Raw genomic sequence first — 44,188 nt, forward strand, 5'->3', positions numbered from 1 at the left:
CGTTCGAGCCCGAGGCGAGCCTGTCGGGGGAGCGACCGCTGCTCGACGCGGTGCGGACGAACCTCGACGGCATCGGCCTGGTCAGCCAGATCTACCCGTACTCGATGACCAACCGGGGTCTGCTGGAGGAGCGGCTCAGCGGCTGGTGGTGGCGGATCGTCCAGCGGCACACCGACGGTGGCCCGATGGCCCCCCTCGCCCGGATCATCATCAACGTCCGCAACGCTCTCCAGGTCGCCGTGTCCCTGGACCGGCGCTACGGGCCGCTCTACTCGCTGGGCATCGCCAACGTGATCTGGGACGAGCTGCTCGACGCCGGCTACCACCCGGCCGACAAGCGGCCGATCGTGCTGCTGTCGTGGAGCGGTGGGGCCCAGATCGCGCTGGGGGCGAGCTGGTACCTGGCCGCGACCGGTGCGCCGGTGCATCTGCTGTCCGTCGGCGGGTTCATGGACTCCGACCCCGGCCTGGACAAGCTGACCCATCTGTGGCACTTCAAGGGCAGTCGGGACTGGGTGCAGGGCGCCGCCGGGCTCTTCCCGGGTCGCTGGCCGATCAACCGCAAGAGCTCCTGGAACCGGGCCGTCGCCGAGGGCCGGGTGACGATCCGCAGCATCGGTCCGCTCAAGCACCTGGGCCGGGGCAGCTACCTGTCCAACGGCACCCGATTGCCCGACGGCCGGACCGGGCGCGAGATCACCGTCGAGACGATCTGCACCACGCTGGTCGAGGCCGGGCTGGCGACCCGGCGCGCGCCGGGCACCCCGCCTGCCCCGGTGAAGCCGCCGGCCCGCGAGGGGCATCCGCGTCGCCTGCGGCCGGGGTTGCCACTGCGGCGCCGCCGGGCGGATCGGGCCGCCCGGTAGTCGGTGCCGCCGGCCCCCGCGGGCTCCCGATCCGGGCGGGTCGACATGGTAGTTTGACGGCCATGACCTCCCCCGAGACCGCCGTTCCCGCCAGCGATTTCGTCCGCGACACGGTGCGTCGCGACAATGAGCAGGGGACGTACGGCGGCCGGGTGCAGACCCGCTTCCCCCCGGAGCCCAACGGCTACCTGCACATCGGGCACGCCAAGGCAATCACGGTCGATTTCGGTGTCGCGGAGGACTTCGACGGCACCTGCAAGCTGCGCTTCGACGACACCAACCCGCAGACCGAGGACGAGGAGTACGTCGCCTCGATCATCGAGGACATCCGCTGGCTCGGCTACACCCCCGACGAGATCGTCTACGCCTCGGACTACTTCGAGCAGCTGTACGCGTGGGCCGAGCAGCTGGTCGAGCGTGGCCTGGCGTACGTGGACGAGCAGGACAGCGAGACCATCTCGGCGCAGCGCGGCGGCTACGGCCAGCCCGGCATCGAGAGCCCGTTCCGCGACACCGCCCCGGAGGAGAACCTCCGCAAGCTGCGCGCCATGCGCGCCGGGGAGTTCCCCGACGGCTCGCGGGTGTTGCGCGCCAGGATCGACATGCAGCACGAGAACATGCAGCTGCGTGACCCGATCATGTACCGGATCCGCCGCGGTCACCACCACCGCACCGGCGACGCCTGGTGCCTCTATCCGACGTACGACTGGGCGCACGGGCAGAGCGACGCCCTGGAGGGCGTCACCCATTCCCTGTGCACGCTGGAGTTCGAGTCGCACCGGCCGCTGTACAACTGGTTCCTCCAGCAACTGCCGCTGCCCGGCGACACCCCCAAGCAGCTCGAGTTCGCCCGCCTGGAGCTGACCCACACGGTCACCTCGAAGCGGCGGCTGGCCAAGCTGGTCCACGACGGGCTGGTCGACGGCTGGGACGACCCGCGGATGCCCACGATCAGCGGGCTGCGCCGGCGCGGCTACCCGGCCGCGGCGATCCGCGACTTCTGCCGCTACGTCGGGGTGAACCGGACCAACAGCCGGCCCGGCATCGAGCTGCTGGAGTCGTTCGTCCGCCGTGAGCTCAACCGGACCGCGCAGCGCCGGATGGCGGTGATCCGCCCGCTGAAGCTGGTGATCACCAACTGGCCGACCCGACCCGACGGCAGTCCCGTCGTCGAGTACTTCGCGGTGGTGAACAACCCGGAGAACGAAGCGGACGGCACCCGCGAGGTCGCCTTCAGCGGGGAGCTCTACATCGAGCGCGAGGACTTCGCGGAGGTCCCCCCGCCGAAGTACTTCCGGCTCTCGCCCGGCCGTGAGGTCCGGCTGCGCGGCGCCTACTTCGTCACCGCGACCGAGGTGGTCAAGGACGAGGACGGCACCGTGACCGAGGTGCGCTGCACGTACGATCCGCAGACCCGCGGCGGCACCGCGGCCGACGGCCGCAAGGTGAAGTCGACGATGCACTGGGTGTCGGCGCAGCACGCGGTCGACGCCACCGCCGTGCTCTACGACCGGCTGTTCTCCGCCGAGGCGCCGGGGGCCGCCACCGGCGAACCGCTGGACGACCTGAACACCGACTCCCGCGAGGTGCTGACCGGGTGCAAGGTCGAGGCGGCGCTGGCGGACACCGCCCCGGGCCAGGTGGTCCAGTTCGAGCGCCTCGGCTACTTCGCGCACGACCCGCGGACCCCGATGCTCTTCCACCGCACGGTCGGGCTGCGCGACGAGTGGGCGGCGATCCAGAAGCGGCAGGGGAAGTAGCCCCGGCGACGCCGGACCACACCGAGCTGAGCGGCAGAGGAGGGGATGTGCCGCTCAGCCGTGACGTGGACCACAGAACTTGCCCCAAAACCCCTCGGGGTATCCGCCCCCGGTCCTAGAGTGGATGGTGGCCGACGATTCGGCGTCGGCATCACTCACAAAGGAGTGGGGACGATGAAAGCACTGGTGTATCACGGTCCTGGCCTGAAGGCGTGGGAGGACGTGCCCGATCCCACCGTCCAGGAGCCGACGGACTGCATCGTCAAGGTCGAGACGACGACAATCTGCGGCACCGATCTGCACATCATGAAGGGAGACGTACCGGCGGTCACCGACGGCCGGATCCTCGGGCACGAGGGCGTCGGCACCATCACCCAGGTCGGGGGAGCGGTGCACAACTTCCGGGTCGGCGATCGGGTGATCATCTCCTGCATCACCAGCTGCGGCACCTGCAGCTACTGTCGCAAGGGGCTCCCGAGCCACTGCCGGGCGGTCGGCGGGATCGGCTGGATCCTCGGCCACCTGATCGACGGCACCCAGGCCGAGTACGTCCGCATCCCGTACGCGGACACCAGCCTCTACCACCTGCCGGAGGGGGTCAGCGACGAGCAGGGACTGTTCGTCTCCGACATCGTGCCGACCGGCTACGAGATCGGCGTCCGCGACGGCGGCGTCAAGCCCGGCGATGTGGTCGCGGTGATCGGCACCGGCCCGGTGGGGCTGGCGGCCATCATGACCGCCGGCCTGCACGGCGCCTCCCGGGTGATCGCCGTCGACCTCGACGACAACCGGCTGCAGCAGGCCAGCAGTGTCTTCGGTGCCACCCATACGGTGAACTCGTCGACCCCGGACTGGGAGGACCGGGTGCGGGCCCTCACCGAGGACGGGCTGGGCGTAGACGTGGCGATCGAGGCCGTCGGACTGACCGAGACGTTCGTCGACGCGCTGGCGGTCGTCCGTCCCGGCGGTGCACTGGCCAATGTCGGGGTGCACGGAAAGCCGGTCGAGCTGCCGATCAACGACCGCTGGATCGACAACATCCGCATCTCGATGGGCCTGGTCAACACGGTGACCGGCGGCATGCTGCTGAAGATGATCGCCGAGGGCAAGCTGCCGGTCGACCGGTTGGCGACCCATCACTTCACCTTCGGCCAGATCGACGAGGCTTACGACACCTTCGGCCATGCCGCCCGGACCAAGGCGCTCAAGGTGGTGATCACCGCCGAGTGATCCGTCCCGGCCCGGTGGTCGTCAGGATCACCGCTGTGTCGGCGTGCCGGTCCCGGCCCGCCGACGCAGCACCGGGACCGGCACCTCGCCCCCGGGGGCCGCGGCCAGGGCCCGGCACCAGGCGACCAGTGCGGCGACGTCGACGCCGTACGGCGCCGAGGCTGCGTACGGCTCGAGCCGATCCACCGCCCGGGCCGACACCGAGGTCGCACCGGGGAGGTTGCCGCGTCGTTGGTGGGTGAGGGCCACGGCGAGCTGGGCGAGTCCCTGCCACAGGTCACGCCAGGGTGGCTCGGAGGCCTTCCACTGGTCCTCCAGGACCTCGTGGGCCTGGAAGGGCAGCTCCCGGTCGACGTAGTCCTGGGCTGCGTCCAGGGCCTCCTCGGGTGTCCGGATCCGTTGCGGCACCGGCTCTGCGGCGTTCTCCAGGCCCCGCGCCAGGGGACGGCCCAGAGCATCCCGGGGGCGGGCGTTCACCGGCCGTCCCGCGGCATCACGATCTCGTGTCGTCATGGCTCCAGTGTCCCGCGACCGGAAGACGCGCCCGGTGCATCAGCCCCAGGGGTCAGCCCCGGGACGTCGGCGTCCGTGACATCAGCGTTGACCTGCAGTGTTCCTCCGCGGAGCCGTCCGATCACCGGACCGCCCCGCCGGGGGATCACTTGCTGCGGACAGCGCTCGCGGTGGCGCAGCTGAGGACGCCGGTGCCCATCGCGAGGGCGGCGACACCGTAGGCGAGCACCGAGGTGAACAGCGACGCGCGCAGCAGGTTGGCCTGCATCACGGTCTCGCGGGTGCCGGCGAGCTCGGCGGCGCGCGCCTCATCACCGGCGGCGGTGGCCGCCATCCATTCCTCGCTGATCTCGGCGAAGGTGCGCCCGCCGCCCATCGCCAGGGCGTGCTTCTCGATCACCGCCGCTTGGGCGAACGCCGTCACCGGGCCGGCGACGAGGCGCCCCGCCAGCTGCGAGGAGTCCCGGTGCACCTCGACCTTCTGGGCCTTCAGCTGCTCGGTGATGACGTACCAGGCGGCGCCGCCGGCGCCGATCAGGGTGGGGCCGGCCAGGCGCAGGATCGTACGGGCGAGGGCGTTTCCCATGGGGGACTCCGATCAGGGATGTGGAAGGACGATCGCCCGCCACCTTAGACGTCCGGCACTGTGTCCGGGCTGTGTCCATCTCCGGCCGGAGCAGTCCAGGTCCGTCCGGAGCCGGCGCCCGTCACGGGTCGGTGCCCGTCTGCAGTGGCGTCGGTCAGGAGTCGGCCGACGGTCGCGTACGGGAGCGTTTGACCTCCGCACGACGATGCTTGGCCTCCAACCGGCGGCGGCGGGACGCCCGCGTCGGCCGCGTCGGGCGCCGTGCCGGGGCCGGCGCCGCCAGAGCGGAGCGCAGCAGCCCGGCGAGCCGCTCCCGGGCCGCCTTCCGGTTGCGGTGCTGGGAGCGGAACTCGGCCGCGTCGACGGTCAGCACGGTGCCGGTGCGCCGGCCGGCCAGCTGCTCCATCGCCCGGTCGAGCCGGGTCGCCTCGACCCCCAGGGCGGACAGCTCGGCGAGGTCCACGCTGAGCTGGACCCTGGAGTCGGCCGTGTTGACGCCCTGGCCGCCGGGGCCCGAAGCATGCGTGAAGCGTTCCCGCAGCAGGTCCGCGGGGATGACCAGCCCGTCGGGCAGGCCGGGCGCCGGGGCTATCACAAGGTCGTCCACACCTCACAGTGTGGCGGATCGGCCCGACCGCCCGGGCGGTCGGGCCTGCTCTCTCCCGGGGAATCGGCCACCCGCCGGAGAATCGGCCGCCCCACTGCGGAGTCGACCGCTCCGCCGGGCGGTCGGGCCCCTCCGCCGGAGAGTCGGCCGCCCCATGGAGGGTCGAGGCCTGCACCGGCCGGACTACGCTGGAGAAAGGGGTCGAGGAGGTGCGTCGTGATGGCCACGGTCTGCTTCGTCGGGACGGACACCGAGGGCATCGCCCAGTTGGCCGAGGCCCTGGCCCGCAGCCGCGCCGAGGGGGACTACACCACCACCTGTGCCAACACCACCGACTACGGCGAGGTGACGAGGGAGGTCCGCGAGGCCGTCGAGACCTCCCGTCACCCGGTCCCGGTCGCCGCGCCCCGTCTGGTCGAGTCCGGCGAGCTCGACCAGCACCAGCGGGTGATCGTCCTCGGCTTCCGCAACCGGCAGGGCTACGTGCCGCTGCCACCCGGCATCCGCCCCTCGGTCGAGGTCTGGCCGATCGAGCCGCCGGAGGAGGAGACCGATCCGCGGCACCGGATGCGGGTGATCCGCAAGAACCTCGAGCACCGGCTCGCCCGTCTGGTCTACGACCTCAAGTCCCCCGAACGGGAGTGCTGCGGCAGCGGCTGCGCGAACTGCGTCCTGGACCGCTGATCGACGGGCCGGTGGTGATCCCGGCCGGTCGCGATCCTCGACAGGAACGTGACCAGGAACACGGAACCACCCTTGACGGCGGTCGTCGGGCCGACGAGACTCCAGAAGCAACACACTGCTTCCGGGCTACCCATCCGACGTGGCCCGGCAGGCGCGAAGACGAGAGGACCCCGCGCATGACCGACCAGACGGCTCCCCAGCTCGACCTGGATCTCTCCGCCGCCGCCCTGGAGCAAGCGGGCGACGGCATCATCGTCATCGACGTCGACGGCATCATCCGCAGGTGGAACCAGAAGTCGGAGGAGCTGTTCGGTTTCACGGCGGAGCAGGCGATCGGGCAGACGGTGGAGATCATCATCCCGGAGAAGCTGCGCGCCGCCCACGAGCACGGGTTCAACGCGGCGATGGCTTCGGGCCACCTCGCCTCGGACGGCAAGCCGCGCCGCACCCGCGGGGTGACCGCCGACGGTGGCAAGGTGTACGTCACCATGACGTTCGCGGTGATCAACGCCCCCGACGGGACCACGGTCGGGGCCGTCGCCGTGGCGCGGGAGTATCTCAAGGAGTCGTGACCGCGGCCTGCAGCGCCGGACGCTGCAGGCTCCCGGCCGGAGAGGCATGGGCCGATGGCCGGTGGCGGGCAGTCCGGGACGGGCAATGGGTCCGGATTGAGCGATAGGACCGGATCGGGCGGTGGGACCGACAGGCCCGCGGAGGTCGGCCGTACGCGTCGGCTGCTGACCATGACGGCGGCCGTCGTCCTCGGCGGCCTGGCCGCCGGGCTCGTCGGTGCCGGCATGACCCTGCTGCTGCGCGGCATCGAGATCGTGGCGTACGGCCAGGACGGGACGTCGCTGGCCCAGGGCGCCGCACCGCTGCGTCGCATTCTCGCCCCGGTCATCGGCGGGACCCTGGCCGGGCTCGGGTGGTGGGTGCTGCGCCGGAACAGCGAGGTGCTGCCGCTGAGCGCCGCACTCGAGGATCCGGACCGGCCGGTGCGGTTCTGGCGGACCACCACGGATGCCCTGCTCCAGGTCCTGCTGGTCGGTGCGGGCGGGTCCCTCGGGCGCGAGGGGGCCCCGCGGCAGACCGCGGCGGTGGCGGCGCAGCTGATCGGTCGACGGCTGGGCGTGGCCCCGGACGACGGCCGGATCATCCTGGCCGCCGCTGCCGGCGCCGGCCTGGCCGCCGTCTACAACGTGCCGCTCGCCGGTGCCCTGTTCGCCCTCGAGATCCTGCTGGCCCGACGGTCCCCGCGCGCCGTCGTCACCGCCCTCACCATGTCCGTGATCGCCACCCTGGTGGCCCGGCCGGTCGTCGCCGATCGGCCCACCTACGACTTCCCGATGGCCGCCCCCGACGCCGGCACCCTCGGCTGGGCCGTGGTGGCCGTGCCGCTGTGCGCCCTGCTCGGTCTGTCCTTCCATGCCCTGCGCGTCGTCGCCGAGCGGCACCGTCCGCCGGTGAGCTGGCGCCTGCCGGTGGCGATCGCCGTCGCCGGCCTGGTCCTGGGGCTGCTCTCGGTGCCGCTGCCGGATCTGCCCGGCAACGGCGCCGCGATCATGCAGACCACGTTCGCCGGCGGCGGTTCGGTCACCCTGTTCGCCCTCCTGGTGCTGCTCAAGCCCTTGGTCACCGGCCTCTACGTACGCTCCGGGGCGGTCGGCGGGTTGCTCACCCCGGCCCTGGCGACCGGCGCGGCCGCCGGCGGACTGGCCGCGACGATCGTCCGGGCCACGGGTGGGGAGGCGTCCGTCGCGCTCTGGTCGCTGGTCGGATCGGCCGGCGTGCTCGCGGTCACCCAGCGGGCCCCGCTGTTCGCCAGCGCGATGGCCTTCGAACTGACCGGCGCCCCGCTGTGGACCGCGCCGGTCCTCGTCGCGGTGGCGTACGCGGCGACCGGGACTGCGCACCTGGCCGTCCGGGTCCGGGCCCGCCGTCGCGCACGTCGCCCGCCGGTGACTCGAGGACGCTGAGACAGGTGCTCGGCCCGCCCCCGACCGCCACGGTCACCGGAACCGGTCGAGCAGGCGGATCACCGGCGTCATCCCGGCGGCGAATGCCCGGGCCGCCCCCGGTCGCCCGGGCGGCGGTTCGAGGGGGAGCAGCCGCTGGGTGGCAATGGTCCGGCTCTCGGTGAACTTCAGCAGGCCCTCCACACCGTGGCGCCGGCCCATCCCGGAGTCCTTCCACCCGCCCATCGGCGCCGCGTGGGAGGCCCAGGCGGCGGCGTACGCCTCGTTGACGTTGACCGTCCCGACCTCCAGTCGCCGGGCCACCGCCTCGCCGCGGCGCCCGGAGGTCCACACGCTGGCGCTGAGGCCGTAGTCACTCGCGTTGGCGAGGGCAACCGCCTCGTCGAGATCCGCCACCGGTTGCACCGACACCACCGGGCCGAAGGCCTCGGTGCGCGTGAGCCTCGCGTCGTCGGGGACGTCGGCCAGGACGGTGGGCTCGTAGTACCACGGGGCAAGATCGGGGCGGGGACGGCCTCCGGCGAGGACCGTGGCGCCCCGGGCCACGGCGTCCGCCACCAGATCGGACACCCGCTCCAGCTGCCGGGCCGAGACCAGGGTGCCCATGTCCAGGTCCCAGGCGAGCCCGACGCCGAGCCGCATCCGCGCCACCACGGCCAGGAACCGCTCGAGGAAGGCCCGGTGCACCGACTGCTCGACGTAGATCCGCTCGACCCCGATGCACAGCTGGCCGGCGCTGGCGAACGCCGCACGCACCGCCCCGATCGCGGCACTGCGCAGATCGGCGTCGGCCAGCACGATCAGCGGGTTCTTGCCGCCGAGCTCGGCGCTGACATCGACCAGCCGGGTCGCACAGCGGCTGGCGACGAGGCGGCCGGTGGCCGTCGAACCGGTGAACATCACGTGGTCGACCCCGTCGATGATCGGCGCCCCGAGCTCCGCGCCGGGCCCGACGACCACCTGGAGGAGGTCACCGGGCAGGCCGGCGGCACGCAGCAGGGACACACCGAGCAGGGCGGCGAACGGGGTGCGCGAATCCGGTTTCAGCACCACACCGTTGCCCGCCAGCAGGGCCGGGACCGCATCGGAGACGGCGAGGGTGAAGGGGTAGTTCCACGGGCTGATCACCCCGACCACGCCCTTGGGGCTGCGGACCTCGAGGGTGCGGGTCAGCACCGGCACCGCGCCGGCGCGGCGTTGTGGCCGCAGCAGGTCGGGGGCGGCGTGGGCATAGTGGGCGGCGGTCCGGGAGGCGTCGAGGACCTCCTCCAGGGCGTCCAGCCGGCTCTTGCCCGACTCCAGCTGGATCAGATCGAGGACGGAGTCGCGCCGGTCCAGCACCAGGCGGGCGAACCGGTGCATCACCTCGGCGCGGGAGCGGGGGCTCCGCGCCGCCCAGGCGACCTGGGCCGCCCGGGCCCGCCGGATCGCCTCGGCGACGTCGTCGATGTCGGACCGCGGCACCGTGCCGAGCACGCTGCCGTCGAACGGCGTGCGGATCTCCAGCCTGCCGGCACCGGTCGCCGTGACGAGGACGGCCAGCTCCGCCAGCGGCAGAGCGGGGCCTCCTGTCGCCGTCCTCCGGCGCCCAGGCCCGGCGCCCCACGGCCTCGTGGCTCTCATGGCGGCTCCTGTCCTCGCCCTGCTCCCACTGTAACGGCGCGGCCCCGCTGCCGTACGGGATCCTGTCGCGGCGGATCGGGCCGCGATCCGGCAGCAGAAGCTCTGCGAACAGCGGCGCAACCTGTGCGAGGCACGCGAGGTCGTGGCAGTGATTGAACGGCTGTCCGGCTGCAGGAGCTCTGCGACAACAGCGGCGCAACCGGCCGCAGGCGGGCAGAATTGCCCCATGGACAGCACCGATCCGTACGACCTGGAGCGTTTCGTCCGCGCTCAGGCGGACGGCGTGTACCAACAGGCCCTCGCCGAGCTGCGGGCCGGGCGCAAGACGACACACTGGATGTGGTTCGTCTTCCCGCAGCTCACCGGGCTGGGGCGTTCCTCGACCGCGGCCCACTTCTCGATCGCCGACCTCGACGAGGCGCGCGCCTACCTCCAGCACCCGGTGCTGGAGCACCGGCTGCTCGAGGCCGCCCGGGCGGTGGCCGACGGCCCCGCCCCCACGGCCGAACACCTGCTGGGTCGGGTCGACGCCATGAAGCTGCGCTCGTCGATGACCCTGTTCGAGGCGGCCAATCCGGGCGGGCCGGTGTTCCGGCAGGTGCTGCAGCGCTACTTCGGTGGCGTACGCGACCCGAAGACCCTGAAGCTCCTCGGGCCGGAACACCACCCGAGCCAGGCCTGACCGGGCGTACCGCCGGTCACGCCGACTCGGCGGCCGCTCGGGAGCGGGGCGACCGGGCGAGCCGTCAGCGGTGGATCCCGGCGCGTACGTTGGCCCGGTGGCGCAGGATCCGCCAGCCGAGGGCCAGCAGGACGAACCAGACCGGCGCGACGAGCATCGGCTCGCGGGTCTCGGGCCGCAGCGCCAGGAGCACGATGACGAAGCCGAAGAAGGCGAGCACGACCCAGGACATCACCCGGCCCAGCGGCATCGGGAAGGGGGAGGCGGCGTGGGCCTCGGGGCGCACCGCGCGGTAGCGCAGGTAGCTGATCAGGATGAGGCTCCAGATCACGATGAACAGCACAGCCGCCACCGAGGTGACCACGGTGAAGGCGGCCATCACCGACTCGTTGGCGGTGAGCACCAGCGACGCGCCGATCAGCACCACCGAGAGCCACAGGCCCGCCGCCGGGACGTCACGCTGGTTGAGGGTGCCCAGCCAGCGCGGTGCCATCCCCTTGTGGGCGAGCCCGTAGAGCATCCGTGAGCTGGAGTAGATGCCGGAGTTGCACGACGATGCCGCCGAGGTGAGCACGACGAAGTTCATCAGACCGGCGGCACCGCCGAACCCGATCAGGGTGAACAGGTTCACGAAGGGGGAGGTGGTCGGGTCGACCATGTCCCAGGGCGTGACCACCATGATCGCCGCCAGCGCCAGGACGTAGAAGAGCAGCACCCGGGCGGGGATGGAGTTGATCGCCTTCGGCAACGTCCGCAGCGGGTCCTGGGCCTCGGCCGCGGTCGCCCCGACCAGCTCGATCCCGACGAACGCGAACACCGCGATCTGGAAGCCGGCGAAGAAGCCGGGCAGGCCGGTCGGGAAGACGCCGCCGTGGCTCCACAGGTTCGCCAGGGAGGCATGGATGCCGGTCGGGGAGGTGAAGCGCAGCACCACCAGGGCAAAGCCCACCGCAACCAGGGCGAGGATCGCGACCACCTTGATCAGGGCGAACCAGAACTCGATCTCGCCGAAGAGCCGTACGGTGAGCAGGTTGAGCGCCAGCAGCACGACCAGAGTGAGCACGGTCAGCCCGATCGCCACCGGCAGGTCGCCGACCCAGAACTTCCAGTATCCGGTCACCGCGACGATGTCGGCCATGCCGGTGAAGACCCAGCTGAGCCAGTACGTCCAGCCGATGGCGAAGGCCGCCCAGGGGCCGAGCAGGTCGGCGGCGAAGTCCTGGAAGGAGGCGTACTCGAGGTTGTGCAGCAGCAGCTCGCCCATCGCCCGCATGACGAAGAACAGCATCACGCCGATGACCACGTAGACCAGCAGGATCGAGGGGCCGGCCAGCGAGATGGTCCGCCCCGACCCCATGAACAGGCCGGTGCCGATCGCTCCGCCGATCGCGATCAGCTGGATGTGGCGGTTCGTCAGGTTGCGGCGCAGGTGGTCGTGGACCGGCTCCTCGGCGTGCTCGTACGTTCGGCTGGGGGCAGACACCCGGTCATCCTACGGGCCGGCGGTGACCTCGCCCGACGGTCCGGCCTGCGGGCTCGGCTAAGATGCCGGGGACTCGTACGAGCCGACGGTGGAGCCGGACCCTGTCCCGGGGGCCGACCAGCCGGGCTCCGGGGGTCGATGACCCGGACGAGACACCTCGTCGAGGGTTCAGCACCAGACAGCATTGCGAAGGGAACCGACGTCGTATGACCCTAGTGTCCGGACCGACCCCAGTGGACGCGACGAGCACCAAGAATGTGCGTACGCCGCGATGGTTCGCCATCGGGCTCCCGATCACGGTGTTCCTGTTGTTCCGGGTCTATGCCTGGGCCGCGATCAGCTACCTGTCCCACCGTCAGGTGGCGATGCCGGCCAGCACCCGCGACACGTTCATGTTCGGTCCGATGCCCGCGGATCCCGGCTACTGGGGGATCATCACCAACTGGGACGGACAGTGGTACCGCTACATCGCCACGGAGGGCTACGGAGGAGTCAGCCCCTCGGGAAACTCGCTCTATGAGATCTACCACACCTGGGCCTTCCCGCCCGGGTTTCCCCTGACGACACGCTTGCTCATGCACACGGGGCTGACGTTCCCGGTCGCAGCCACCGTGGTCAACCTGGTCTGTGGGATGGCTGCCATGGTGCTCCTGTTCCGGCTCCTGGCGGACCGGAAGGGCCCCTTCTACGCCACCGCGGGCATCGTCCTGTTCAACAGCTTCCTGACCGCCCCGCTTCTCCAGGTGGCCTACAGCGAGGCGATGGGGCTCCTCGCGCTCGTCCTCGCCTTCCTGCTGCTCTCGAAGCGGAAGTACGTCTGGGCCAGCGTCGCGATCGTCGGGCTGAGCCTGGTGCGGATCATCACGCCCCCGTTCGGGCTGGTGGCCCTGGTCCACCTGATCGACCGGTGGCGGCGTCGCCATCAGGACCCGTTCGGCCGGGGGGAGCGGGCAGCTCTCGTCCTGCTGGGGCTGGTCTCCGTCGGGGGAGCGTTGACCTGGTCCTTGGTCTCCCAGATGTTCTCCAGCACCCCGACGGGCGGCAGCTCCCGGGTGGAGGACACCAGCATCGGGTCGTGGTTCACCGGCACCTATGCCATCTTCGGGTGGTGGTTCCCGGCGCTCATCGTCCTCCTGCTGGTCGCCGCGATCGTCATCTCCTTCCTTCCGATGATGCGGGGCTGGGGCCTCGACATCCGCACCTGGTTCTGGGGCTATCCGCTGTTCCTCGCCCTGGTGACGGGGCCGAACTTCGGCCTGCTCCGCTATCTGCTCATGTGCTTCCCGCTGCTGTTCCCGGTGATCGGATTCCTCGGGTGGGGCAAGCGCTTCGTGGTGATCAAAGTGGCCGTCGTCACCGCCCTGGGGCTGGCCCTGCAGTGGTGGTGGATCGGCCACCTGCTCGTCATCTATCCGGGCTCGCTGATGCCGTGATCCGGCGCCGGACCCGCCCGGCGGCCTGCTGGTAAAGTCCCGACATGGACAGATCCGGACGTACGTTCATCGAACAGATCGAGGTCGCCGGCGACCAGCTGGTCCTCACCGTCAAGAAGCTCTACGCCGACGCCGACGCACGGCGTGTCATCGTCCGCAACGCCGAGGGCCGCGAACTGCTCAGCGTTCCGCTCACCATCGGCCTGGCCGGGGGAGCGCTGACCGTCTTCACCGCTCCCGTGCTCGCCGCCGTCGCGGCGATCGGGGGCACCCTGGCCAAGGTCCGCCTCGACATCGAGCGCGACGCCGGTCCGCACGTCGATGACTGACCCGGTCCGATGCCGGGCCGGCGGAGGGGGCTGAGGCCCTGACCGGGCGCTCCGGCGGACCGTACGCCCGCCGGTCCCGCCGCGGACGGCTCACCCTGGCCACGGTGACATTGGGCTCCGGGATGGCGGCGCTCGACACCAGTGTGGTCACCATCGCCCTGCCCACGATCGGCCGAGACCTGGCCAGTTCGCTGGGCGGCCTCCAGTGGGTGAACAACGGGCTGACGCTGTCGTTGTCGACGCTGATCCTGGTCGGTGGCAGCCTGGGGGACCGGCTCGGCCGCCGGCGGGTCTATCTGGTCGGGATCAGCTGGTTCGCCGTGGCCTCGCTGCTCTGCGCGCTGGCGCCGTCGACCGGATGGCTGGTCGCCGCCCGGGTGCTGCAGGGCATCGGCGCCGCCCTGCTGACCCCCGGCGCGCTGGCGATCATCCGGAGCACCCTGCGTGAGGACGACCAGCCCGGCGCGATCGGCGTCTGGGCCGGGATGTCCGGCATCGCCGTCGCCATCGGCCCGTTCCTCGGCGGCTGGATCATCGAGCACCTCACCTGGCGGTGGATCTTCCTCGTCAACCTCCCCCTCTCGGCTGCGGTCGTGGCCGCCGGGCTGGCGGTGATCCCGGAGAGCCGCGACGATCGGGCGGTCGGTCGCTTCGACCTGGCCGGCGCCGGCCTGACCGCGGCGATGCTGGCGGCGCTGACCTGGCTGCTCACCGAGAGCCGCACCATGTCCTCGGCGCTCCTCGCCGTGGCGGGCGCCGTGGCCGCCGTCGGGATGGTGGTCTTCATCGTCGTCGAGCGCCGGGTGGCCTACCCACTGGTGCCACTCACCCTGTTCCGGTCACGGGTGTTCAGCTCGGCGAACCTGATGACCTTCCTGGTCTACGGGGCCCTGGGGGCCACCCTCTTCTTCCTGGTGGTCCAGCTGCAGGTCACCGCCGGGTTCTCCGTGCGCGACTCCGGGCTCACCACCCTGCCGATCACGATCCTGCTGCTGTTCCTGTCCGCACCGATGGCCACCCTCGCCCAGCGCATCGGCCCCCGGGCACCGATGACGGTGGGGCCGATGGTCGTCGCCCTCGGGGTGCTCATCCTCTCCCGGGTGCAGGCGACCTCGGGGTGGGGGATCGCGCTGCTCGGCACCTCCGTCTTCGGCCTCGGGCTGTCGGTCCTGGTGTCGCCGCTGACCGCCGCCGTGCTCGGCGCCGCACCGGAACGTCTCGCCGGCGCGGCCAGCGCTCTCAACAACGCGGTGGCGCGGACCGGGAGCCTGCTCGCCACGGCCGCCCTGCCCGCCGTGGTGGGACTGTCCGGTGCCGACTACCTCGACCCGGTGCGCTTCACCCACGGTTACCGCCTCGCCATGTACGTGACCGCCGGCCTGCTCGGGCTCGGCGGTCTGGTCAGCTGGTTCGGCCTGCGCGGCACCGCCCCCGCCGCCCGGGCCAGAGCGGGGGAGCCGGGGCCGACCGGCCCCTGACGGTCGACCGGCGACGAGCTCCGACCGACCGCGGCGCGCTCGGAGCCGCGCCCCGTGTCACCGCCGGCCACGGAGAACCGCTCACCCCGTCGAATCGCCGTGATCTGATCCTGCAATCACAGCACTGTGAATGCCATACACACCCACATCAGACAACTGTGATCATTGGTCACAATTATTTCCAGAGCAGTGAATCTGATTCACTATTTGCCTACGTTAGAGTGAATGACATGCACAGTTCTCCGGGGTCATGGTCCGCGATGGCGGCACTCTGGGGGATCACCGGTGACTCACCGGGCCCTCGGCCGCGCTACCACGTGGTGGAGGTGGCCCGGGCCGGGATCCGGGTCGCCGACCGCCACGGCCTGCCCGCTGTGACTCTCCAGGTCGTGGCCAAGGAGCTCGGGCTGACCACGACGGCCCTCTACCGGTACGTCGACTCCAAGGAGACACTGGTCGAGGTGATGGCCGATGTCGCACTGGGGGCGGCTCCGCAGCTCACCGGGTCCCTGGCGGACCTGATCCGCACCTGGTGCCGGGCGCGCTGGCAGGTGCTCCGGGCCCATCCGTGGTTGGCCGAGGTGGCGCCCCGTACGACACCTCGCGGACCCGACGGCATCGCCTGGACGGAGTGCCTCGTGGCGGGCCTCGCCGAGGCCGGCGTGGGCGACCCCCTGGGGATCGCCCGGCTGCTGGCGGTCCTGGTGCACGGCCATGCCGGCGGGGACGAGATCCCGACGGATCCGCCGACCTGGTGGGCGGCGACCGTGGATCGTACGGCACCCCGGACCACCGGCCTGCTCCAGGAACGCACCAGCGGCCCCGAGGATGACCTCGGGGCCGCGGTGGAGCGCATCATCGCTTCTTTGGTGATCGAGTCGGCCTACGGCGTACGCCCGCCGACGGCGCGCCCGTAGTCGCACGGGGCCCGTGGCCCCCAGGACGTTGCGGGCCGATCAGGCTCCGGCGAGTGTCACCACGGCATCGGTGGCGAAGCCGAGGAGCAGCCCCAGGGCGATCCCCCAGGTGGTGATCACCTTCATCTGCTGGCGCCGGGCCACGGCCAGCAGCTCGATGATCACGTACAGGATCGAACCGGCGGCCAGGGTGAGGAAGGCGATGCTGACCAGGTCGTTGGAGAACTGCTGGCCGACCAGGGTGCCGAGGAAGGTCGGGCCGCCGCCGATCAGGCCGAGCAGACCCAGGTAGCCCCAGGACGGCCGTTCGGCCTCCGCCGCCATCGGGGCGACGATGCCGAAGCCCTCGGTGCCGTTGTGGATCGCGAACCCGACCACCAGCAGGATCGCCAGGTCGGTGGCACCGCTCGCCGCACTGTTGCCGATCGCCAGGCCCTCGGCGAAGTTGTGCAGCCCGATGCCCACCGCGATCATCAGCGACAGCGTCCGGGCGACCGACACGTGGCCCGTGGTGGGGAGCTGCCCCGCCGTCGCGGCCCCCGGGCCACTCGGCCGCCCGACCGGCCTGCTCCGCGCGGCCACCCAGCGGTCGAAGTGGACCAGTCCCAGCAGTCCGACGACCAGACCCACGACGAACACGATCGCCGATCCGGTGACGGCCGACAGGTCCTTGTCCGTCAGTGCCTTGTCGATCGGTTCCCAGGCATGGGTGAGCACATCCCAGAGCAGGAACAGCAGGATGCCGGTCGCCAGCGCATTCAGCCAGACCCGGGTCCGGGGCAGGGCGGCCCTGATCCGGCCGAGCGGCAGGCCCAGGAAGATGGTCATCCCGGCGATCAGGCCGAGGACGACCACGTTCGTCGAGCTCATGGATACCTCCAGATGGTCGGTGCCGCCGGACGGTCGTCCCGGCAGAGCACGGATGTCAGATGGGCGGTGACTCCTGGGACCCACCGGTAAGGTGAGGTTAACCTAACCTATTGTCGTAGGAGATTCGACACCTGAGCCCCTTCTCAGGGTCGCCGGTGAGGTCATCAGCGCCTGAGACCACCCGCCGGCGTGGCACGATGGGCCGACCTGCCCCGGCGATCCCCGCTGGCGGGCCCGGACAGATCCAGCACCACCAGGAGGGCCATGGAAACCGTCGAGGTCGCGACGCCGGTCGGGACGGGACGGCTCGTCGTCGACGAAGCGGCCGCGCCGATCGCGATCCTGGTGCTGGGGCACGGCGCCGGCGGGGGGATCGAGGCGTTCGACCTGAGCGCACTCGCCGAGGCCCTGCCGCCGCTGGGCATCTCGGTCGCACGGTTCGAGCAGCCGTGGCGTACGGCCGGGCGGCGCGTCGCGGGCGCGGCCGCCGGGCTGGACACCGCCTGGCGGGCCGCCCTTCAGGTCGTCACCGACCGGTGGCCAGGGCTGCCGCTGGTGGTGGGGGGCCGCAGCGCCGGGGCCAGGGTCGCGTGCCGTTGCTTCGCCCCGCCCGCCCGGGCCGTGGTGGCGCTGGCGTTCCCGCTGCATCCACCGGGCCGACCGGCCTCGTCCAGGGCCGCGGAAGCGGCAGGGGTCGACGGGCCGCTGCTCGTCGTCCAGGGCGAACGCGACCCGTTCGGCAGCGCGGCGGAGGTCCGTACGGCCCTGGTCCGTACGGACCGGCCGGGCCGGGAGATCGTGGAGATCCCCGGTGCGGTGCACGCGCTCGGCCCGACCCGCAAGGCCGACGATCCGCACGCGCGGGCGCGACTGATCACCACGCCGGTGGCCCGGTTCGTCACCGCGCTGGTCGGTCCGGTTCCCGAGGCATCGGCTCCCGAGGCGTCGGAAACCGACCGGATGGATCCCGAGGATCGGGCTGCCGACCGGACAGCTGCCGACCGGACAAGCCCCGACGGGCTCAGGACAGACCCAGGATCGCCCCGAGGTCGTAGCTGACCGGCTCCTCCAGCTGGGCGTACGTGCACGACTGCGGCGTACGGTCCTCGCGCCAGCGCACCCACTGAGCGGTGTGGCGGAACCGCGGGCCCTCCATGTGGTCGTAGCGCACCTCGACGACCCGCTCGGGGCGCAGCGGGGTGAAGGACAGGTCCTTGCGGGCGTTCCATCGGGAGCCGGCGGCGGCCATCGGGGAGCGCGGGGTCTCCTGGTCGCGGTTGTCCGGCATCGTCTCCGCCGGCTTCTCCCCGGCCCACGGGTGCTCCTCGATGGTGGTCACCAGCGGCTGGAGCTCGCCGAACAGCTCCTCGCGGCGGGCGATCGGGAACGCGCCGATCACCCCGACGTGGTGCAGTGCCCCCCGGTCGTCGTAGAGGCCCAGCAGCAACGAGCCGACGGCATCGTCACGGTCCTTGTACAGCCGGTAGCCGGCGACCACGCAGTCGGCGGTGCGGTCGTGCTTGTACTTGAACATCACCCGTTTGTCCTCCTGGTAGCGGAGGTCCAACGGCTTGGCCACCACCCCGTCGAGGCCCGCCCCCTCGAACTCGGCGAACCACCGGGCGGCCAGCTCCCGGTCCCGGGTGGCGGGGGTGAGGTGGATCGGCGGCCGGGCCTCGGCGAGGGCCTGCTCCAGCGCGGCCCGCCGCTCGGCGAACGGCCGGACGGTGTAGTCGACCGGGCCGAGGGCGAGCAGGTCGAACGCGACGAAGCTGGCCGGGGTCAGGGCCGCCAGCTTGCGCACCCGGGAGGCTGCCGGGTGGATGCGCTGCTGGAGCAGGTCGAAGTCGAGCCGGTCGCCGCTGTCGGGGTCGACCAGCACGATCTCGCCGTCGACGCAGGAGTGGTCGGGGAAGTTCGCGATGACGGCCTCGACGATCTCGGGGAAGTAGCGGGTCATCGGGCGTTCGTTGCGGCTGCCGATCTCGACCCGGTCGCCGGATCGCCAGATGATCGAGCGGAACCCGTCCCACTTCGGCTCGTACAGCATCTCGCCGCGGGGCAGTTCCTTGACCGGCTTGGCCAGCATCGGGCCGTACGGGGGCACGATCGGGGTGCCCCACTCGGCGTCGCGCTCCGCCTTGGGTGCCAGGTAGTCGGCGTCGGGCCGGTCGGTGCGCCGTTTGCTCGGCGGGACCCGTGGCGGCTCGCCCGGCATCTTGGGGTAGTCGGGCGGGAAGTTCAGCTCGCCCAGCCCGCGGTCCAGATCCGCCTGCCACAGGGCGAGCGCCGCGGTCATCCCACCGACGTGCTCGTCGATCGAGGACCAGGCGCACGGCCGGTCGGCCAGGATCTCGGGGACGGTGTGCACGGTGAAGGCGTCCGGGGCCTTCGCCGCGCCGAGCTCGTCCCAGGTCAGTGGCATCGAGACGGTGGCTGCCGGCAACGGGCGCGGACTGTACGCGGCGGCGATGGTGCGGTCCCGGTTGGCCTGGTTGAAGTCGACGAAGATCCGCTCGCCGCGCTCCTCCTTCCACCAGGAGGTGGTGACCAGGTCGGGCAGCCGCCGCTCCAGTTCGCGGGCGATGCCGATCACCCCGTGGCGGACCTGCTGGAACTCGTGGGTCGGCGCGATCCGGGCGTAGACGTGCACGCCCCGGTTGCCGCTGGTCTTGGCGTACGCGGTCAGGCCGACCTCGGCCATCACCTCGCGCAGTGCCACGGCGGCCTCGACCGCGTCGCGGAAGTGCCGGCCCGGCTGCGGATCGAGGTCGATACGCAGTTCGTCGGGGTTGTCGAGGTTCGCGGTCCGCACCGGCCAGGGATGGAAGGTGACGGTGCCCACCTGGGCGGCCCAGGCGAGCGCGGCCGGCTCGTCGAAGACCAGCTGGTCGTGGCGGCGCCGGGAAGGGTAGGTGCAGGTCACCCGCCGGAGGAAGTCGGGGGTGCCCTGCGGCGGTCGCTTCGAGAAGAACTCCTCGCCCTCGATGCCTTCGGGGAACCGCTGGAGGGTCATCGGGCGGTCGCCGTTGAGGTGCAGGAAGGGCCCGGCCACCGCCAGGAGATAGTCGGCGAGCCCGCGTTTGGTGATCGCCTCCCCGGCCGGACCGGCCGGCCAGAGCACCTTGCCGGGGTTGCTGAGGGTGACCTCGCGGACGCCACCGGGGCCGGGGACCGACAGGACCGTCGTCTGGCTCATGAGGTCAGCCTAATCCGGCCCGCCTCGCGCGGCAGCCCCGCGCGCCGCCCCATCCACCCCGGCGGACGTCCGTGACGATTCGACAGCCGTTTGTGTCGAATCTCACACGAAACGGACACGAAGGTCTTTCAATGGAACGGAGTGGCGGCAACGGGGCCGTCCGCTCATCACCTGACTCAGGAGTTCGTCATGAACGCTCGACTCACCCGATTGGCGGCTATCGGCTTGGCCGCCGGGCTGTCCCTGGCAACGCTGGCCGGATGTGGCGGCAACCAATCCACATCAGGTGGCGGCTCGGCACCGGCCGGGGCCAAGATCGCCCTGCTCCTGCCCGAGACGAAGACCACGCGCTACGAGACCTTCGACAAGCCGTACTTCGAGGAGGCGCTGAAGACCGAGTGTGCGACCTGCACCCTGATCTACAACAACGCCAACCAGGACGCCGCCAAGCAACAGCAGCAGGCCGAGTCGGCGATGACCCAGGGGGCGAAGGTGCTGGTCCTCGACGCGGTCGACGGCAAGTCCGCCGTGACCATCGTCAACGAGGCCAAGGCCAAGGGGGTCAAGGTCGTGGCGTACGACCGCTTCATCGCCGGCGCCGACTACTACGTCTCCTTCGACAACATCAAGGTCGGTCAGCTGCAGGCGACCACCCTGGTGGACATCCTGCACCAGGCGGGCAAGACCTCGGGTGACCTCGTGATGGTCAACGGCTCACCGACCGACGCGAACGCCGCCGACTTCAAGTCCGGCGCCCACAGCGTCCTCGACAAGTCGGGCTTCACGATCAAGGCGGAGTACGACACCCCCGACTGGAGCCCGGACAAGGCCCAGGCCTTCATGGAGAGCCAGCTGACCACCGTCAAGCCGAACCTGGTCGGCGTGTACGCCGCGAATGACGGCACCGCGGGTGGCGTGATCACCGCGCTGAAGGCCGGCGGTGTCTCGCCCATGGTCCCGGTGACCGGTCAGGACGCCGAGCTCACCGGCATCCAGCGGATCGTGGCCGGTGACCAGGCGATGACGGTCTACAAGGCGATCCGGCCGCAGGCCCAGGACGCCGCCAAGAACGCCGTCCTGCTCGCCAACGGCAAGCCCCCCGCCTCCTCGACCACCAAGGACGGGGTGCCCGCCACTCTGCTCACCCCGGTCGCGGTGACCAGGAGCAACATCAAGGACACGGTCGTCAAGGACGGTTTCTACACGGTCGCCCAGATCTGCACGCCGCAGTTCGCCGACGCCTGCAAGACCGCAGGTCTCCAGTAGCGACGAGGCCGACGGGAGCCAGACGACCATGACCACCACCTCCCCGCCCGAGGTCCTGTCGATGACGGGGATCTCCAAGCGTTTCGGCGCCGTCCAGGTGCTGAGCGACATCGAACTCCATGCCAGGGCAGGGGAGGTGGTGGCCCTCGTCGGCGACAACGGCGCCGGGAAATCGACGCTGATCAAGGCCGTCGCCGGCGTCCACACCCCCGACACCGGACACATCCTGATCAACGGGGAGGAGGTGCACATCATCTCCCCGGCCCAGGCGCAGAAGCTGGGCATCGCCACCGTTTACCAGGACCTCGCCCTGTGCGACAACCTCGACGTGGTGTCCAACCTCTTCCTCGGCAGTGAGATCACCCGCGGCTCGGTGCTGGACGAGGTGACCATGGAGAAGCGGTCCTGGGGCCTGCTCCGGGAGCTGAGCGCCAAGATCCCGTCCGTCCGCATCGCCGTCGCCAGTCTCTCGGGCGGCCAGCGCCAGACCGTGGCCATCGCCCGGGCGCTGCTCGGCGAGCCGCACCTGGTCATCCTCGACGAGCCCACCGCGGCGTTGGGCGTGGCGCAGACCGCCGAGGTGCTCAACCTCATCCGCCGGCTGCGCGAACGGGGCCTGGCAGTGATCCTGATCAGCCACAACATGGCCGACGTGATGGCGGTCGCCGACCGCGTCGTCGTCCTGCGGCTCGGACGCAACAACGGCGAGTACCGGGTGGCCGAGACCAACGTCGAGCAGATCATCGCGGCGATCACCGGCGCGGTCGACAACACCCGTCGGCCCGCCGCGCCCACCCAGGAAGGAAGCGAGCAATGAGCACCGAGAAGCCCGAGCAGGCGAGGCGAGCCGCGCCGCGGCGGACTTCCCGCAAGGATCTCGCCGAGCTGCCGGGCGAGCTCCCGCCGGCGATCCCGTCCGCCGACCTGCAGGACGAGCGGCTGATCCAGGAACAGGGCCTGATGGGGTGGGTGAAGGCCCAGGGCCTGCGGTTGCGCGGCGGCGATCTCGGCTCGCTGCCGGTGGTGATCGGCCTGGTCCTGATCTGGGTGATCTTCTCGGTCCTGGCGCCGGTGTTCATCTCGGCGCAGAACCTGGTGAACCTGATGATCCAGATGGTCCCGATCGGGATCCTCTCCCTCGGGATCGTCTTCGTCCTGCTGCTGGGGGAGATCGACCTGTCGGTGGGGTCGGTCTCCGGACTGACCGCGGCGGTGCTCGCGGTCACCTTCGTCAACAAGGGCTGGCCGATGCTGCTGGCGGCCCTGTTCGCCGTGCTCTGCGGGGCGGTGATCGGCCTGATCTACGGGGTGGTGTTCAACCGGTTCGGGGTGCCGAGCTTCGTCATCACGCTGGCCGGCCTGCTCGCCTTCCTGGGCGTGCAATTGCTCGTCCTGGGCAACGAGGGGACGGTGAACCTCCCGTTCACCTCCGGCCTCGTCCAGTTCGCCAACGGGACGTTCCTGCCACCCTGGGTCGCGTACGTGCTCGCCGTCGTGGTGGCCGGGCTCACCCTGGTGGCGGGGCTGAGCAGCAACCGGACCCGGGGGAACGCCGGGCTGTCCACGCTCCCCGGCAGCATCGTGTACGGGCGCGCGGTGCTGATCGCAATCGGTCTGGCGATCGTCGCCTTCGTGCTGAACCAGGACCGTGGTGTGCCGCTGATGTTCGTCCTGTTCGTGGTGGTGATCGCGATCATGGACTTCGTCATCCGGCGGACGAAGTGGGGCCGTACGATCATGGCCGTCGGTGGCAACATCGAGGCCGCCCGCCGCTCGGGCATCAACGTACGCCGGGTCTACCTGACCGTGTTCGTGGCCTGTTCGACGTTCGCCGGACTCGGCGGTGTGCTGCTCGCCTCCCGCCTGTCGGCCGCCAACCAGAGCACCGGCGCCGGTGACGTCAACCTGAACGCCATCGCCGCGGCGGTGATCGGCGGTACGAGCCTCTTCGGTGGCCGCGGCTCGGCATACTCCGCGCTGCTCGGCATCTTCGTCATCCAGTCGATCAGCAACGGTCTCGACCTGCTCAATCTGAACTCGGCCATCCGGTTCATCATCACCGGTCTGGTGACGCTCCTCGCCGTGATCATCGACTCGACCGCCCGCCGGCGCCGGGCACAGTCGGGGCGCGCCTGACGTCTCCCGGCACACGCAAGAGGTCCCCGTCACATCCGGATGCGACGGGGACCTCTCGTCCGGTCCCGAGCGTGGCGGGACACCGCCCGCGGGGACGGGGTCGGTACCGTTCCCCGCCGAGAACGTGTCCGATTGGGGATCCGGGTCAGAACATCCCCGACTGACCGCATCCGCGAGGTGGGACCTCAGCGGTAGACGATGACCTTGTCGCCCACCCGGACCTGGTCGTAGAGGCTGGCGATCGCGTTGTAGTCGCGGACGTTGACGCAGCCGTGCGACGAGCCGTTGTAGCCGCGGGCGGCGAAGTCGGCGGAGTAGTGCACCGCCTGTCCGCCGGAGAAGAACATCGAGTACGGCATCGGGGTGTGGTAGATCGTCGAGACCCAGTCCTTCGCCTTCCACTCCACCTGGAAAGCACCCTCCCGGGTGGGGGTCAGCTCGGACCCGAACCGTACGGCCATCCGCAGACGTGGCTCGCCGTCCACGACCCACACCAGCTGCCGGGTCGACTTGCTGATGCACATCGCCCGGCCGGTGAGGCAGCGCGGGTCCAGACCCGAGGTGCTGGTGGTGGACCCGGTGGGGGCGGTGTTGGTCAGTTCGGCGGTCGTGGGGGTGCGGGTCATCGCCCGGAGCCGATCCAGTGTCGCCCGGTCGACCGCCCCGGTGGCGGGCAACCCCCGCTTGGTCTGGAACCCGGTGACCGCGGCGACGGTCGCGTCACCGTACGTGCCGGTGACCTCGCCGGAGAACCAGCCGATCTGCTTGAGCCGGGCCTGCAGGTCGCGTACCTGGGCGCCGGTGTCACCCCGATGGAGGATCACCGGCCCGGCCGTCGGCCGCGGGGAGGGGCTGGCCGTGGTCGGGGACGGCTCCGGGCTGGGGGTGGCCGACGGGGTGTCGTCGGGGGTGGCCGATGGCGAGGCGCTCGGGGACTCCGTCGGCGCGACGCTGCTCCCCGAGGTCGTGTCCGGGGCACCGGGGGAGGCGGTCCGGGACGGCGCACAGCCCGTCAGGAGCAGGGCGGCAGTCGCCACGGCAGCGAGACCGACGCGCACTCGACCGGCGATCCACATGTCAGCGTCCTTCGGCAGGGGACGTCGTCTCCCGGCGTGCGACGTCCGTGTCGGTCCAGCATGGCATGGTGACCCGGATCGGTGGTCGATCCGGACCGGCGATTCCGCCCTGCGACCACACGGACCAGCGGGTTCCACCTCGCTGGTCTGCAGACCTGTGGTTCCATCCTGCCCGGCTGGTTCCGCCTCACCGGGCCCGGGACCCTCCGGCGCTGTTGCCCTAGGATCGCGCCATGGAGAAGCGCCCCCGACGGGATCGGTGGTGGCGCACCGTGGCGCGTGACCCCGCGGTGCGGGTCATCGTCGCGTGGATCGGCATCATGGCCGTGGTCACCCTGGTGGGGTCCCTCGGGTTCTACTGGTCACAGCCGGACTGGAGCTTCTTCGACGGCCTCTACATGGCCGTCAACGTGCTGGCGACCGTCGGCTTCAGCGGTGAGCATCCGGTGGATCTGTTCGGCAAGATCTGGACGATCGTGCTGTCCTTCCTGTCGGTGGGCGTGGTGTTCGGCACCGTCGGCGTGATGGCCGATGCGCTCATGCAGCGGGCGATGACAGGGACGAGGAGGACAAGACGCATGCAGAAGCGGGTGGACCGGCTGACCGGTCATTTCATCGTCTGCGGATTCGGCCGGGTCGGCTCCATGGTGGCCCGGGAACTCCTCGGTGCCGGGCACGAGGTGGTGGTGGTCGACGTCGACCCCGCCTCGACGACGCGGGCCGCGGAGGAGGGCTTCCCCATCGTCCCGGGCAGCGCGACCACCGACGAGACCCTGGTCAGCGCGGGTGTCGAACGGGCCGCCGGGCTGGTCACCTGTGTCGACTCCGATCCCGACAACGTGTTCGTGGTGCTGACCGCCCGTTCGCTCAACCCCGGCATCTTCATCGTCGGCCGGGCGAGCTCGCGGGAGGGGATCGCCAAGCTGCAGCAGGCCGGCGCCGACCGCGCCGTCTCGCCGTACGTGATGGGCGGCCGTCGGATGGCCCAGCTGGCGGTGCGCCCGGCCGTGGTCGACTTCATCGATGCAGCGATGTCGAGCACCGACCTGGACTTCTCGATCGAGGAGGTGCCGGTCACGCCCGGGAGCCGGCTGGTCGGGATGAGCGTCGGCGCACTGCGGGCCAAGGGCATCTTCACCCTCGCGATCCTCAAGGAATCGAGCCGCTACGACCACCGGCCGCCGGACGAACGCCGGATCGAGGCCGGCGACCACCTGATCGTCTCCGGGGCGAGCGACACCCTGCGGTCCCTCGACCCGCAGCCCTGAGCCACCCCCGTACGGGGCCATGAACCACGCGTCCGTACGGCCCTGAGCCACGCGTCCGTACGGCCCTGAGCCACGCCGTCAGCGCGAGGGCCACCGGCCGCGGGATGTTCCCGGCCCATCGGAGGTAGCGTCATGCCCGTGAGGATCGCCACCTGGAACGTGAACTCCGTCAAGCCGCGGGTGCCCCGCCTGCTGCCCTGGCTCGAGGAGCGCCACCCCGACGTCGTCTGCCTGCAGGAGACGAAGCTGACCGACGAGGCCTTCGCGGACCTGTTGGGTGAGCCGCTGTCGGCGCTGGGCTACCGGGTCGCCCACCACGGGCAGGGCCAGTGGAACGGCGTCGCCCTGCTGTCCCGGGTCGGTCTGGAGGATGTCGAGGCCGGTTTCCTCGGCCAGCCCGATTTCGACGGGCGCCGCGAGGCGCGGGCGATCAGCGCCACCTGCGGTGGGGTCCGCGTGCACAGCCTGTACGTGCCGAACGGCCGGGAGGTCGACTCGGACCACTACGCCTACAAGCTGGAGTGGCTCGACGCCCTGTCGCGGGTGGTCGCGACCGGTCCTGCCGAGGTGGCCCTCTGCGGTGACATGAACATCGCGCCGGCGGACGCCGACGTCTTCGACCCCGCGGCGTACGTGGGGCAGACCCATGTCACCCCTGCGGAGCGGGAGCGCCTGGCGGCCTTCGGGCTGACCGACGTCGTCCGGGACCATTGGCCGACCGAGCGTGTCTTCTCGTACTGGGACTACCGCGCCGGGATGTTCCACCAGGATCTGGGCATGCGGATCGACCTGGTGCTCACCTCTGCGCCGGTGGCCGACCGGGTGCAGGCCGCCTGGGTGGACCGGGCCGCCCGCAAGGGGACCGGCCCCAGCGACCATGCGCCGGTGATCGTGGACCTCGACGAGGCACCGGACGGTGACATCGGCCCGGTGGTGCCGCCGCCCTCCAACCCGAGGCGCGGCCGCGGCGTGAAGCTGCCTCAGGCCCGCTGACCCCGGCCGAGCGATGACCTCAGGCCCGCCGACCCGGGTCCGGCGGTCGCCTCAGCCCAGGATCCAGAGCATCGCCTGGTTGTACGGCGTGGGGATGCCGTGGCGGGCCCCGAGCGCGACGACGCGGCCGGCGAAGATGTCGACCTCGGTGCGCCGGCCCGCCAGCACGTCCTGGTACATCGACGTCCGGCCCTGTTCGGGCTGACCCGCCAGGACCCGGTCCCAGGCGGCGAGATCGTCCGCGCCCAGCTCGACGCCCTCCGCCCGCGCGACGGCGATCACCTCGTCCATCAGGGCCAGCATCAGCGAACGGGCGGGGCCGTCGGACCGGAACGCCCCGTACGGGGCCCGCATCACCGCGGACGCCTGGTTGATCCCGACGTTGACCAGGAACTTCCACCACATCTCGTGCGGCATGTCGGCCGGGGCCACCCAGGCGAGCCCGGCCCGGTCCAGCACCTCCTGCACGGCCCGGAGCCGGCCGGGGGTGCCCATCACTGGCCCCAGCCCGATCGCGAGCCGGCCCGGCTGCCGGTACGACACCCTGGTGCCGTCGCGCTGGGCGTCCATGGCGAGGGCGATGCACAGCAGGACTCTGTCGGGGCCGTACGCGGCGGCGATCGCCTCCTCGCTGTCGAGCCCGTTGAGCACCGACAGGAAGGTCGTCCGGTCCCCGACCAGGGGCGCGACCTCGGCGATCGCGTCGGCCAGCTGGTGATGCTTGACCGCGATCAGGACGAGGTCGGCGGTCCGCATGCCCGGTGCCCGGTCCGGGTCCATGACCTCGGCGGCGAGCGGGTCGCCGTTGACGGTCAGGCCGGGGGAGCGCAGCCGTTCGGCGCGGTCGCCACTGGCGACGAGCCAGGTGTCCACCCCCGCCCGGGCGAAGTGTGCTGCATACATGGCCCCCATGGCCCCGGCCCCCACGACGGCCACCGTCCGGATCGTTCCCTCGGTCACAGAGGCAGCCTAGCCACGAGGACCGGGGCGGTCAGGGTGCGGCCGGCACCCGTGCCATCCGCGCCGGGGGAAGCAGACCGCTCCGGAGTGAGCTGTACACGGGAGGGCCGTGCTCGGGAGAATGCTGTGGGTGGCGGTCGGCGGACGCACCGCGGCCGGCAGGGGAGCGAGAACGAAACACCGTCGTAACATCTGCCACATCTGCCCGTAACGGCACGATCACGCGGCCGTAACTCGAGCAGAACAACCCCGAAACACGCAGCAGCGACAGTTACGGGGTGGTTCACGAGATCAACACGGGCGACACCGCCTGGCTGCTGACCAGCGCGGCGTTGGTGCTGCTGATGACACCGGGTCTGGCCTTCTTCTACGGAGGCATGGTCCGCGCCAAGGGCGTGCTCAACATGGTGATGATGAGCTTCGTGAGCACCGCCACCGTGGGCGTCACCTGGGCGGTGATCGGTTACAGCGAAGCGTTCGGCAACTCGCTGGGTGGCATCATCGGCAACCCGTTCCAGTTCGCCTTCCTCGATCCGCTCGTCAACGGCAACCCGACCGTGGGCACCGTCCCGGCGCTGGCCTTCGCCGGATTCCAGGGGTGTTTCGCGATCATCGCGGTGGCGCTGCTGTCGGGCGCCATCGCCGAGCGGACGACGTTCGCCTCGTGGACCACCCTCTCGGTGCTCTGGCTGGTCCTCGTCTACGCCCCGCTGGCTCACTGGGTGTTCGCCAGCGACGGGCTCACCGCCGCGCACGGCGGCTGGATCGTCAACCGCCTGCATGCCGTCGACCTGGCCGGCGGCACCGCGATCGAGATCGCCTGCGGCGCCGGCGGGCTGGCGCTGGCCATCGTGCTGGGGCGTCGGATCGGCTTCGGTGTCACCCCGATGCGCCCGCACAACATGACCCTGGTGATGCTCGGTGCCGGGCTGCTGTGGTTCGGCTGGTTCGGGTTCAACTCCGGCTCGGCACTGGTCGCCGGCACCTGGGCCGCGCTGATCTGGGTGAACACGCTGCTCGCGCCCGGGGCGGCGATGCTGGCCTGGCTGCTGGTCGAGCGACGCCGCGACGGTCACGCCACCTCACTGGGTGCGGCCTCCGGCGCGGTGGCCGGCCTGGTCGCGATCACCCCGTCCGGCGGGGCGGTCAGTCCGCTGGGGGCGATGCTGATCGGCCTGCTCGCCGGCGCCACCTGCGCCTGGGCGGTGAGCTGGAAGTACCGCTTGGGCTTCGACGACTCCCTGGACCTCGTCGGCGTCCACCTGGTCGGCGGCATCATCGGCACGCTGGGCGTCGGCCTGTTCGCCGATCCGCGTACGGCGACCCATGCCCGGGGGCTGTTCTACGGCGGGGGCATCGGCCAGCTCTGGCGCCAGGCCGTCGCCGTCCTCGCGGTCGGCACGTTCTCCTTCATGATGACCTGGCTGTTGGCCAGGGTTGTCTCGCGGACGATGGGCATGCGGGTGAGCGCCGAGGCGGAGATCTCCGGCATCGACCTGGCCGAGCACTCCGAAGCCGGCTACGACCTGACCCCGGTGCAGCACTCCGCCTTCCGCGGCGTGAGCCGTACGCACCCCCACGGCACCGACGAGCCCCCGGCCGGCACCGTCACCGCCTGATCCGGCCACCAGGGCCGCAAAAGGCCCGCACTGACCTCGTGGGGGGGATCCGGGAACGCTCCCGCCTGCAAGGGAGTTGGCCTCCACGGGGGCGGGTCTGTGGGTTCGAGCGGGCAGCGGTCAGCCCAGCGCGGCCCGCATCGCCGGGCAGTCCTGGACGAGGAACCCGGCCCCCTCGTAGAGAGGACGTCCGGCGCCCGTCGCCATCAGCTCCGCACGTCCGGCGCCCGTCGTCCGCGCCCATGTCATGACCGCCTCGAAGGCGGCCCGCCCGTGTCCGCGGCCGCGGGCGTCGGGCATCGTGCAGACGTTGCTCACCAGGACGTCGCGGCCGTCCGGCGCGCCGGGGGAGGGAGCCGCATCCCTCACCGCGCCGACCGCACAGGCGACGACCGTGCCGGCCACCTCGACCACCACGATCCGGTAGTCCGTGCGGTCTATCCGGTCGGCGAACCACCGCCGGGCGTTCGTACGCCACCGTCCGTCAGTGGCCGGCACCTGCATCGCACGGAACATCTCCGCCCTCAGCTCGACGAGTACGTCGAGATCCCGCGCAGCGGCCGCCCGTACCGTTCGTTCATCCACGGCTCCATCCTCGCCCGGCGAGGGGCGCCGTCGCCACTCGCCGGTGACAGATGGACCTCAGCGAAGGAACGGGATGCTCAACGGGCAGCGGTACGGCTGTCCCTGTCGAAAGGCAGGATGCTGCTCGGTGGTCGCCACCCAGAGGGGCAGACGATCCGGTGGAGGACCGGCTGGCCGGTCCGGTGGAAGACTGGTGCAGATGAGTGAGCACACCGCCACACCGGCCCAGGTCCGCGTCGAGGGACTGTCGCGCCACTTCGGCACCGGGGAGTCGCGGGTCGAGGTGCTGCACGAGGTCACCTTCACCGTCGCCGCGGGCACCCGCTGCATCATCGTCGGCGCCTCCGGATCGGGCAAGTCCACCCTGCTCAACGCGATCGGCGGGCTGGATAGCCCCGACGCCGGCACGATCCGGGTCGCCGGGCAGATCATCACCTCGATGTCGCCCCGGGAGCTGACCCGCTACCGCCGCCGCCACGTGGGCTTCGTCTTCCAGTTCTACAACCTGGTGCCCGATCTCACGGTGCGCGAGAACATCCAGGTCACCGCCCAGCTCGTCCGCCGGCCCCTCGACATCGATGACCTGCTGGTCCATCTCGGCATGGCCGAGCACCAGCACAAGTTCCCCGCGCAGCTGTCCGGTGGCCAGCAGCAGCGGTGCGCGATCGCCCGCGCGCTGGTCAAGGGCTCCGACGTGCTGCTGTGCGACGAGCCGACCGGCGCGCTGGACCGGCACACCTCCCAGCAGATGCTGCAGGTGCTGGACGACGTGCACCGGCGCTACGGGACGACGCTGATCATGGTCACCCACAACGAGGCGATCACCGCCATGGCCGATCAGGTGATCGAGCTGCGCGACGGGCGGATCGTCCGCGACGAGGCCAACGCCCACCCGCGGGCCGCCAGGGATCTCGACTGGTGACCACCACCGCTCTGGGCCTCACCGCGCGGCGCACCTGGCGCGGGTTCCGGGCCACCTGGGCGCGCTGGAGCGCGATCGTGGTGCTGCTCACCGTCGGTCTGGGCATCGTCGTCGGGCTGCTCGCGTCGGCCACCTCGACGCTGCGGGGGATCGAGCGGGGTGCCCGCGAGGGACAGCTCGCCGACGGCACGGTGATCACCGAGGTGCCGCTGACACCGGCCCAGCTCGCCGACGCCGAAGCCGTCGGGGCCCGGATCGAGCCCACCCCGTACGTGGACGTGCCGGGCCGCTCGAGCGGCCAGGACACCACGGTGCGCGTGTTCCGCGCCGACCAGGCGGTCAGCCGGCCCACGCTCGACACCGGGACCCTGCCGAGCGGTCCCGACGAGGTGATGGTGGAGAAGAAGCACGCTGCCGCCCACGGCCTACGGGTCGGCGGCATCATCACTGTCGGCGGCCGGACGCTGCGGATCAGCGGGATCGGCAGTCTGCCGGACTACACCCTCGCCAGCCCTCGCCTGGGCCAGACCAGCGATCCGGCCGGGTTCGCCCTGGTGGTGGTCGGCCCCGGCACGTACGAACAGCTGGCCGCCGCCCACCCGCGCGACGTCGTCTCGGCGTACGGCTACCTGCTGCACGGCGCCACCCAGGACCAGCTGCGCGAACACCTGCAGCAGATCCCTCTCGACCCGGCCCGGGCCACCGACCCGTACGTCGCGAAGGCGATCGACGCGGCCCGGCACGCGGGAGTGCCGCTCCGCTACCCGGTGATGTCGCTGTTCCTCCCCACCCAGGACAACCCGCGGATCACCGGCGCCGTCTCCGACGCCCGCACGACGATGGTCGTGACCCTGGTGACGACGGTGCTGGTCACCTTGCTGGTCGCGTACGTCCTGGCGGAGTTCTCCCGGGACCGGATCCTGCGCGACTCGGTGGTGATCGGCACCCAGTCGGCACTGGGCACCGGTGAAGCGGCCCTGCTGCGCTACTACCTGATCCTGCCGCTGGCCGTCACCGTGCTCGGCTCGACCCTCGGCGCGATCCTCGGGCGTCGGCTCGCCCCGTCGCTGGGCCTGGTCACCGGCTACTACTCGTTCCCCGCGGTGTCGGTCGAGCCGTCCGCAGCGCTCGTGGCGGGCGGCATCGCCGTCCCGTCGGTGCTGGTGGCCGTGGTCAACATCCTCGTCATCCGGGCCGCCCTGGACCGCCCGACCCAGGAGCTGCTGCGCCCCCAGGCCACCGCGAACCCGACGCTGCCGCTGCGCCTGGACCGGCTGCCGTTCGTGATGATGTTCCGGCTCCGGCAGGCCCTGCGGACGCTCGGCAGTTACCTGCTCATCGGGGCCGGCCTGTTCCTCTGCAGCCTGCTGATGGTGTTCGGGCTCGGGATGCGCAGCTCGATGGACGCGTACCTCGCCCGGGCCCAGGCCGACCTCACCTTCCACGACTTCTACACCCTGCGTTTCCCTGATCTGAGGTCGGTCCCTGCCGGCGCCCATCCGGCCGTCGCCGTCCCGATGCAGGTGATCGGTGCCGACGGACAGCCGGGGAAGTCGCTGACCGTGCTCGGCGTGCCGCCGGGGGATCCGTACTTCCCCGTCGACGTCAGCCGGCTCGGCCAGCACGACCTGGTGCTGTCGAAGGCGGCGGCCCAGAGGTACCGCCTGCATGTCGGGGACACCATCGCGCTCAGCGACAGCAGCTCGCTCAACTGGGAGTTCCGCGTGGTGGGGGTCGCCGACTACGACGCGATCGCCTTCGGCTTCACTACTCCGGCCCATGCCCAGGAGCTGCTGGACCCGGCCGTCCCGGTCGCCGCCGAGCGGATGAGCACGGCGGAGGGGAGCCCCGCCGTGCCCTTCTACAACGCCCTGCTGGCGGACCATCCGCTCGACCTCGACCCGGACCGGGTGCTCAGCCACGCCACCCGGGAGGAGATGCTCGGCGGGGTGGTCAAGTTCAACGCGTTGCTGTCGCGGATCGTGTCGCTGGTCACCTGGTCGTCGATGCTGATCATGGTGGTGGTGCTCTACGTGCTGATCCGGCTGGTCGTCGCCCGGCAGCGGTACTCGATCTCCCTGCTCAAGGCGCTCGGCTACAGCGATCGCCAGGTGAGCCGCCTCTACCTCGACAACTACCTGTGGCTGGTGGTGATCAGCATGGCCGTCGCCGTCCCGGTGTCGGTCGCCATCATGAGCCAGGTCTGGCGCCTGATGACCGTCCAGCTGCCGCTCGGCATCCCGTTCTTCGTCACCGTGTGGGATGTCGCGGTGATGGCCGGGCTGGCCCTCGGGTCGTACGCCGTCGTCCGCCTCGCCACCTCCCACGACACGCGGTCGGTGCCGGTCACCGAGGTGCTGAAGTTCCGGGAGTGACGCCAGCACCGGTGGCGTGGCGCGGCTGCCGAGGCGACGCGCGGCCCTCGGGCCGGAAGGCCCAGCGGACCGACGCGGGAACAGCGGACCGACGAGAGGCCAGCGGAGCGGACCGACGTCAGGAGTGTCGCAGGAACCTGAGCCAGACGGCCAGGAACACCAGGACGATGCCGACGTTCACCATCAGGCGTGGCCAGAATTGGTGCCGGAAGAACAACAGATCGACCGCCACCACGACCACCGCCATCGCGACGGCGTAGAGCACGTACGCCACGACAGGTTGCTTGTCCATCGCTACCTCCCGGCACCCGGCACGTCACGCTCGGCGGCCGCCGCCGCGGCCTTGGCGTCCTCGACAGCGGTGCGGGCCAGTTCGGCCACCTCGTCAGCGCTGGGGACGACGTCGCCGGCGGCCCGGCCGCCGACGGTCAGCGCCGGCGTGTCCGCGTCATCGGGCGGCTCAGCACCCTCGGACATCTCGGCGGAGGGCCCGCTGGATGCCGGGGCCTGCGTCCGTGGCATCGCGGGGGAGCGATCGGCGAACGCCTCGGTGACGGTCTGGATCGCCCGGGTCAGTTCACCGGGGATGACCCACAGGGTGTTGTTGTCACCCTCGGCGAGCTGCGGCAGCACTTCCAGATACTTGTACGCCAGCACCTTCGGATCGGCGTCGTTGCGGTGCACCGCCTGGAAGACCAGGTCGATCGCCTTCGCCTCGCCGTCGGCCCGCAGGATGGCGGCCTGCTGGTCACCCTGCGCCTCGAGGATCGACTGCTGCCGGGTGCCCTCGGCGGTGAGGATCTTCGACTGCCGTTCGCCCTCCGCGTGCAGGATCGCGGCCCGCTTGTCGCGCTCGGCGCGCATCTGCTTCTCCATCGCCTCCTTGATCGTCGGCGGCGGGTCGATCGCCTTGATCTCCACGCGATTGACCCGGATGCCCCACTTGCCGGTGGCGTCGTCGAGGACCGTACGCAGCTGGGCGTTGATCTCCTCGCGGGAGGTCAACGTACGCTCCAGGTCCATGCTGCCGATCACGTTGCGCAGGGTCGTCACGGTGAGCTGGTCGATGGCCTGCAGATAGTTCGCCACCTCGTAGACCGCGGCACGCGGATCGGTGATCTGGTAGTAGAGCACCGTGTCGATGTTGACCACCAGGTTGTCCTCGGTGATGACCGGCTGTGGTGGGGAGGTGAAGACCTGCTCGCGGATGTCCAGTCGGCTGTTGATCCGGTCGGCCAGCGGGATGATGAAGTTCAGCCCCGGCTGGAGGGTCGTCCGGTAACGCCCGAAGCGCTCGATGATGTAGCGACGCGCCTGCGGGACCACCCGCACCGTGCTGAGGACGAGGAAGACCACCAGGATCGCCGCGACGAGGATCGGGACCAGTATGACGTTCATCGCTGTTCGCCTCCGTTGAGGATGGGGTCAGGGGAGTAGTTCGCGGGGATAGACGACCGCCCGGGCGCCCTCGATCCCGAGCACCTCGACGGTCGTCCCGGCGGGAATGACCTGGGACTCGTCGTACGACCGGGCCGACCATTCCTCCCCGGCGAGCTTGACCAGCCCCTCGGTCGCGGTCACGTCCTGCAGCACCACGGCGCTGCGGCCGACGAGCGCCTCGGCGCCCTCCCGGGACAGCGGGGGAGTCGTGATCTGCCGCCGCGCGATCGGGCGTACGACCAGCAGGCCGACAGCGCCGGAAACGGCGAACGCCAGGACCTGCGCCAACAATCCGCCGCCGAACCCGGCCACGACGGCGGCGACGAGAGCGGCTGCCGCGAGCAGCCCGAAGGCGAAGGTGAGGGTGAAGGCCTCGGCGGCGCCCAGCGCAGCAGCGACGATCAACCACAGGTACCACGGCATGGGCATCGACCTCCCCTCTGAGGGCTACCCCAAATCTACCCGGAGCGGGGAGTGATCACCGGTGGAGCCGGCAGTGGGTCGGGAGCCGTGCGGCGACGTACCTCCGGCAAGGTCGTACGCAACGGCCGCCTGGGATCGAGTTTCTGACATAATGTACATTATCGGACATATGGAGGTTGTGCCTGTGCTCGGCGCCCGCAGGGCCCAGGATCGCCCGGGGCTGACCCGGGCCACTCCCCCAGATCCCGCCAGCAGGTCTGCCGGACGGCCTCGGGCACGTCACCATGGAGGCATGCAGACCAACCCGTACGGCTCCCCGTACCCGCCTCCGTACCCCCAGGGTCCGTACGACCCCACCATCGGGCACGCACCGAACATGACCAACGCCGAGGAACGCTCCGTCGCCACCCTCGCCCACCTGTCAGCGATCATCGCCATGATCGTCAGCGCCGGCTGGCTCAGCTTCGTCGGCCCGCTGATCGTCTGGGTCCTCTACAAGGACCGCAGTCCCTTCGTCCGCAAGGCCGCCGCCGGCTCGTTCAACTTCAACGTCTGGGCCTGGGTGATGAACGTCATCGCCTGGATCCTGCTGTTCACGGTCGTCCTCGCGCCGGTCGCCGTCATCCTGTGGATCGTCGCCGGCATCATGACCCTGTGGTGCCACATCCACGGCGCGCTGCTCGCCCACCGCGGTCAGCTCTATCGCTACCCGGCCACCATCGGCCTGCTGCAGTGAGCAGCCTGCCGTGAGCAGTCGGGCCGCCATCACGGGCTCGCAGTAGCCAGCGACCGGCCACCATCAGGGACCCGCGATGGTCACGAGCCCGCGATGGTCAGCGGCCTGCCTCCGTCAGGGACCTGGCCTAGGCTCGTGGCATGACTGATACTCCGCTGGAGGAGTTGCACGCGGTGGTCCACGGCCATGTGCAGGGCGTCGGGTTCCGGTTCTGGACCGAGCGCCAGGCGGCCCGGATCGGGCTGGTCGGATGGGTCGCGAACCGGCCCGACGGGACGGTCGAGGTCCTGGCCCAGGGGACCCACGACCAGGTGGTCGCGATGCTCCGCAAGCTGAAGTCACCGATGACCCCGGGTGTCGTGGACTTCCTCGATCGGGAGATCCGCACTCCCACCACCCGCTACCACAGCTTCGACATCAGCTACTGACCCGCGTCGCAGGACCACGCTCCGGGACATGGCCGCGCCGGATGCGACGATGAGGCGCGTGAACAGTCGTCGAGCGTGGTCGGTGTGGTCTGTCGGGGTGTTCGTGTACGCGATGGCGGTCATGCAACGCTCCACCTTCGGCGTCGCCGGCATCGCGGCCTCCGAGCACTTCGGCGTGGGTGCCGGGCTCGTGTCGATGTTCGTCGTGCTGCAGCTCAGTGTCTACGCGGCCGCCCAGGTCCCGGTCGGTCTCGTCCTGGACCGGCTGGGATCCCGGGTCGTGGTCACCACCGGTGCGGTCGTGATGGCCGCCGGCCAGCTGCTCGTCGCGACCACCGACGACCTCACCGTCGCTGTCATCGGGCGCGTCCTCGTCGGGTTGGGGGACGCGATGACGTTCAACGCCGTCATCCGGTTGGTCCCGGCGTGGTTCCCGCCGCGGGTCGTCCCGGTCCTCACCCAGCTGACCGGCCTGATCGGCAGCCTCGGCCAGATCCTCAGCGCTGTCCCGTTCCGGGCCCTGCTCGGGTCGTACGGCTGGCGCCCGGCCTTCCTCATCGCCACCGCCGCCTCGGTCGTCGCGGCCGTCCTGATGGCAGTGTTCGCCCGCAACGCGCCGCCCGGCCGGTGGCATCCGGACAGCTCCCGGTCGCTGGCGGCCGTCGTCGCCGGGGTCCGGGCGGTCCGCCGCGATCCGGCCACCCCGCTGGCGTTCTGGATCCACTTCACCACCTGCTTCTCCACGATGATGTTCCCGCTGATGTGGGGCTACCCGTACCTGACGGCCGGGCTGGGCTACTCCCCCGCGCTGGCCAGCGGCCTGCTCTCCTTCTTCGCCGCCGTGGCGGTGCCGGTCGGCCCGGTGGTGGGCCGACTGACCGCCCGCTACCCCGGCGACCGGGCCCGGCTCGCGCTCGCCCTGATCTGGGTCCAGGTGGCCGCCTGGGCGGTCACGCTGCTGTGGCCGGCGACGCCGCCGGTCTGGCTGCTGGTCGTGCTGATCGTGGCGATCGCGATGGGTGGCCCGGGTTCCAACATCGCGTTCGACTACATCCGGACGTCCCAGCCTCCGCAGCGGGTCGGCACCGGCACCGGCATGGTGATCATGGGCGGCTTCATCGCCTGCCTGATCAGCATCCTGCTCGTCGGCCTGACGCTGGACGCACTGACCGGCCCCACCGGCTACGACGCCCGGTCCTTCGCGCTCGCACTCGCCACCCAGGCTCCCGTCTATCTGGTCGGGATCACCGGCATCCACCTGTCGCGGCGCCGGCTGCGGGCGGCCTGCCGGGGCTGACCTGCCGCGACCGGGCCGGGAGGCGACCGTTCCGCCCTGGGTGACGCCCCGGCCGTACGACCCCGCCGGACGACCGGCTCGTTTCCCGCGTCGGCACGGTCCGGCCCCGCCAGCCCGGGGCTGCTGCGATAGTGGGCCGCGACCCTGCAGAACGGAGCAGTCCTGTGCCCACCCGATCCCCCGTGGAGACCCTGCGGTTCCTCGCCGCACCCACCGACGTCCTCTTCGACGGTGAGGACATCGTCAACGGGGGCCGGATCCTGGAATGGATCGACAAGGCCGCGTACGCCGTGGCCGCGAGCTGGAGCGGCCACTACTGCGTGACCGCCTACGTCGGGCACGTCTCCTTCCGCCACGGCATCCCGTCCGGGCACCTGGTCGAGGTCGAGGCACGGATCATCTACACCGGGCGCACCTCGATGCACATCCAGTGCACCGTCCGCCACTCCGACCCGACCACCCTCGCCTGGGCCGAGGCGACGAACTGCCTGGTCATCTTCGTGGCCACCGACGGGCACGGGCACTCGGTCCCGGTCACCGAGTTCGACCCCATCACCGCGAAGGAGCGCGCACACGCCAAGGCCGCGCTGGGCCGCGCCGACATCCGCCAGGAGATCGAGCAGGAGATGGCTCGGCAGTCCTACACCGACGCCGGCACCGCGCCCCGGGTCGTCACCCGCTTCCTGGCCGAGCCGACCGATGTCAACTGGGGCGGCAAGGTGCACGGCGGCACGGCGATGGAATGGATCGACCAGGCCGCCTGGCTGTGCGCCAGCCAGTGGTCCGGCATGACGCCCACCGTCGTCTACTCCGGCGGCGTCCGGTTCTACCGGCCGATCCAGATCGGCCACGTGGTCGAGCTCGAGGCCCGGCTGCTGCGGACCAACCGCAAGACGATGGACATCTCGGTGCACGTACGCTCCGGGGACCCCCGCACCGACAAGCGCGAGCTCACCACCCACTGCGCGATCACCTACGGCGTCCGTGACCACGACGGGCGGCTGGTCGACATCCCGCAGTGGCAGCCGGCGTCGGCCGAGGACGCGGCGCTCGCGGCGCACGCCCTCGAGCTGCGCAAGATCCGCGGCCGGCGCGTCCCGGGGCTGTCGACCGGCTAGGCCCCGGCCCGCCCGGGCGTGCCCCGCTAGGCTGTCGCCAGCAGCAGGCAGGTCCGGGGAGGGATCAGGATGTCCTCAGCAACGCTCATCGCGTCCGCGCAGCTCATGCAGGAGATGGCGGACGGCACCATCAAGCAGGTCAACCCGTTCAGTGGCACCGAGGTCTGGACCGTCCCCGGCCGGGGCCACCGGCCGCTGGGCATCAGCCACCCCGATCCCCAGCCGCTGCGCGCCGAGGACCGGGGCCGGTGGTGCGCCTTCTGCGAGCAGCGCTACCTGGAGACGCCGCCGGAGAAGTCCCGGCTGGTCCGCGAGGACGGTCGCTGGCGCCGACTCGACGGCGTCGGCGCCGAGCACCTGCACGACACCGTCGCGGAGTTCCGCCGGATCCCCAACCTGTTCGAGATCGTGTCGTACGACTACTGGCACCGCAACTACGGCTACGACATGCCCACCCCGCTGCAGCGGCGGATGGACGAGTACCTGAGCACCACGATGGGCCGCGACCACGTGCTGCGGATCGTGCAGGCCAGGATGCGTGCCGCCGGGCTGAGCAACAGCGACTGGGCGGCGCTGACCGAGGACGACCGACGCGCCCACGCGGCCGGCTTCTTCGGCGGCGGCCACGACGTGATCGTCGCCCGGCGCCACTTCACCGACGGGGCGTACGACAACACCGGGCTGGCCTCGTCCGGGACGCTGACCCCCGAGGAGCACCACCGGTACATGACCTTCACCGTGGAGGCGATGAAGCAGCTCTACGCGGCCAACCGGTACGTACGCTACGTCGCGACCTTCCAGAACTGGCTCAAGCCGGCCGGCGCCTCCTTCGACCACCTGCACAAGCAGCTGGTCGCCATCGACGAGCGGGGCGTGAACAACGAGCTCGAGATCGAACGGATCCGGGCCAACCCCAACCTCTACAACGAGGCCGCGGTGAACTACGCCGGCTACCACAACCTCGTCATCGCCGAGAACGACCATGCGGTGGCGTTCGCCGGGTTCGGCCACCGCTACCCCACCCTCGAGGTCTACTCCAAGAGCCCGGCCGCGAACCCGTGGGAGGCCTCCGCCGAGGAGGTCCGGGCGATGTCGGACCTGCTGCACGCCTGCCACGCCGCCACCGGCGCCGACGTACCCAGCAACGAGGAGTGGTACCACCGCCCGATCGACGTGCTGGAGCCGATGCCGTGGCGGATCATGCTGAAGTGGCGGGTGTCGAACCTGGCCGGTTTCGAGGGCGGCACGAAGATCTACCTCAACACCCTGTCGCCGATCACCGTACGGGACCGGGTCGTCCCGCGGCTCTACGAGCTGCGCGACCTCGGCCGGATCGCCCCGATGCGGATCGCCACCGAGGCCAGGTGCGAGCCCAACTCCCTGCGCTACATCGAGCAGCGGCGGCACTGACCGGCCGGGCGTGGGCCGGGCCGGGCGTACGCCCCGGACAGCGCACGCGCCGCCCGGGATACGCGAACACCCGCAGCGGGTGGGGTGCGAGGATCACTGGAAGGGTGTCGGGTCCCCCGCGCCGACGCGGTCGACGGTCACCTCGTCACCGGTGAAGTTCACCACGGTGGTCGGCTCGACACCGCAGTCGCCGGAGTCGATCACGGCGTCGACCTGGTGGTCGAGCTCCTCCTTGATCTGCCAGCCGTCGGTCAGCGGGGCGTCGAAGCCGGGCAGCAGCAGGGTGCTCGACATCAGCGGCTCACCCAGCGCGTCGAGCAGGGCTAGTGCGGTGACGTGCTGGGGCACCCGGACGCCGACCGTACGCTTCTTGGCGTGCACCATCGCCTTGGGCACCTCGCGGGTCGCCGGCAGGATGAAGGTGTACGGGCCCGGGGTGGCGGCCTTGACCGCACGGAAGACGGCGTTGTCCATCTGGACGTACTGACCGAGCTGGGCGAAGTTGGAGCACACCAGGGTGAAGTGGTGCTTGTCGTCGAGCTTGCGGATCTGCCGGATGCGCTCCAGCCCCTCCTTGTTGCCCATCAGGCACCCCAGCGCGTAGCAGGAGTCGGTCGGGTAGGCCACGAGTCCACCGCCGCGCAGGATGTCGACCGCCTGCTGGATGGAACGGGACTGCGGGTTGACCGGATGGACGTCGAAATACTTCGCCATGACGCCACAGCCTACCGTCGCGACCGTCCACCGGTGGCGGGCGGGCACTAGTCTGCAGGGGTGACGTACGAGATCCTCACCGTCCCGCTGGCCGACCTGCGGACCCGCACCTCGATGAAATGGCGCCGCTACCCGCAGGACGTGCTGCCGCTGTGGGTCGCCGAGATGGACTGCCACGTCGCTCCCCCGGTGGCCGCCGCCCTGCACGCGGCGATCGACCGCGGCGACACCGGCTACCCCGCCGGCCCGGTGTACGAAGAGGCGGTGACCCGGTTCGCCCAGGACACCTGGGGTCTCGAGCTGGACCCGGCCCGGATCGGGCTGATGCCCGACGTGATGGGCGGCATCCGCAATGCCATCGGGGTGACCACCCGGCCCGGCGACCACGTCGTGGTCAACCCGCCGGTCTACCCTCCGTTCTTCGCCGCCGTCACCGGGACCGACCGTCAGCTTCTCGAGGTGCCGATGACGCCCGACGGGCACCTCGACCTGGTGGCCCTGGAGGCGGCGTTCTCCGGCCGGCTGGGGGTCCGCCCGACCGCCTACCTGCTCTCCAGCCCGCACAACCCGACCGGTCGCGCGCACCCCGCCGAGGACCTGGCCACGGTGGCCCGCCTGGCCCGCGAGCACCGGGTCCGGGTGATCGTCGACGCCATCCACGCGCCGCTCACCGATCCCGGCGTCACGTACGTGCCGTACCTGTCAGTGCCCGGCTCGGAGGACGCCCTGGTCCTGTTCAGTGCCTCGAAGGCCTGGAACCTCGCCGGCCTGAAGGCCGCGGTGATGGTCGCCGGCCCGGCGGCCGCCAAGGACCTCGCCGCGGTGCCGTACGACGCTGCCCGCGGCGCCGCCAGCCATCTGGCGGTGCTGAGCCACACGGTCGCCCTCGACGAGGGCCGGCCCTGGCTGACCCAGCTGCGCACCGAGATCGCCGCGAACCGCGCCCTGGTGGACCGGCTGCTCGCCGAGAAGCTCCCCGCGGTCAGCCAGCTGCCGGGCAACGCCACCTACCTGTCCTGGCTGGACTGCACCGCGCTCGGGCTCCCCGACCCGCAGCAGCACTTCCTGGACGTCGCCCGGGTCGCGCTCAATCCCGGCCCGGCCTTCGGCTCGGTCGGCCGCGGTCACGTACGGCTCAACCTGGCGACCTCCACCGAGATCCTCACCGAGGCGATCGAGCGGATGGCGAACAGCCTGACCTGAGCCGGGACGGGCGCTCAGCCCACCCGGACCAGGTCCGCGGTGGCCGACGCCTGGCCACGGACGCTGCCGATGCCGACCACCGAGAGGAAGACGGTGGGCAGCTCCGCGTGGGTGTCGACCCGGACCTGCAGCCCGGGCCGGACACTGACGGTGCCGGTGACCTCGGACTCGGCGCCGAGGACCGCCCGCGCCGCGGACAGTGCCGCACCCGCGTCGGGTGTGCCCTCCAGGGCCGAAGCCGCCGCGGCGTCGGTGGCGGCCCGAGCGGCCTGCTCGGCGACCGCGGTGGCCCGGCGCGTCGCGGTGACCTGACGCCCGCCGTCGACGACGAGGCCGGCCATCAACCCCAGGGCCATCGTGACCAACAACACCATCACCGACAGGGCCTGTCCCCGCTCATCCCGGGCCGCGGGCCTGTCAGCAGGCACGTACGTCGTCATCGGCCTCCCCCTCTGTCCGTGTGCCGGTCACCGGCATGATGACACGCCACGGGGCCGTGGCCCGACCCGGCCGGACGTACGCATCGCCGCCCCACCGCGCGCCGGCCTGACACCGCCGCCGGAGCACCGCCGGCCACGGCACCGGCCGGGGTGCTCTGCGACCACCCCGCCCCCGGGCCGCCGACGGCCGCCCCATAGGCTGGTCGCGTCCACCTTCACGAACGAAAGGTATCCACATGCCGGGCAAGGTAGCTCTGTTGACGGCCGGCGGCTTCGCCCCGTGTCTGTCCTCCGCCATCGGCGGGCTCATCCAGCGCTACACGGAGATCGCCCCCGACCGCGAGATCATCGCGTACAAGCACGGGTACCAGGGTCTCCTGCAGGGTGAGTACCTCACCGTCACCCAGGCCGTCCGCGACAGCGCCGGCCTGCTGCACACCTACGGCGGCTCCCCGATCGGCAACTCCCGGGTCAAGCTCACCAACGAGAAGGACCTGCTGGAGCGCGGCCTGATCCAGCCGGGCGAGAACGCCCTCAAGGTCGCGGCCGACCGCCTGGTCGCCGACGGCGTCGAGATCCTGCACACCATCGGTGGCGACGACACCAACACCACCGCCGCCGACCTGGCCGCCTACCTGCGCGACCACGACTACGAGCTCACCGTCGTCGGCCTGCCGAAGACGATCGACAACGATGTGGTCCCGATCCGCCAGTCGCTCGGCGCCCAGACCGCCGCCGAGATGGGCGCGATCTTCGCCCGCAACATCGTCGCCGAGCACAACTCCGTGGGCCGTGAGCTCATCGTCCACGAGGTGATGGGCCGGCACTGCGGGTGGCTGACCGCCGCCACCGCCCGCGAGTACCGCAACTGGCTCGACACCCGCGCCTGGCTGCCCGAGATCGGGCTGAGCCGCGAGGCCTGGGAGGTGCACGCGGTGTACGTGCCCGAGGACGAGTTCAGCATCGACGACGAAGCCGCCCGCCTCAAGGAGATCATGGACCGCGTCGGCAACGTGACCATCTTCCTGTCCGAGGGTGCCGGGGTCGAGGCCATCGTCCAGGAGCTGGAGGAGTCCGGCGAGGAGGTCCCGCGTGACGCGTTCGGCCACGTCAAGCTCGACAAGATCAACCCGGGCAACTGGTTCGCCAGCCAGTTCGCCGAGCGGATCGGCGCCGAGAAGGTCCTGGTCCAGAAGTCCGGCTACTTCTCCCGTTCCGCTGCCCCGGTGGAGTACGACGTCGACCTCATCTCGTCGATGTGCGACCTGGCGGTCGAGTCGGCGCTTGCGAAGGTCCCCGGTGTGATCGGCAATGACGAGGAGCAGGGCGACGAGCTGCGCGCCATCGAGTTCGAGCGGATCAAGGGTGGCAAGCCCTTCGACCTGACCGCCGCGTGGTTCACCGAGATGCTGCGCCAGATCGGCCAGCCGATGCCGAAGTCGACCGCGCCGCTGGCGGACTGACTCCGGCCCGTCCGACGTCGGGGACGTCGGACGGGACAATGAGGCATCCGTGGGGACGACCGCCGTTGCGGTCGTCCCCA

Annotated in this window: 42 protein-coding genes; 27 read left to right on the top strand and 15 right to left on the bottom strand. The window is 71.1% G+C overall.

What is annotated here, in order from left to right:
- The 3 genes from VB059_RS12200 to VB059_RS12210 form a co-directional block, all read left to right on the top strand.
- Positions 1-866 (top strand): hypothetical protein (locus tag VB059_RS12200; RefSeq protein WP_323422299.1); only part of this gene is annotated, 866 nt, incomplete at its 5' end.
- 62 nt (positions 867-928) lie between these two features.
- Complete coding sequence (locus tag VB059_RS12205) at positions 929-2,626, top strand: glutamine--tRNA ligase/YqeY domain fusion protein (RefSeq protein WP_323422300.1); 1,698 nt, start codon at positions 929-931, stop codon at positions 2,624-2,626.
- Between the two features lie 174 nt (positions 2,627-2,800).
- A complete protein-coding gene (locus VB059_RS12210) occupies positions 2,801-3,856 on the top strand; it encodes a zinc-dependent alcohol dehydrogenase family protein (protein ID WP_323422301.1) in 1,056 nt (351 codons plus the stop codon).
- A 27-nt stretch (positions 3,857-3,883) separates the two neighbouring features.
- On the opposite strand, the gene VB059_RS12215 is transcribed toward VB059_RS12210, so the two are convergent.
- The 3 genes from VB059_RS12215 to arfB form a co-directional block, all read right to left on the bottom strand.
- A complete protein-coding gene (locus tag VB059_RS12215) occupies positions 3,884-4,369 on the bottom strand; it encodes a DUF309 domain-containing protein (protein WP_323422302.1) in 486 nt (161 codons plus the stop codon).
- A 145-nt stretch (positions 4,370-4,514) separates the two neighbouring features.
- Positions 4,515-4,955 (bottom strand): aromatic ring-opening dioxygenase LigA, encoded by a 441-nt coding sequence (locus tag VB059_RS12220; protein WP_323422303.1) that lies wholly within the window; start codon positions 4,953-4,955, stop codon positions 4,515-4,517.
- Positions 4,956-5,109: 154 nt separating this feature from the next.
- Entirely contained in the window at positions 5,110-5,562 is a 453-nt protein-coding gene (gene arfB / locus VB059_RS12225; protein ID WP_416339559.1) for an alternative ribosome rescue aminoacyl-tRNA hydrolase ArfB, read from the bottom strand.
- 216 nt (positions 5,563-5,778) lie between these two features.
- Here arfB and VB059_RS12230 point away from each other — a divergent pair, with 216 nt between their 5' ends.
- The 3 genes from VB059_RS12230 (at position 5,779) to VB059_RS12240 (ending at position 8,222) form a co-directional block, all read left to right on the top strand.
- Positions 5,779-6,246, top strand: a complete 468-nt coding sequence (locus VB059_RS12230) for a hypothetical protein (protein ID WP_323422304.1) — start codon at positions 5,779-5,781, stop codon at positions 6,244-6,246.
- Between the two features lie 176 nt (positions 6,247-6,422).
- Positions 6,423-6,818: a PAS domain S-box protein gene (locus VB059_RS12235; protein ID WP_323422305.1), complete on the top strand. Its 396-nt coding sequence runs from the start codon at positions 6,423-6,425 to the stop codon at positions 6,816-6,818.
- 171 nt (positions 6,819-6,989) lie between these two features.
- The gene (locus tag VB059_RS12240; RefSeq protein WP_323422306.1) at positions 6,990-8,222 is read left to right on the top strand and encodes a chloride channel protein; all 1,233 of its coding nucleotides are present in this window, start codon (positions 6,990-6,992) and stop codon (positions 8,220-8,222) included.
- Between the two features lie 33 nt (positions 8,223-8,255).
- Here the strand turns inward: VB059_RS12240 and VB059_RS12245 are convergent, their stop codons facing one another.
- Positions 8,256-9,845: a succinic semialdehyde dehydrogenase gene (locus VB059_RS12245; protein WP_323422307.1), complete on the bottom strand. Its 1,590-nt coding sequence runs from the start codon at positions 9,843-9,845 to the stop codon at positions 8,256-8,258.
- Between the two features lie 226 nt (positions 9,846-10,071).
- Here VB059_RS12245 and VB059_RS12250 point away from each other — a divergent pair, with 226 nt between their 5' ends.
- Positions 10,072-10,527 (top strand): DUF1810 domain-containing protein, encoded by a 456-nt coding sequence (locus VB059_RS12250; protein WP_323422308.1) that lies wholly within the window; start codon positions 10,072-10,074, stop codon positions 10,525-10,527.
- A 64-nt stretch (positions 10,528-10,591) separates the two neighbouring features.
- Here the strand turns inward: VB059_RS12250 and VB059_RS12255 are convergent, their stop codons facing one another.
- Positions 10,592-12,010 carry an amino acid permease gene (locus VB059_RS12255; protein ID WP_323422309.1) on the bottom strand — a complete coding sequence of 473 codons (1,419 nt, stop codon included), beginning with the start codon at positions 12,008-12,010 and terminating at the stop codon, positions 10,592-10,594.
- 233 nt (positions 12,011-12,243) lie between these two features.
- On the opposite strand from VB059_RS12255, the gene VB059_RS12260 reads away from it, so the two are divergent.
- The 4 genes from VB059_RS12260 (at position 12,244) to VB059_RS12275 (ending at position 16,167) form a co-directional block, all read left to right on the top strand.
- On the top strand, positions 12,244-13,443 hold the full coding sequence (locus tag VB059_RS12260) for a hypothetical protein (RefSeq protein ID WP_323422310.1): 1,200 nt from the start codon (positions 12,244-12,246) through the stop codon (positions 13,441-13,443).
- A 44-nt stretch (positions 13,444-13,487) separates the two neighbouring features.
- On the top strand, positions 13,488-13,772 hold the full coding sequence (locus VB059_RS12265) for a DUF4342 domain-containing protein (protein WP_323422311.1): 285 nt from the start codon (positions 13,488-13,490) through the stop codon (positions 13,770-13,772).
- Positions 13,773-13,876: 104 nt separating this feature from the next.
- Positions 13,877-15,250 (top strand): MFS transporter, encoded by a 1,374-nt coding sequence (locus VB059_RS12270; RefSeq protein ID WP_323422312.1) that lies wholly within the window; start codon positions 13,877-13,879, stop codon positions 15,248-15,250.
- A 230-nt stretch (positions 15,251-15,480) separates the two neighbouring features.
- Positions 15,481-16,167: a TetR/AcrR family transcriptional regulator gene (locus VB059_RS12275; protein WP_323422313.1), complete on the top strand. Its 687-nt coding sequence runs from the start codon at positions 15,481-15,483 to the stop codon at positions 16,165-16,167.
- A 39-nt stretch (positions 16,168-16,206) separates the two neighbouring features.
- Here VB059_RS12275 and VB059_RS12280 read toward each other — a convergent pair whose 3' ends face one another.
- Positions 16,207-17,037, bottom strand: a complete 831-nt coding sequence (locus tag VB059_RS12280) for a ZIP family metal transporter (protein ID WP_323422314.1) — start codon at positions 17,035-17,037, stop codon at positions 16,207-16,209.
- A 264-nt stretch (positions 17,038-17,301) separates the two neighbouring features.
- On the opposite strand from VB059_RS12280, the gene VB059_RS12285 reads away from it, so the two are divergent.
- The gene (locus tag VB059_RS12285; protein WP_323422315.1) at positions 17,302-18,096 is read left to right on the top strand and encodes an alpha/beta family hydrolase; all 795 of its coding nucleotides are present in this window, start codon (positions 17,302-17,304) and stop codon (positions 18,094-18,096) included.
- On the opposite strand, the gene VB059_RS12290 is transcribed toward VB059_RS12285, so the two are convergent.
- The gene (locus tag VB059_RS12290) at positions 18,059-20,236 is read right to left on the bottom strand and encodes an ATP-dependent DNA ligase (protein ID WP_323422316.1); all 2,178 of its coding nucleotides are present in this window, start codon (positions 20,234-20,236) and stop codon (positions 18,059-18,061) included. The two genes, VB059_RS12285 and VB059_RS12290, sit on opposite strands and share 38 nt — an antisense overlap.
- Before the next feature lie 189 nt (positions 20,237-20,425).
- Here VB059_RS12290 and VB059_RS12295 point away from each other — a divergent pair, with 189 nt between their 5' ends.
- The 3 genes from VB059_RS12295 to VB059_RS12305 are packed head-to-tail and all read left to right on the top strand — an operon-like array spanning position 20,426 to position 23,638.
- A complete protein-coding gene (locus VB059_RS12295; protein ID WP_323422317.1) occupies positions 20,426-21,502 on the top strand; it encodes a sugar ABC transporter substrate-binding protein in 1,077 nt (358 codons plus the stop codon).
- A 28-nt stretch (positions 21,503-21,530) separates the two neighbouring features.
- Positions 21,531-22,319, top strand: a complete 789-nt coding sequence (locus VB059_RS12300) for an ATP-binding cassette domain-containing protein (RefSeq protein WP_323422318.1) — start codon at positions 21,531-21,533, stop codon at positions 22,317-22,319.
- Entirely contained in the window at positions 22,316-23,638 is a 1,323-nt protein-coding gene (locus tag VB059_RS12305) for a sugar ABC transporter permease (protein WP_323422319.1), read from the top strand. The genes VB059_RS12300 and VB059_RS12305 overlap by 4 nt, the downstream gene beginning before the upstream one ends.
- Positions 23,639-23,823: 185 nt before the next feature.
- On the opposite strand, the gene VB059_RS12310 is transcribed toward VB059_RS12305, so the two are convergent.
- Positions 23,824-24,714, bottom strand: a complete 891-nt coding sequence (locus VB059_RS12310) for a peptidoglycan-binding protein (RefSeq protein ID WP_323422320.1) — start codon at positions 24,712-24,714, stop codon at positions 23,824-23,826.
- A 233-nt stretch (positions 24,715-24,947) separates the two neighbouring features.
- Here VB059_RS12310 and VB059_RS12315 point away from each other — a divergent pair, with 233 nt between their 5' ends.
- The gene (locus tag VB059_RS12315; RefSeq protein WP_323422321.1) at positions 24,948-25,982 is read left to right on the top strand and encodes a potassium channel protein; all 1,035 of its coding nucleotides are present in this window, start codon (positions 24,948-24,950) and stop codon (positions 25,980-25,982) included.
- Between the two features lie 132 nt (positions 25,983-26,114).
- Positions 26,115-26,975: an exodeoxyribonuclease III gene (locus VB059_RS12320; protein ID WP_323422322.1), complete on the top strand. Its 861-nt coding sequence runs from the start codon at positions 26,115-26,117 to the stop codon at positions 26,973-26,975.
- A gap of 51 nt (positions 26,976-27,026) precedes the next feature.
- On the opposite strand, the gene VB059_RS12325 is transcribed toward VB059_RS12320, so the two are convergent.
- Positions 27,027-27,935 (bottom strand): 2-dehydropantoate 2-reductase, encoded by a 909-nt coding sequence (locus VB059_RS12325; RefSeq protein WP_323422323.1) that lies wholly within the window; start codon positions 27,933-27,935, stop codon positions 27,027-27,029.
- Between the two features lie 278 nt (positions 27,936-28,213).
- On the opposite strand from VB059_RS12325, the gene VB059_RS12330 reads away from it, so the two are divergent.
- Positions 28,214-29,554: an ammonium transporter gene (locus VB059_RS12330; protein WP_323422324.1), complete on the top strand. Its 1,341-nt coding sequence runs from the start codon at positions 28,214-28,216 to the stop codon at positions 29,552-29,554.
- Positions 29,555-29,674: 120 nt separating this feature from the next.
- Here VB059_RS12330 and VB059_RS12335 read toward each other — a convergent pair whose 3' ends face one another.
- Positions 29,675-30,139, bottom strand: a complete 465-nt coding sequence (locus VB059_RS12335) for a GNAT family N-acetyltransferase (RefSeq protein ID WP_323422325.1) — start codon at positions 30,137-30,139, stop codon at positions 29,675-29,677.
- A 199-nt stretch (positions 30,140-30,338) separates the two neighbouring features.
- On the opposite strand from VB059_RS12335, the gene VB059_RS12340 reads away from it, so the two are divergent.
- Entirely contained in the window at positions 30,339-31,061 is a 723-nt protein-coding gene (locus tag VB059_RS12340) for an ABC transporter ATP-binding protein (protein WP_323422326.1), read from the top strand.
- Entirely contained in the window at positions 31,058-33,436 is a 2,379-nt protein-coding gene (locus VB059_RS12345) for an ABC transporter permease (protein WP_323422327.1), read from the top strand. Before VB059_RS12340 ends, VB059_RS12345 begins: the two co-directional genes overlap by 4 nt.
- 118 nt (positions 33,437-33,554) lie before the next feature.
- Here the strand turns inward: VB059_RS12345 and VB059_RS12350 are convergent, their stop codons facing one another.
- The 3 genes from VB059_RS12350 to VB059_RS12360 are packed head-to-tail and all read right to left on the bottom strand — an operon-like array spanning position 33,555 to position 35,305.
- Positions 33,555-33,728 (bottom strand): hypothetical protein, encoded by a 174-nt coding sequence (locus VB059_RS12350; protein ID WP_323422328.1) that lies wholly within the window; start codon positions 33,726-33,728, stop codon positions 33,555-33,557.
- Positions 33,729-33,730: 2 nt separating this feature from the next.
- Positions 33,731-34,834, bottom strand: a complete 1,104-nt coding sequence (locus VB059_RS12355; protein WP_323422329.1) for an SPFH domain-containing protein — start codon at positions 34,832-34,834, stop codon at positions 33,731-33,733.
- A 27-nt stretch (positions 34,835-34,861) separates the two neighbouring features.
- Positions 34,862-35,305 (bottom strand): NfeD family protein, encoded by a 444-nt coding sequence (locus VB059_RS12360; RefSeq protein ID WP_323422330.1) that lies wholly within the window; start codon positions 35,303-35,305, stop codon positions 34,862-34,864.
- A 286-nt stretch (positions 35,306-35,591) separates the two neighbouring features.
- Between VB059_RS12360 and VB059_RS12365 the strand changes: the two genes are divergently transcribed.
- The 5 genes from VB059_RS12365 to VB059_RS12385 all read left to right on the top strand — a co-directional run bounded on the left by VB059_RS12365 (position 35,592) and on the right by VB059_RS12385 (position 40,288).
- Complete coding sequence (locus VB059_RS12365) at positions 35,592-36,035, top strand: DUF4870 domain-containing protein (protein WP_323422331.1); 444 nt, start codon at positions 35,592-35,594, stop codon at positions 36,033-36,035.
- 140 nt (positions 36,036-36,175) lie between these two features.
- Complete coding sequence (locus VB059_RS12370; RefSeq protein ID WP_323422332.1) at positions 36,176-36,463, top strand: acylphosphatase; 288 nt, start codon at positions 36,176-36,178, stop codon at positions 36,461-36,463.
- 97 nt (positions 36,464-36,560) lie between these two features.
- The gene (locus VB059_RS12375; protein ID WP_323422333.1) at positions 36,561-37,760 is read left to right on the top strand and encodes an MFS transporter; all 1,200 of its coding nucleotides are present in this window, start codon (positions 36,561-36,563) and stop codon (positions 37,758-37,760) included.
- Between the two features lie 164 nt (positions 37,761-37,924).
- Positions 37,925-38,878, top strand: coding sequence for an acyl-CoA thioesterase (locus VB059_RS12380; RefSeq protein ID WP_323422334.1), 954 nt, complete (start codon positions 37,925-37,927; stop codon positions 38,876-38,878).
- 69 nt (positions 38,879-38,947) lie between these two features.
- Entirely contained in the window at positions 38,948-40,288 is a 1,341-nt protein-coding gene (locus VB059_RS12385; protein WP_323422335.1) for a DUF4921 family protein, read from the top strand.
- A gap of 93 nt (positions 40,289-40,381) precedes the next feature.
- Here the strand turns inward: VB059_RS12385 and VB059_RS12390 are convergent, their stop codons facing one another.
- A complete protein-coding gene (locus tag VB059_RS12390; protein ID WP_323422336.1) occupies positions 40,382-41,002 on the bottom strand; it encodes an L-threonylcarbamoyladenylate synthase in 621 nt (206 codons plus the stop codon).
- A gap of 60 nt (positions 41,003-41,062) precedes the next feature.
- Here VB059_RS12390 and VB059_RS12395 point away from each other — a divergent pair, with 60 nt between their 5' ends.
- Positions 41,063-42,205, top strand: coding sequence for a MalY/PatB family protein (locus tag VB059_RS12395; protein ID WP_323422337.1), 1,143 nt, complete (start codon positions 41,063-41,065; stop codon positions 42,203-42,205).
- Positions 42,206-42,219: 14 nt separating this feature from the next.
- Here VB059_RS12395 and VB059_RS12400 read toward each other — a convergent pair whose 3' ends face one another.
- Positions 42,220-42,645, bottom strand: a complete 426-nt coding sequence (locus VB059_RS12400) for a pilus assembly protein TadG-related protein (protein WP_323422338.1) — start codon at positions 42,643-42,645, stop codon at positions 42,220-42,222.
- Between the two features lie 236 nt (positions 42,646-42,881).
- On the opposite strand from VB059_RS12400, the gene VB059_RS12405 reads away from it, so the two are divergent.
- Positions 42,882-44,108, top strand: coding sequence for a pyrophosphate--fructose-6-phosphate 1-phosphotransferase (locus VB059_RS12405; RefSeq protein ID WP_323422339.1), 1,227 nt, complete (start codon positions 42,882-42,884; stop codon positions 44,106-44,108).
- The last annotated feature ends 80 nt before the right edge of the window (positions 44,109-44,188 follow it).

The organism is Raineyella sp. (genome assembly GCF_034933565.1).
GTDB lineage: Bacteria > Actinomycetota > Actinomycetes > Propionibacteriales > Propionibacteriaceae > Raineyella.

Coding starts and splice junctions, on each gene's coding strand:
- VB059_RS12265 (WP_323422311.1), top strand. CDS start 13,488: ATGGACAGATCCGGACGTACGTTCATCGAACAGATCGAGGTCGCCGGC.
- VB059_RS12320 (WP_323422322.1), top strand. CDS start 26,115: ATGCCCGTGAGGATCGCCACCTGGAACGTGAACTCCGTCAAGCCGCGG.
- VB059_RS12310 (WP_323422320.1), bottom strand. CDS start 24,714: ATGTGGATCGCCGGTCGAGTGCGCGTCGGTCTCGCTGCCGTGGCGACT.
- VB059_RS12405 (WP_323422339.1), top strand. CDS start 42,882: ATGCCGGGCAAGGTAGCTCTGTTGACGGCCGGCGGCTTCGCCCCGTGT.
- VB059_RS12355 (WP_323422329.1), bottom strand. CDS start 34,834: ATGAACGTCATACTGGTCCCGATCCTCGTCGCGGCGATCCTGGTGGTC.
- VB059_RS12385 (WP_323422335.1), top strand. CDS start 38,948: ATGTCCTCAGCAACGCTCATCGCGTCCGCGCAGCTCATGCAGGAGATG.
- VB059_RS12295 (WP_323422317.1), top strand. CDS start 20,426: ATGAACGCTCGACTCACCCGATTGGCGGCTATCGGCTTGGCCGCCGGG.
- VB059_RS12350 (WP_323422328.1), bottom strand. CDS start 33,728: ATGGACAAGCAACCTGTCGTGGCGTACGTGCTCTACGCCGTCGCGATG.
- VB059_RS12215 (WP_323422302.1), bottom strand. CDS start 4,369: ATGACGACACGAGATCGTGATGCCGCGGGACGGCCGGTGAACGCCCGC.
- VB059_RS12390 (WP_323422336.1), bottom strand. CDS start 41,002: ATGGCGAAGTATTTCGACGTCCATCCGGTCAACCCGCAGTCCCGTTCC.
- VB059_RS12210 (WP_323422301.1), top strand. CDS start 2,801: ATGAAAGCACTGGTGTATCACGGTCCTGGCCTGAAGGCGTGGGAGGAC.
- VB059_RS12280 (WP_323422314.1), bottom strand. CDS start 17,037: ATGAGCTCGACGAACGTGGTCGTCCTCGGCCTGATCGCCGGGATGACC.
- VB059_RS12305 (WP_323422319.1), top strand. CDS start 22,316: ATGAGCACCGAGAAGCCCGAGCAGGCGAGGCGAGCCGCGCCGCGGCGG.
- VB059_RS12220 (WP_323422303.1), bottom strand. CDS start 4,955: ATGGGAAACGCCCTCGCCCGTACGATCCTGCGCCTGGCCGGCCCCACC.
- VB059_RS12240 (WP_323422306.1), top strand. CDS start 6,990: ATGACGGCGGCCGTCGTCCTCGGCGGCCTGGCCGCCGGGCTCGTCGGT.
- VB059_RS12290 (WP_323422316.1), bottom strand. CDS start 20,236: ATGAGCCAGACGACGGTCCTGTCGGTCCCCGGCCCCGGTGGCGTCCGC.
- VB059_RS12235 (WP_323422305.1), top strand. CDS start 6,423: ATGACCGACCAGACGGCTCCCCAGCTCGACCTGGATCTCTCCGCCGCC.
- VB059_RS12300 (WP_323422318.1), top strand. CDS start 21,531: ATGACCACCACCTCCCCGCCCGAGGTCCTGTCGATGACGGGGATCTCC.
- VB059_RS12340 (WP_323422326.1), top strand. CDS start 30,339: ATGAGTGAGCACACCGCCACACCGGCCCAGGTCCGCGTCGAGGGACTG.
- VB059_RS12315 (WP_323422321.1), top strand. CDS start 24,948: ATGGAGAAGCGCCCCCGACGGGATCGGTGGTGGCGCACCGTGGCGCGT.
- VB059_RS12370 (WP_323422332.1), top strand. CDS start 36,176: ATGACTGATACTCCGCTGGAGGAGTTGCACGCGGTGGTCCACGGCCAT.
- VB059_RS12360 (WP_323422330.1), bottom strand. CDS start 35,305: ATGCCCATGCCGTGGTACCTGTGGTTGATCGTCGCTGCTGCGCTGGGC.
- VB059_RS12250 (WP_323422308.1), top strand. CDS start 10,072: ATGGACAGCACCGATCCGTACGACCTGGAGCGTTTCGTCCGCGCTCAG.
- VB059_RS12275 (WP_323422313.1), top strand. CDS start 15,481: ATGCACAGTTCTCCGGGGTCATGGTCCGCGATGGCGGCACTCTGGGGG.
- VB059_RS12205 (WP_323422300.1), top strand. CDS start 929: ATGACCTCCCCCGAGACCGCCGTTCCCGCCAGCGATTTCGTCCGCGAC.
- VB059_RS12365 (WP_323422331.1), top strand. CDS start 35,592: ATGCAGACCAACCCGTACGGCTCCCCGTACCCGCCTCCGTACCCCCAG.
- VB059_RS12245 (WP_323422307.1), bottom strand. CDS start 9,845: ATGAGAGCCACGAGGCCGTGGGGCGCCGGGCCTGGGCGCCGGAGGACG.
- VB059_RS12400 (WP_323422338.1), bottom strand. CDS start 42,645: ATGACGACGTACGTGCCTGCTGACAGGCCCGCGGCCCGGGATGAGCGG.
- VB059_RS12285 (WP_323422315.1), top strand. CDS start 17,302: ATGGAAACCGTCGAGGTCGCGACGCCGGTCGGGACGGGACGGCTCGTC.